The organism is Rhizobium sp. CFBP 13644, assembly GCF_014842165.1.
Lineage (GTDB): Bacteria > Pseudomonadota > Alphaproteobacteria > Rhizobiales > Rhizobiaceae > Agrobacterium > Agrobacterium tumefaciens_C.
In genome coordinates, this window is sequence record NZ_JACYVF010000001.1 from 913,915 (window position 1) to 969,919 (window position 56,005).

Sequence of the window (56,005 nt, forward strand, 5' to 3'; positions counted from 1 at the left end):
GATTATTGAAGGCTCCGTGCTGGTCAAAGACGGGCTGATTTCCGATATCAGCGCTGGGTCATCCCATCTTGGTGAGAATTTCGAAGGTGATTACCTCATTGCCGGGCTTGTGGAACTACACACCGACCATCTGGAGCAGCACTATTCGCCGCGTCCGGGTGTGACGTGGAACAAGACGGCGGCTATTCAGGCCCATGACGCGCAGGTCGCATCATCCGGCATCACCACCGTATTCGATTGCCTTCGCCTGGGTTCCGACGAGGATGGCGGCTTTGCACGCGGCGAGATGCGCGAGATGGCCGATGCCATCGAAAAGGCGCAGAGCGAGAACCGCCTGCGCGCCGACCATCTTCTGCACCTTCGCTGCGAGGTCGCCTCATCAGACGTTCTTGAGCATTTCGAAGACTTCGAAAACGACCCTCAGGTGAAGCTGATTTCGCTCATGGACCACTCTCCGGGCCAGCGCCAGTTCCAGACCATGGACCAGTATATCGTCTTTTATCAGAAGAAGCGTGGCCTCAGCGATGAGGTCTTCAAGGCCTTCATAGATCGTCGCGTCGCGGCATCGGCGAAATATTCCAGCAAACATCGCGACTATCTCTCTGAGCAATGCCTCAAGCGCGGCATCACCATTGCCAGCCATGACGATGCAACGCATGCCCATGTCGATGAGGCGATCAGCCACGGCGTGAAGCTCGCCGAGTTTCCGACCAGTGTCGAAGCGGCCAAGGCATCGCATGGGGCAGGCATGAGCGTGCTGATGGGCGCACCCAACATTGTGCGCGGGAAATCCCATTCCGGCAATATTGCCGCACGCGATCTGGCCGAACTCGACGTTCTCGACGTTCTGTCTTCGGATTACGTGCCATTCAGCCTTCTCTATGCGCCGTTCCTTCTCGCCGATCAGGTCGATGGCATGACGCTTCCAAAGGCGCTTTCGATGGTGACGGCAACCCCTGCCCGCACGGTCGGGCTATCGGATCGCGGCCGCATTGCCACCGGTCTGCGCGCCGATATCATCCGCGTTCATCGCGACGAAGATGTGCCCGTTGTCAGGGGTGTGTGGCGGCAAGGCAGGCGCGTTGCATGAGTGATATTTCCAAGCGCCCCGGCGTCATGATTGTCGTGGTCGGACCGAGCGGTGCGGGAAAAGACACGCTGATGGACTTCGCCGCGCGCCGTTTCGAAAAGCATGATGGCATCCATTTCGCCCGCCGCGTCATTACCCGAAGCCATGATGCGGGCGGGGAAAACCATGATGCTGTCAGCGAGGCCGAATTTGCGCGCCGGTTGGCTTCAAGAGAGTTTTGCGTGTCCTGGCAGGCGCATGGCCTGAGCTACGGCATACCGACTTTGGTCAAGGAGCGGCTTGCGCGGGGCGAAACCGTTATTGCCAACGGTTCCCGCTCCGCCCTTAGTCAGTTCAAATCGGTTTTCACCACCATGAAGGTGGTGAATGTCGTGGCACGGCTGGATGTTCTGGCCGCGCGGCTCGAAAGCCGGGGCCGCGAGAGCCGGGAAGAGATTCTTCTTCGGCTCCAGCGCAGTTCGCTCGATGTCTGCGGTGACTTCGACGTCACGACAATCGACAATAGCGGCGCGCTGGAGACATCAGGCGCGGCTTTCGCCGCGCTGCTGAATGAGCACATCCGCTCCGGCCAAAAATCAGAGCGCCCGGATCTGGGTCATCATATCATCGTCAATGACGATGCCCTGCTCCAGCGACTGCCTGCGAAGGCCCTGGCTGCGGCGGCCCGGCAGCCGGACATTGTCCTGCCCCTCGATCTCGGCAGCCATCATGGCCAGCCGGTGGGCGAAGATATGGTCGCCCGCAATGGCCGGATCGATGGCGATGATGGTGTGACCCAGCGACGGTGCTGTGCCGGTGTCGTCGAGCAAGGATGATGCTTCAAAACCGAAGTTGCCACCCGTCAGTCCTGCGGCCATCACCTCCACCATCAGCGCAAGTGCCGCACCCTTGGCATCTCCCGCAGGCACCATCGTTCCTTTGATCGCTTCATCGGCGTCAGTGGTCGGGCGCCCGTTGGCATCCAGCGCCCAATCATCGGGAATGCTCTCACCCTTCTGACGCGCAGCCATGATCTTGCCGCGTGCGACCTTGGACAGAGCGAGGTCGATCACCAGCGGATCAGCCCCCTCGACCGGCGCTGCAAAAGCAATCGGGTTGGTACCGTAAAGTGGCTTGATGCCACCCCAAGGGGCCATGGAGGCCGGTGCATTGGCGACCATGAAAGCGACAAGGCCCAATTCTGCGAAGCGCTCTACCGTCAGCGCCATGACGCCAGCATGGTGCGACCGACCAATCACGGCAAGCGCAATGCCCTGCGCCTTGGCAATCGCCGGAAGGCGCTCAACGGCGGCATCGATAGCCGGGTAAGCATAGCCGTGAGCTGCATCCACTGACAGAACGGCGGGACGAAGCAGCGTCACAACGGGTTCGGCTTTTCCATCGACCTTGCCGACATGCAACTGGCTGATATAGGCCGGAAGCCTGCGGATACCGTGCCCACCCTGCCCTGCGGCCTCTGCTGCAATGAGGGCGCGGGCAACAGATCGCGCATTGTGGGGCAGAACGCCATTTTTCTCGAATATGGAAGAGACCAGTTCTTCCGCCTGCTCAATGCTGAATTTCATGACTATGACTGTTTCCTGATGAAGAAACAGGCATAACCCATTCCTGCGTTAGAAAGCCATATGGCAACAGCGAAAACAGGTGGACCCGCTCTGGGCGGGTCTCACTGGATTTCGATTCTCACCTGGAATGCAGTTTGAGAGCCCGGCGGCGGCTCGGGTACGGTGATACCCTCGATGGAACCGGCAATCTTCCTGTCCACGGTCGCATCTCCCGTGGAGCCCAGAACGCGAACGCCACCGATGGAGCCACCACCGCTCACGTTAAAAGCGACGGTGACGGCCATTCCCTTGGAGCCTTCACGCGATACGCGACGTGAGACGGCGGAACGGACCCTTGAGTTCCACTTTGCGGGCGAAACAGAAGACGAGAAGAAACCTGCGCTGGTTTTGGCCGCTGCGGTGCGGTCCGACTTTGTCGTTTCGACCCTGGCGGCCGTCTTCTCGGCGGATGCGGGAGGCGCAGGAGTGGACTTGCGCTCAACCTTTTTCTTTTCGACCTCTTCCTTCTTTTTCTCGGCCACAGGTGGCGGTGGCGGGCGCAACACCGGCAGCGGCACTTCGACGTTTTCGAGCGCCGCCATCTGCTGTTCCTGTATCGGGTCGATCTCTTCTAACGGCTCTGGCGGTTCTTCCGGCAAGGGTTCGACCACCTCCTGCGGGGGTTCCGGCATTGGCTCAGGCTCAGGCGGCGTTTCCTGAACAATTGGCTCTGGCATGGGCTGTGGCATTTCCGGAGGAGGCACATCCTCTAACGGCTCGGAAACGATGCTTTTGACGTCCTGAACGTCCTCAACATCATTGGTTTCAACCGTTTCTTCCGTCTGCGTGGCTTCCGGAAGCGCAGCAAGTTCAATCATGATGGCCGCTGGCGGGCCGCCATCGACTTCCTGCTCGACCGGTTCCTGCATCAGGTAGTAGGCACCGCCCGCATGGACGGAAAGCGTCAACAGACCGGCAACCGCCCAGAGGGCAACTTCTCCCAGCCGGGAGCGTCCGGGAATGGGGAAGGAGCCGTCACTCATGGCGTGGCTCCACCGGGCGCGGGCGCAGGTGCGGCCGCGGGCGGGCTTGCAGCCGCAGCACCCTCAAGGCCCACCAGCGCAATCTTGAGATAGCCGCTGTCACGCAGCATGTTCATGACCTCCATAAAGTGGCCGTAATCGACCGCCTTGTCGGCACGCAGGAAAATACGAGTGTCTTTCTTGCCGCCTGTGCGCGCATCAAGGCTCGCGGCCAGCGCATCCTTTGAGACCGCGTCATTGCCAAGATTGAGCGAGAGGTCATCCTTGACCGTGAGGTAGAGCGGCTCTTCGGGACGCTCCGCGGGCTTTGCGCTGGATGCGGGCAGATCGACATTCACATCGACGGTTGCCAGAGGTGCCGCCACCATGAAGATGATCAGCAGAACCAGCATCACGTCGATGAAGGGCGTGACGTTGATCTCGTGGTTCTCGGAGAGTTCGTCTCCACCGCCTTCCCGAATACCGCCAGCCATGATCAGCGCCCCACGAGCGAGACGGCAGGCCGCGCAGAGCTGCCTGGCGGAATGCGGCGGAAATCAAGATCGCGACTGACGAGGCGTTCGACACCGGCAGCGACATCGGCCAGCAAGTGGCGATAGCCGGTGATGGAGCGGGCAAAGACGTTATAGATCACCACCGCCGGAATAGCGGCAACCAGACCGATGGCGGTTGCCAGAAGGGCTTCGGCAATACCGGGTGCCACGACGGCCAGATTGGTCGTCTGCGATTCCGAGATGCTGATGAACGAATTCATGATGCCCCAGACCGTTCCGAACAGGCCAACGAAAGGTGAAACAGAACCGATGGTCGCCAGAACGCCCGTTCCGCGTGACATGCGGCGTCCTGCATGGGTTTCGATGCGACCGAGAACGGAAGAGACGCGCTCCTTGATGCCGCCGCCATCCGTGTGCTCCACAACAGCGTCGGAAAGCTGCATTTCATGGGTCGCCATGCGCAGCATGAGCGCGCCGGGACCACCCTTTTTCTCCAGCGCATCAGTGGCTTCTGCGAGCGTCCGCGACTTGTGAACGATCTTGAGCGTGGACTTGGCGCGAATGCTTGCACCGGCAAGCTCGATGGTCTTTGCAATCCAGACGGTCCATGTCATCAGCGATGCAATGGCTAGCCCGATCATCACACTCTTGACCACCCAGTCGGCGGCCATGAACATGCCCCATGGGGACAGGTTGTGCGGAATATCCGTGCGCGCATCAGCTGTGCCCGTGGCGGGCGCCTCAGCTGCGGCAGGCACTTGCGGATCTGCGAGCGTCGGCTGAAGCGGTGCATCATTTGCGGATGCAGGTGCCGCCTGCGGCTGTGGCTGCGCGGGCGTGGCGTCCGACTGGGTAGGCGCAACAGGTGCCGGGGTGGGCTCTACTGGTGCGGGAGTGACCTGTGTTTGCGTCGATGGCGCTGCGTCCTGCACAACAGGCGCAGGCGCTGTTGACGGTGGCGCGGGTGGCGTCTGGGCCAGAGCTGAACCGGCGAAAAGACCAGCAGCCAGAGATAGCGTGATGACAGCAGACCCGCACCGTTTTTTCGACAAAGCAGTGGAGTTTGACAAAAAGGTCATTCTATCAGGTGCCATCATCATCATCCCGGATCTCGTAAAAGCGAAGATTTGAAAGCCACAACCTGCATGTCTCGAAAAATCTCGGATGCAATCGTGTCTGCTTGTCTCGCTAACAAAGTTGACTGGGAAAGACAACTAATAGATCAGGAAAATATGATCCGCAAACTCGCCTTATGTAAAAAGACTGTGGGAGAGAAGGCTTAGATCTGCTGCGACGGCATGAATTGCGCCACCAGCTCGTGACGATCTCCGGGATAAGTCACTTTTACGTGAGTGATATAGGCCTGTCCGTTCGATGTTCGGCGTTCTATCACCAAACAGGCGGTTCCGTTGGGAATGGCCAGCGCTTCAGCCACGCGCTTGTCTGCCGCTATCGCACGGATGCGATGTTCGGCGGCACTCCAGGGCACCATCTGCAACAGCCATGATCCCGGCCCTGTCGTGGAAAAATCGGCATCCTTTGCTTCGGGCACGGTTGAGACGTTGATGACCCGCTCTTCAAGACAAAAGGGCGCGTCGGCGGCAAAGTGGCGGCAGGTCAACGAGAGGACCGAAGCACCCGCTTCCACACCCAGCATGGCCTGGTCGGCGGCGGTCGATGTCCGCAATTGGCGACGATCAAGCCGGTAAGCATAGATCAGCCCAAGCGCCTGCACCTCACGTTGAATGTCCTGAATTTCCAGAACGGCCGATTGCGCATGCGGCTGCGTCACGAAGGAGCCGGAACGGCGGCGGCGCTCGATCAGACCTTTCTTCACCAGCTCGCCCAAGGCCTTGTTCACGGTCATCCGTGAGCAGCCATAGTCCAGCGTCAGTTCGTGCTCGAAGGGAATGCGGTGGCCGGGCGGCCATTCGCCGGACAGAATACGCCCTTCGACATCGCCCATAATCCGCTCATGCAGTGATTTTTCCTGAACCCGAGGGGCGTCAGTCATAAGTTCGCTCGTCCTGTTGCATCGTGCGGTGATACCATCCCCCAACCTGCTTAGCCATATGGAGCATCATCACGGTTGAAAACCAAGTGGCGGCGGGCTTACACTCCCCTTGTTCCGGGCACGCAGATCGCAAGGGTCCGAACACGATATACGAGACCTCATGACCCGACAGAGACGCCGCACAATCATCCGCGCAAGGCGCACGGCAGCTGGCATTGCGCTTGTTGCCGCCATTTCCTTCATCGCGGGCATGACGGATGCGATCGGTGTGACCATGTCGGGAGATTTCGTATCCTTCATGACCGGAAACACGACCCGCGCAGCGCTCTCTCTGCAATCGGGCGAAATCGGCCATGGCCTGATCCTGCTGCTCGCCATATTGATTTTCGTGGCGGGCAATGCGGGTGGCGTCATTATCGCGCAAACCTCGCAGCGGCGGCTTTTTACCGTTCTGTGCTCGGTCAGCCTTGCTATGGCCTGTGCCGCGCTGTTGCAGACACGCGATATGACATTGGGGGCTTTTTATCTCGTCGTTTTCGCCATGGGCATGATCAATGCTGCAGTTGAGCATGTCGAAGGCCTGCCTATTGGGCTCACCTATGTGACCGGCGCACTTTCCCGCTTCGGGCGCGGCATCGGTCGTTTCATTCTAGGAGAGCGAAAGCTGGACTGGACCATACAGATCGTGCCGTGGATCGGCATGGTGACAGGCGCCATTTCAGGCGCAATTCTTGCGACCTACGTTCAGGCTCAGGCACTCTTGATTGTCGCTTTGCTGATCTTTGCCCTCGCGCTCGCCAGCCTGCTCATGCCCCACGCTCTGAGCCGCCGGTTCCAGGCCAATGTGATGACCGGAACCGTCAGGCGGAAATAAGCGCTATTTGGCGGAAATCGTCACGAATTTCGTGCCCCGGACACGCACGGTCATGATGCAGGGTGCGGTGTCGGTGCGCTCGCAAAAACGCGGGTGCATTTTCAGCTCGAAGACCATGTTGCCGAAACGCATGATGAAGTCATAACCGTAGATGGTGGCGGTCGCGATCATCAGATAGCCGCCTTCCTTGACCTGCACATAGAAATTATAGGGGCAGCCATCCTCGTTGCAGCTGCGTCCCTTTTCGCCGTCGCAGGTCAGTTCGCCACGGTTGGTCAGTGCATCCATCAGCCCGTCATTGTTGATATCGAGGCGGGTCACAAAACCGGGGCCGAACTCCGCCACTTTGCACTCGGTGCGAAAGTGGTCTTTCTCGTAGATCTCGGGGTCGCTGACCAATTGCTGCTGGGCCTGCGCCATCATGGGAAACGCCAGAAGCACAAGCGTTTGAAGCGTAACGAAGAGAAGGCGTTTCACGGCATTTTCCTTTGGTTCTGTTTCCGCTATGGATGCGGCAGCATGGGGCATGTCATATTTGATCCGGCTGTGGATCCTATCCGGCGGCCCTTGCGTCACACTGACCGCGCAAACATTCGAGGAGCGCCTTTCCATGACCCTTCTGGCCTTTCTCGATTATGCCGGCGTTGCCGTTTTCGCAGCAACGGGTGCGCTCGCGGCCTCCCGCAAGCAGCTGGATTTCATTGGCTTTCTGTTTTTTGCGGCGGTGACAGGCATTGGCGGCGGTACGCTTCGCGATCTCGTTCTTGGCCGTGCACCGGTATTCTGGATTATCAACCCCACCTATATTCTCGTCTGCGCTGTCATTGCAGCCCTCGTCTATCTGACGGCCCATCTACTGGAATCCCGCTACCGTCTCTTGATCTGGCTGGATGCCGTGGGACTCTCCGCCTATTGCGTGATGGGAGCCGCCAAAGGCCTGGCCGTGACCGGATCACCCACCGTTGCCATCGTCACCGGCACCATGACCGCGACCTTTGGGGGTCTGTTGCGTGATATTCTGGCTGGTGAACCCTCGGTGCTTTTGAGGCCGGAGGTCTATATTAGCTGTGCCCTGGCGGGTGCCTGCGTCTTCACCGCCGCCCACGCCATCGGCATGCCGCTTCTTGTCGCGTCTGCCGTCGGCGTGCTCACCGCCTTTGCCATCCGAAGCGGCGCGCTGATTTTCGGTTGGACATTCCCGCGCTACCATCCCCGCCCCGGACGACCGCCTGAAGACGTCATGTAGGTCTCCCTATCGCCTCAATGCAAAAGGCGCCTTGCGGCGCCTCAGACAGTTCATCAATAATGATCTGAAACTCTCAGTGCACGCTGATGGTGCGCAGCTCGTCTTCCGCTGCCTTGAAGAAGGTGCTGGAGCGATTGTCTGTCAGAAGGATTGGGGTACCATCGGCACCGAAGAGGGCCCATAGATCAAGGCCGGGATCGATATTGGGCGCTTCAGGGAAGCAGCGATTCACTTCCTCGGCTCGTATCTTGCGGATATATCCAACCTCTCCTGCACCGATGTGAGCGAGCTGTGACTGGGTCAAACGCGCATGCGCTTCTTTCAAGAGCATAATCCGGCCTCCATATTCTTCAGACGTCGCGCCGCGGTGCGTCGCTTGGCGTGCAGAATCCTATTGTGAAACGGAAATGTTAATTTTTTTCACCACACTAGAGATTTCTGGTCGTGTAAGATCAATGGAAAGAAGGCCGTTGCGAAGGCGCGCATCATTGACCTGCATGCCATCCGCCAGCACGAAGACGCGCTGAAACTGGCGTGCTGCAATGCCGCGATAGAGATAGTCCTTGGCATCCTGCTCCTGCTGGCGACCGCGAATGACCAGTTGGTTGTCTGCCGTGGTGACTTCCAGCTCATCCTCGGAAAAACCGGCAACCGCAATGGTGATGCGCAGGCGCTCCGGGCTCGCTCCATCGGCCACCAGCCGTTCAATATTGTAGGGCGGGTAACCGTCATTTGCCTTCGCCATCCGCTCCAGCGTTTTTTCCATGGCGTCGAAACCCAGCATCAACGGATGGGTGAATGGTGTCATACGGCTCATATCTCTTCAGTCCTTGTGCCCAAGCGACGATCGTCTGCCCCGTTTACGGCGGCATGCTTTCATATGGTAATATGGTGTTTGCAAAGCAAGAACGCCGTGGCGGGAAAAGTCTGAACCGCCGCATGCTTGACAAGCTTCCGAAACAGGCTTGAAAAGGCATGTCATACAAGAAACAGGACAATCATGGCCGAGCGCAGAAAAATCATCATCGACACCGACCCTGGACAGGACGACGCAGCCGCCATCATGCTGGCGTTGGCAAGCCCGGAGGAAATCGAAATTCTCGGCCTCTGTGCCGTTGCAGGCAATGTGCCGCTGAAGCTGACCAGCCGCAACATTCGCATCATGCTGGAACTGTGCAACCGCACCGATATTCCGGTTTACGAAGGCTGCGAGCGCCCGCTGGTGCGCGAACCCATTACCGCCGAACACGTGCATGGCAGCACCGGGCTGGATGGCCCGACCCTGCCGGAGCCGGTTCTGGCCGCACAATCACAAAACGCCATCGACTTCATCATCGAAACGATACGCCGTGAGCCGGAAGGCACGATCACGCTGTGCACGCTCGGCGCGCTGACCAATATCGCAACCGCCTTGCAGAAGGCCCCAGACATTGCACCCCGGATCAAGGAACTCGTGCTGATGGGCGGCGGCTTCTTTGAGGGTGGCAACATCACGCCAGCGGCGGAATTCAACATCTATGTCGATCCGCATGCAGCAGACATCGTGTTTCGCTCAGGCATTCCGCTGGTCATGATGCCGCTCGATGTGACGCACAAGCTGCTGACCACCAAGGCCCGCATAGCGGCCATTCGCGAGATCGGCACGCGCCCTGCCATTGCCATGGTGGAGATGCTGGAGTTCTTCGAGCGTTTCGACGTGGAAAAATACGGCTCTGATGGCGGGCCGCTGCATGATCCGAGCGTCATTGCCTATCTGATCAAGCCGGAACTGTTCGATGGGCGCGATTGCAACGTCGAGATCGAGGTCAATTCCGAACTCACCATCGGCATGACCGTGGTCGACTGGTGGAAGGTGACAGGCCGCGAGCCGAACACCCGCGTCATGCGCGATGTGGATGCGGACGGTTTCTTCGCACTTCTGACCGAGCGTTTCGCCCGGATTTAAACAGGCTGACCTTTCGTCACCATGCCAGGGGCAAGCCCGGGAATGGTGACGAGTGGCGACCTCAGAGCTCATAAAAATCCGCGATGACCTTCCAGGCATCATCGGCGGTTTCGGCGAAATGCAACAGGTCCATATCATCGGGTGCAATCGTGCCGAAATCGGCAAGCGCCTCGAAATTGATGATGGACCGCCAGAAGGCCTCACCGAACAGGATCAGCGGGATGGGTGCCATGCGCTTGGTCTGGATCAGGGTCAGCGTTTCAAACAGCTCATCCAGCGTGCCGAAGCCGCCCGGAAACACCACAACCGCCTTGGCGCGCATGAGGAAATGCATTTTGCGAATGGCGAAATAGTGGAAGTTGAAGCTGAGTTCCGGCGTGACATGCGGATTGGGTGCCTGTTCATGCGGCAACAGGATGTTGAGGCCGATGGATGGCGCTCCGGCTTCCGCCGCACCACGATTTCCCGCTTCCATCACACCCGGGCCACCGCCGGTCATCACGACATATTCGCGATGATCCTGCTTTTCGGATTCCTTGGCGCAAAGCTTGGCGAACTTGCGGGCCTCGTCATAATAGATTGACGCAGCCTCAAGATTCTTTCGCTGGGTTTCATTACGGGCCGCCCAGGCATTGCCGCCGGGTTCGGGAATGCGCGCACCGCCAAACAGAACGACGGTGGAGTTGATGCCGCGCTCAGACAGAATCATTTCCGGCTTCATCAGTTCCAGTTGCAGCCGGATGGGGCGCAACTCTTCACGGCACAGAAAATCGGGGTCCGCATAGGCAAGACGGTAGGTTGGCGAGACCGATTGCGGGGTCTGGGGAACGCCCTCCGCCTGCTGCTTGTCAGCGGAACTGGATTTCAACGGGTCCCAGGAGCCGTCCTTACGCCGCAACTTGCCGTTTTTCAGTCTTGCCATCTCAATGCCTTTCGTCTGCCTGCGCCAAATCACATTGACGCCCTTGAAACACTCGCTTAGAGCATTTGGCCATGTCCGGCCAGCGGTGCGGATATTCCCTTTATGTGACGATAGTCAGCGAAGTTTAAGGAATCCTCATGAGCATCTCGGATCTTGGCTCTCTTGAAACAATCATCGAATCTGCATTCGATAATCGTGACAGCGTCAACATATCGACCAAAGGCGAAATTCGCGATGCCGTCGAAACGTCCCTCAACCTGCTGGATGCGGGTCAGGTGCGTGTTGCCGAACGGCAGGCCGATGGCAAGTGGACCGTGAACCAGTGGCTGAAAAAGGCCGTGCTTCTGTCCTTCCGCCTCAACGACATGGACATCGTGACCGGCGGCCCGGGCGAATCCACTTGGTGGGACAAGGTGCCATCCAAATTCGAGAATTGGGGCGAAAACCAGTTTCGCGCAGCAGGCTTCCGCGCTGTGCCAAACGCTGTCGTGCGCCGCTCGGCTTACATCGGCAAGAATGTTGTCCTGATGCCATCCTTCGTCAATCTTGGCGCTCATGTCGGTGAAGGCACGATGGTTGACACATGGGCAACCGTCGGCTCCTGCGCGCAGATCGGAAAGCACGTTCATCTGTCCGGCGGTGTCGGCATTGGTGGCGTTCTGGAGCCTCTTCAGGCCGGACCGACCATCATCGAAGACAATTGCTTCATCGGTGCGCGCTCGGAAGTGGTCGAAGGCTGCATCATTCGTGAAGGTGCGGTTCTCGGCATGGGTGTCTATATCGGACAGTCCACCAAGATCGTCGATCGCGCCACCGGCTCCATCACCTATGGCGAAGTGCCGCCTTACTCCGTGGTCGTTGCTGGCACCATGCCGGGCAAGCCTTTCCCGAATGGCGAGATGGGGCCAAGCCTCTATTGCGCCGTCATCGTCAAGACTGTCGATGAGAAGACCCGTTCCAAGACCGGCATCAACGAGTTGCTGCGCGACTGACAAGAGTAGACTGACCCCATGAATGCCACCGATCCCGTCGCCAATCTCGCCGCCCTCATCCGTTGCCCTTCGGTGACCCCAGCAGAAGGTGGAGCGCTAACGCTGCTCGACACGCTGCTGACACCGCTGGGTTTTGCCGTGGAACGCGTCATGGCGACGGAAGAAGGCACACCTGACGTCGAAAACCTCTATGCCCGTATCGGCACGAAGGGTCCGCATCTGATGTTTGCGGGCCACACGGATGTGGTGCCGCTGGGCGATGAGGCGGCCTGGAGCCACCCGCCCTTTTCGGCAGAGATCGCTGATGGTGAAATGTTTGGCCGAGGTGCCGTGGATATGAAAGGCGGTATCGCCTGTTTCCTTGCTGCCATTGCCCGCCACATCGAAAAGCACGGTGCACCTGACGGGTCGGTTTCCTTCCTCATCACCGGCGACGAAGAGGGCCCATCGATCAACGGTACGTCCAAGCTGTTGGAATGGGCTGCTGCCAAGGGCGAGACCTGGGACGCCTGCATTGTGGGTGAACCCACAAACCCGGACCGCCTTGGTGACATGATCAAGATCGGCCGTCGCGGATCGCTGTCCGGCCGCATCACGGTCCATGGCGTTCAGGGCCACGCGGCCTATCCGCATCTGGCCGACAATCCCGTTCGCGGCCTGTTGCAGCTCACCCACGCGCTGATGGACCCGCCATTCGATCAGGGAACCGATAATTTCCAGCCATCCAATCTGGAAGTGACCACCATCGATACCGGCAACCCGGCAACGAACGTCATTCCGGCCAAGGCGACGGCTGCCTTCAATATCCGCTTCAACGATACGTGGACAGCCGAGACCGTGCGCGCCGAAATTATCCGCCGTCTGGATGAAGCCGCCGCCGATGGTGCGATTCGCCCGGATCGCACGCCGGTCAAATACGATATCGTCTGGGCAGATCGTCCCGCCCATGTCTTCCTGACGCGCAACAATGCCCTCATCTCGTCGCTCTCGGGTGCCGTGGCCGAAGTCACTGGCAATGAGCCCAAGCTATCGACAACCGGCGGCACGTCGGATGCGCGTTTCATCAAGGATTATTGCCCTGTGGTGGAATTCGGCCTCGTCGGCCAGACCATGCACATGGTGGACGAGCGCGTTGCTGTTGCCGATCTCGAAACGCTGACGCGCATCTATGAGACCTTCCTGCAACGCTGGTTCAGCCATGCCATCGGGTAGTGAAGTCGCGCTCTATATGAGAGGCCTGTGGCTTCTGTTTTTAGGCGATCCAGCCGGGGGACGTCTGCTGGACCTCACCGACCGTGGAATGACGCGGTCCTTCTATGCCGCACTTCTCTGCCTGCCATCCATGGCGCTGTCCTGGTACTGGTGGCATGAGGCCTATGTTTCCGTCTTGCCGAAGGGCGTTGGCACTGGTGGCCTGTTCTTCGTGCGGTTGGCCATGGTCGAGGCCATCTGCTGGATGGTGCCGTTGATCCTGATCGGGCTTTTGCTGATGTCATTCGGTGCCAAGCAGAAGTTTTCGGCCCTCATCGTCGTCGCCAACTGGCTGTCGCTGCCGTTTTCCTATGCCTATGCAGCGCTGATCCTCATCGCGCTGCTCGTCCCCTCCTTGCAGGGACTGATTGCGATCCTGTGGTTTTCGCTGCTGCTGACGCTGGTGTTCAGCTTCTCGCGGATCGTAAAGTTTTTCGTGCGTGAACAGCCCTTGCTGGTGGCCGCGATCGTCATGACGCTGCTCATTCCTGGCATGCTTCTCTCGGAGCTGTTGCAACGGTTTCTCGGCGTCTATCCGAGCTGATCCGCCGATGCGATCACGATAGATCGTCACCGTCAGCCGCCACCTCAGGTCTTGGCTGTCGCGGCGGTATCACATCGGGATAATCCACCTGCATGAAATAGAGGCCATCGGGCGGGGCAACGGGGCCGCAGGCCTTGCGATCTCGTGCCTCAAGGGCTGCCTTCACATCATCCACCGTCATGCCGCCATCACCCGCCAGCTTCAGCGTACCGGCAAAGGAGCGGATCTGATTGTGCAGAAAGCTTTGCGCCGTGGCGCGGATTTCGATCAGGTCGCCATCGCGTGACACATCCAGCCGGTCAAGCGTGCGCACCGGGCTGTTGGCCTGACAGTGCACGGAGCGGAAGGTCGTGAAATCATGTCGCCCGACCAGTGTCTGGGCTGCCGCGTGCATGGCCTCATGGTCAAGGTCTTTGGATACCCACCAGGCGCGCTTGTGTTCCAGCGCCAGCCGCGATTTGCGGCAGATGATGCGGTAAAGATAATGGCGGCGAAGGGCTGAAAAGCGTGCGTCGAAATCCTCCGTGACCGCCTCGACATCAAGAATAGAGACCGCCTCGCCCGCCATGGCCAGATGGGCGTTCAGCGCGTTGCGCAGCTTGTAGGGTTCCCAATCCCGCGTCAAATCAACATGGGTGACCTGACCCCTGGCATGGACACCGGAATCGGTGCGACCAGCACCACGAAAGCTGACGGTTTCTTCGGTCAGCGACAGAACCGCAGCCTCCAGCGCGCCCTGCACGGAGGGACCGTTGGTCTGTCGCTGCCAACCATAATAGGGAGAACCATCATATTCGACGGTCATGCGAAAGCGTGGCATCAGCCGAGCCTCGTTCCGACAGAGACCTTGGTGCCGCGCAGAAAATCATCCGCCAGCATGGGCTTGCCGCCGGCCTTTTGCAGGCGCAAAAGGCGAACTGCACCGCTGCCACAGGCAATTGTCAGGGCATCATCCAAAACTGACCCCGCCTCGCCCATGCCGCTCGCAACCTGCGATTCCAGCACCTTCACGCGCTCGGCCTTGCCACCGATATCCATTTCGAACCATGCGCCGGGAAAAGGCGAAAGCCCCCTGATGTGGTTGTGCACGTCCTGGCTGGAGCGGGAAAAATCGATGCGGGTTTCACCCTTGTCGATCTTGGCCGCGTAGACCACACCCTCCTCCGGCTGCGGCGTGACAGGCAGATCGCCATCTTCGAGCTTCAGCATCGCCTCGCGCATCAGCCGCGCACCGGCCAGCATGAGGCTGTCATGCAGCGCGCCCGCCGTCATGTCAGGCGTAATCGTGATGCGTGCCGTCAGGGCGACAGGGCCGGTATCCAGCCCCTTTTCCATCTGCATCACCATGATGCCGGTTTCCGCATCACCGGCCATGATGGCACGCTGAATGGGTGCGGCACCGCGCCAGCGCGGCAGGAGTGAGGCATGGCCATTATAGCAGCCGAGGCGCGTGCCGCTCAGAATGGCATCCGGCAGCAGCAAGCCGTAGGCCACGACAACCGCCACATCGGCATTGAAATCTCTGAACGTCGCGCGGTCTTCCTCTGCCTTGAAATTGAGAGGCGTCAGAACCGGAATGCCGAGCAATTCGGCAGCCTGATGGACAGGCGATTTCTGCAGATCAAGTCCGCGACGTCCGCCGGGACGCGGCGGCTGCGTATAAACAGCGACGATCTCATGACCCGTATCGACAAGGGCACGCAAGGTGGGAACGGAAAAGTCCGGTGTACCCATGAAAATGATGCGAAGTGCCATGGATGCCCCCTGTCCCGCAGACGGACCCGTCGATCTGAAGAGATCGGCGGATCAGAATTTTGCGCGGGCCGCTTTAGTGAATTTCTTGATGACCATTTCCCGCTTCAATCGGGAAATGTGGTCGATGAACAGCACACCGTTCAGATGGTCGATTTCGTGTTGCAGACAGGTTGCCAGCAAACCGTCAGCCTCAAGCATCTGCTTTTTGCCATCGCGATCGATGTAGGCCAATGTCAGGGCTGCCGGACGCTCGACCTCTGCATAATAATCAGGGATCGAAAGACAGCCTTCCTCATAGGTCGAAACATCATCCGACACGGTGAGGATTTCAGGATTGATGAAAACGATTGGCTTGCGGTCTTCATCCTCACGCGAGATATCGATGACCAGCATGCGGCGCGGCACGCCGATCTGAATGGCAGCAAGGCCAATGCCCGGCGCATCATACATCGTTTCCAGCATGTCATCGGCCAGACGCGTGATCTCGGCATCCACCTGTTCGATGGGCTTGGATTGCTGGCGCAGCAAAGGATCAGGCAAAATAATAAGAGGTTTGATCGTCATGGCTTCCCCATAACGCATCTCTTCTTTCGAGGAAACAAAAAATAGAAGGCACCATTCACGGCACGAAAGCCGAAAAAGCGGACTCATTTGTGCCGTGGAAATGTTCATGCTTTGATCTGACGAATCACGGGAAATCTGTTAGATTTGCTTATGAACATTGATTTTAACGCACTTGGTACGACAGCTTTCAGTCTTGGTGGCAACGACATATCGGTTGGCGCACTGCTTTCCCTCATCCTTGTCGGGTGTCTTGTCGCGGCGATCCTTATCTTGCGAAGGCCGCCGGTGGTTGACCAGTCGCGGGATGAGATCACCGAGCTTTTAAGAACTCAGTCGGAACTGCATGGGCGCATTGCCGCGATGACGGAGAGCCTGAGCGCCCGTCAGAACGAAATGAGCCAGACGCTGAACGACCGTCTGGACGGCATGTCGCAGCGGATAGGCACCACCTTGACGGAGCAGACCCGCTCCACGCATGAAAATCTCAGCAAGTTGCAGGAAAGACTGGCGGTCATCGATGCCGCACAGGGCAATATTCAGGATCTGGCCAAGGATGTGATCGGCTTGCAGGCCATCCTCTCCAACAAGCAGACACGTGGCGCCTTCGGGCAGGCGCGCATGGAAGCACTGATTGCCGACGCCCTGCCCTCCGGCTCCTATAGCTTGCAGCCCACGCTTTCTAACGGATTTCGACCCGATTGCACGATCAGAATGCCGAACAATGCGCCTCCGCTGGTGATTGATGCGAAGTTTCCGCTCGAAGCCTGGAATGCGCTGAAAGCCGATGATGGGCCTGAGGCCAAGCGGGCCGCCACGCAGCAGTTTCGTCGGGACATGGAAGTGCATATTCGCGATGTGGCGGACAAATATCTGATCTCGGGTGAAACCCAGGACACCGCCTTTATCTTCGTGCCCTCGGAATCGATCTTTGCAGATATTCACCAGCATTTCGAAAATCTGGTCCAGCGCGCACACCGCTCCCGCGTGGTCATTGTTTCCCCGTCCCTCCTGATGCTGTCCGTGCAGGTCATCCAATCGGTGCTGAAGGATCAGCGTATGCGAGAACAGGCCCACCTCATTCAGGGTGAAGTGGCGCTGTTGATGGACGATGTACGGCGGCTGGATGAGAGGACGCGCAAATTGCAGTCGCATTTCGGACTGGTGCAAAAGGACGTGGACATGATGTTGACCTCGTCTGACAAGGTTCTGGCGCGCGGTGTCAAAATCGAGAGCCTGGATTTTGCGCCCTCACAAAAGGAAATCGCCCATCTCGAAGCCGAGCAACTGCGCCGCATTTCAGAGGTCCGCGCCGGCTCGCCTAAGCTGAGGGTGGTTGACGACGAGTGATACACCCGGCAAAGTCGCCGTCTGTTTCGACTTCGTTTTTACCCCCTTTGGAATGACCCGCATGATCACAGTTTTCGGCTCCATCAACATGGACCTCGTCGCCATATCCGACCGCCTGCCAAAGCCAGGCGAGACCGTGACCGGCAAATCCTTCTCGACCGCCGCCGGTGGCAAGGGAGCCAATCAGGCGCTGGCCGCCCGTCGGGCCGGTGCTACCGTTAAAATGGCTGGTGCCATTGGTGATGATGCGTTCGCGGCGCCCGCATTGACGCTTCTTCGTGATGCGAGAGCGGATCTGTCGCTCATCAAGACCGTGGCTGTGCCAACCGGAACCGCCGTTATCCTGATCGGCGAAGGCGGGGAAAACATGATTTCGGTCATTCCCGCCGCCAATGGCGAAGTTTCGCCTGAGGATGCAGACCGCGCAATCTCTGAAATGGCAGCAGGCGATATTCTGATGCTGCAGTTCGAGGTGCCTGCCGATGCCATCGAGGCCGCGCTGAAGGCCGCCAAGGCGAAACGTGTCACGACCATCATCAACACGGCACCTTTGACATCGCAAGCACAGCGCCTGTCGCGCATGGCCGATATCGTGATCGCCAACGAGACGGAGTTCGAGCTTCTGATCGGCAAGGATAATCTTTCCGCCGACCAGCGGGAAAAGGAGCTTGTCTCTCTTCACAATGAAACCGGACAGACGCTGATCGTCACACTGGGTGCAGAAGGCGTCATCGCCATTCGCAATGGAAAGCTGGTCAAGGCAAAGGGCCTGAAGGTTGAGCCCGTGGATACGGTCGGCGCTGGTGATACCTTCTGCGGTTATCTGGCGGCCAGCCTTGATGCTGGTCTCGATTTTGAAGCGGCACTGCGCCGCGCCGCCGTTGCCGGTTCTCTGGCCTGCACGCGTCCGGGCGCACAGCCATCCATCCCTGTCGCATCCGAGGTGGACGCGAACATCTGATCAGGTGCGGATAAAGGTGAGATAGGCGGAGCTGCGACCCTCGCGCTTCGCCTTGTTTTCATAGCGTGTGCCCGGCCATGTTGCGAATGGCGTTGTCCAGTCGGCAGAGGTCTGCGCTGTCCATTCAAAGCCGCCATGGCGCGCACAATGCTGCAGCGTCCAGTTGATATAAGTATCAATATCCGAGGCGAAACAGAACTTGGCACCGGGTTTCAGCACACGATGAAACCGCGCTAGATTGACGTCCGAGACGAAACGGCGCTTCCAGTGCTTCTTCTTTGGCCATGGGTCCGGATAGAGAAGATCGATGTGATCGATCGACGCATCCGGCAACCAGTCCAGCACCTGCGTCGCGTCGTCATCATAGAGGCGGATGTTCATCAACTCGCGCTCACGCACGGCACCCAGCAATTTTGCCATGGAATTGACGAAGGGCTCGACGCCGATAAAGCCCGTTCCTGGATTTTCACCCGCACGGTGAATGAGATGCTCCCCGCCGCCAAAGCCGATTTCGAGCCGGATGGATTTCACATCCGCCGGAAACAGTGCCACAAGCGTTTGGGGTGGAGGCGTCGCAAGGTCGAGCTTTAGCAATGGCAGGAGGTTCTCGATGGAATCAGCCTGCTGCTCGCGCAGAGGCTTGCCTTTGCGCCGACCAAAAAACGCTTCCGTTGAGCGTGAGCGTCGTTCTTCCGTCATTTCCACACTCTCATGCAAATGGAGAACCCGCACCGTGCCTTCCATGGCACCGCGCGGGTTTCAGATTTTTCAAACCGTATCTCTCAATCAGCGATGATTGACAAGCCTTATGCGGCTTTCAAAGCATCCTTGAGCGGCTTGACCAGATCGAGCTTCTCCCAGGAGAAGGAACCGTCACGGCCAGCCTTGCGACCAAAATGGCCGTAAGAGGAGGTCTTGGCGTAGATAGGCTTGTTGAGGTCCAGATGACGACGAATGCCCGATGGCGAGAGGTCGATGACCTTGCGGATCGCGGCTTCGACTTCATCTTCGCTGAGTGTGCCAGTCTGGTGAAAATCAACATAGACGGACAGAGGCTGAGCAACGCCGATGGCGTAAGACAGCTGGATCGTGCAACGATCTGCCAGTCCTGCTGCAACAACGTTCTTGGCAATATAGCGCGCCGCATAGGCTGCCGAACGGTCAACCTTTGTGGTGTCCTTGCCGGAAAACGCACCGCCGCCATGGGGGGCTGCGCCACCATAGGTGTCCACGATGATCTTGCGTCCGGTCAGACCCGCATCGCCATCAGGACCGCCAATCACGAACTTGCCGGTCGGGTTGATGTACCACTGGCAATCATCGGCAATCTTCAGATCACCCAATGCTTCGCGGATATAGGGCTCAACGACGGAGCGAACCTTCTTGGAGTCCCAGCTTGCGTCCAGATGCTGCGTCGACAGAACGATGGAAACGGCTTCGGACGCCTTTCCATCGACGTAACGCACGGTAACCTGGCTCTTGGCGTCAGGACCAAGCTTTGCAGCTTCGCCTTCGCCGCTTTTACGGGCCGTGGCCAGAAGCTGAAGGATGCGGTGCGAATAATAGATCGGCGCCGGCATCAGATCAGGTGTTTCCTTGCAGGCGTAACCGAACATGATGCCCTGGTCGCCAGCGCCTTCATCACCCTGCTTGTCGGATGCGTTATCTACGCCCTGCGCAATATCAGCCGACTGCGGGTGAAGCAGAACGTCGATCTTTGCGGTCTTCCAATGGAAGCCTTCCTGCTCGTAACCGATATCGCGGATGGCCTTGCGGGCTGCGGCCTTGAACTTGGCAGGGTTGATGACCGGATGGCCCTTCGCGTCATTGACGACCTTGCCGTCCTTGTCCTTCTTCAAAAGCGTATCGGGAACACGCACTTCACCGGCAATGACCACGCGGTTGGTTGTCGCCAGCGTCTCGCATGCGATGCGCACAGTCCAGGGATCAACCCCGGTCTTGGCGGCTTCGCGGTAAATGAGATCAACGATTTCATCGGAAATGCGGTCACAAACCTTGTCAGGGTGACCTTCAGCAACGGACTCGCTGGTGAATAGGTAGTTGGCACGCATGCGGGATTCCCCTCAAAGAAACGGTCCTGATTTGTTAGTCAAATTGTGCGGAAAAAACAAGGACACAACGACATAAATATATCTTTATATCGGAATTCCTAAAATCATCCTTACCCAAACAGAAACAGGACCGCCCAATAAAAAACGGCCCCGAAGGACCGTTTGAGATGTAAATACTGAGCCGATGATTTTACTCGGTATCGCCTTCGGCAGCCAAGGCCTTGACCAGATCGACGATGCGGCGGCGCACCTTCGGGTCTGTGATCTTCACGAATGCGCGGTTCAACTGCAGGCCTTCCGAGGAGGAAAGGAAGTCCACGACATAATTGGAACTGCTGGCTTCCGCCATGCCGGTGGGCGTGACACCCTGATCGCCTGGCGCATCTTCAAAGAAGAACGACACGGGCACATTCAAGATACCGGAAATATTCTGAAGACGGCTCGCGCCAACCCGGTTCGTTCCTTTTTCGTATTTCTGAATTTGCTGGAACGTAATGCCGAGGCTTTCGCCGAGTTTTTCCTGGCTCATACCCAGCATGGTCCGACGAAGGCGGATACGGCTTCCGACATGAATGTCGATTGGGTTCGGCTTCTTCTTATTCTCTGTCATTTATTAAGGTCCTGACATTCAGTTCTTCGGTTTATCGACTACACGCCTGTTCAAATCCTGAATTGCTGGATTGTCACCGCACGCAATATATCATGTGCGTTGTGCAACCTGACAAGTTCACTATGCAATTTTAGGAGTTTTGGGTCAATTCTTACGTTTCATCAAACCTATCCGCGAAAACACTGATATTACGAGCAATATTACAAAGAACAACCAAAAGTATATTTGTCGCATATCGTCAATAAGTACACCAGTAGCGGCACCACTTAAAGTGGAATCAATTATCCCTGTTTGACCATAGTCAAGTCCTGCGACAATTCGCCCCACTGCGTCAATTGCGGCAGAAATACCCGTATTTGCGGCACGAATCACCGGCAGACCTGTCTCGACGGCACGGATGCGCGCCTGCTGCAAATGCTGATAAGGTCCGGGCGTATTTCCGAACCAACCGTCATTCGTGACATTGAGAATGGCGGTCGATGTCGCGATATCCTTGGGTACTTCGCCGGGGAAAATGATCTCGTAGCAAATGAACGAATAGAGCTTCTTGCCCGATGGCAGCGTGATCGGCTCACGCGTCGCCGCCGGTGAAAACCCGCCGGGAAGATTGATCAAATTCTGGATGCCGAAACGGCGCAGGATATTTTCAAACGGAACATATTCACCGAACGGAACGAGGTGAACCTTATCCGTCGCGCCAATGATCTGGCCCTGACTGTCAATCGCGTAGACGGAATTGTAGTAGCGGGTTTCCTGCTCAGCTCCTGCATCTTCCATGCGCACGGCACCCGTCAGCAAAATCTGTCCATCAGACAGGGTCTTTGCGATTTCCTGAAGGGCATCGGGGTTCTGCGTCAGAATAAAAGGGACGGATGTTTCGGGCCAGACAATGATGTCTGGGACTTTCTGGCCAGATGTTGGTGGCAGTGCCGAGAGGCGCAGATGCTCCTTGAAGATCTCGGCGCGGTCGGCGTTGAGCATCTTTCGGGACTGGTCAATCCCAGGCTGCACGATCCTCACCGTCAAGGCATCGCTCTCGGCGACCAGCGGCTGGTTCAATCGATAGGCGCCATAGCCCAGATGCGCGGCCAACATTGCCACGGCGATACAGAGGCCGGGAATCATGCCTTTTTTGGTGCCCAGAAGTGCCGGGCTGGCAAAGACGAAGACTGCCAGCATCGACATGCCGAAAATGCCGATCAGGTTCGATGTCTGCATCATCAGCGGAACGGGCATCAAACCAAACCCGACGCTGTTCCAGGGAAATCCGGTCAGAACAAAGCTGCGCAACCATTCGATTAGACCGAAGGCTGCGGCAAGAGCGGCAATCCGGCCCCAACCATCGGACCAGAGCATATTGGCCAGCATGACGGCAAACCCGTAAAAAATGGCAAGACAGGCGGGCAGGCCAAGAATGGCAAGGGGCAAGGCCCAGGCAAATTCGTCCGCTTCCAGAAGCAGCGCATTTCCCATCCACCACAGGCCAGCCACGAAATAGCCCAGACCGAAAAGCCAGCCGATGGTGAATGTCTTCCAGCCGCGGGACCACACTCCGCCATCGGGGTTTCCCGTGGCGCCATCGATCAACCAGACCAGCAGCGTGAAGGATACAAAAAGAGCTGCGAAGAACCCGAAGGGGGGAAAGGCCAGCGCGCCGATTGCGCCCGCGGCGATGGTCAGGGCTACCCGGCCAAAACCATTGCTCAACATGATCTTGCCCGCCAGCCGTTCCATGTCATCTCCAAGCCTGAAGGCGCCGCAAGGCGTTGATCCACGGAAAACGCACCGCTCGCCTACGGCTGTAATGTAAAAAAAAGCGCCCGTCCACCGCGTGCCGTCTCGTCAGGGTCAAGGCTTGCGCACCGGTTTTGCGGCTCTTTCGAAAACCCCGGAAGCAAGTCAGGGGTTTTCAAGACCGGCTATTTGATCCTGCGATCAGACGCTCGCATTGTCAGAGCGGCTTTGCGGTGATGGCAAAGACAGCACAACCTGGCTTGCGGCATTGGCCGGTGCCTGGTCATCTTCACCTTCGGACGACTGGTTGCGCACGATGCGAACGCCCTTGATCCGGCGAGAATCGGCATCCAAGATGTGGAACTCGAAACCGGGAACCGCGCGGACCACCTCACCCTTTACCGGAATTCGGCCAAGCGCAAAGAAGATCAGCCCGCCCAGCGTATCGATTTCCTCGATATGCTCACGCACGTCGAAATCATGCCCTATGGCCTCGGCAAGCTCGGTCAACTCAGCGCGCGCATCGGCGATAAACACACCATCCGACAGGCGCGAGAACATCGTCTCGTCCTTGTCGTGCTCGTCGTCAATGTCGCCAATCACCATCTCGACAATATCTTCATGGCTCACGAGACCGTCCGTGCCGCCATATTCGTCGATGACCAATGCCAGCTGTGTGCGCTGGGCCTGCATGGTCTTCAGCAAGGTGGAGGCCAGCATGGATGATGGCACGAAGAGAATTTTGCGCACCAGACCAGCGTCGGCCAGCGTCTTTTCCAAATCCACACGGGCAAGGTCAAAATTCGAGCGGGGAGACTTTGCAACCCGTGCGCCCTCATTTGCAACGGCGCGCGAGCCGACGCGGCGCTTGTTGCGGGCCTGCTTGCCAATAAAGGCCAGCAAGTCGCGGATATGGATCATGCCCTTGGGGTTATCCAGTGTCTCATCATAGACAGGCATGCGCGAGCGACCGGTTTCCTCAAACAGGATCATCGCTTCACCAACGGTCATGTCCTGATCAAGCCCATCAATATCCACACGCGGGATCATGATGTCTTCGACGCGCACTTCCCGGAAACGCAGGATATTGTTGAGCATCGCCCGTTCTTCGGGCGTAAAGGCGGCACCGATTTCGGTGTCGGTCATCAGTGCATCGGTGATGTCTTCACGAAGACGCTCGCCCTGCGATGGCTTCAAGAGCCGCGAGATGCGAGACCAGATGCTTGCCCTGGGCTTTGGCTGATAGTCCTGACGTAAGGGACTACTGCCTTCCTCCGATGAGGATTGTTCCCCGGTGTCTTTGCCCTCGAGGGGCGGTCGTGCCGAATGTTCGCTCATGGTCCCAAACTGTTAAATCAAAGCGGTTCCTGGCCCGCATAAGGATCAGATAGACCAAGCTTGGCCAAAATGCGAGTCTCAAGCTCTTCCATTTCTTCCGCGTCTTCGGTTTCGATGTGGTCGTAGCCGAAAAGATGAAGGAATCCATGGACCAGAAGGTGCGTTAAATGATCATCGAAACTCTTTTCGAGATCGCGTGCTTCACGCTCAACGGTCTCAAAAGCGATGATGATATCGCCCAGCATCGGCCCGGGCATGTCCCCCGGTTCCAGGGGATAGGCCGGAAAAGACAGCACATTGGTCGGCTTGTCCATGTCACGCCATTCCGCATTGATCTCGCGGATTGACGCATCATCGGTAAAGACGAGCGACAACTCGGTCGTATCAGGCGGAAACGGCTGTTCTTCCTCGGCCCTCAAAAATTCCACAGCCGGGTCAAGAACCCGGCTGCTGAACGCAAAAAGCTCTTCTTCCGATGGCCATTTTTCAGCTTCGACGCTGATCTGAATATCCAGTGACGTCATGTCTTGCTTCAGTTGCCCCTCGGCAGGCTTTCATCCGGTACAGCGGTCTGCGCTTCGTAGGCGCGGACGATGCGTGCGACCATCGGGTGGCGAACGACGTCGACATCCTTGAAGCGAACGACAGACACACCTTCGACGTCAGTCAGAATCTGAAGGGCATCAACGAGGCCGGATTTCATGCCGCGTGGCAAGTCCACCTGGCTTGGGTCGCCCGTCACGATCATGCGACCGTTTTCGCCCAGACGCGTGAGGAACATCTTCATCTGCATCGTCGTCGTGTTCTGCGCTTCGTCGAGAATGACGACCGCATTGGCGAGTGTGCGTCCGCGCATGAAGGCAAGCGGCGCGATTTCGATGACGCCCGCCTGAATGGCACGTTCCACCTTGTCACCCGGCATCATGTCGTAAAGCGCGTCATAAAGCGGGCGCAAATAGGGATCGACCTTTTCCTTCATGTCGCCGGGCAGAAAGCCCAGACGCTCACCGGCTTCAACAGCCGGGCGGGACAGGATGATACGATCCACAACGCCGCGTTCCAACAATTGCGCCGCATGCGCCACGGCCAGATAGGTCTTGCCGGTGCCTGCGGGGCCAACACCGAAGACAAGCTCCGACCGTTCCAGCGCGCGCATATAGACATCCTGCGTCGGCGTGCGGGCAGCGATGGTCTTCTTGCGGGTGGAAATCTGGGCCATGGAAACCTTGGCCTTGCGCTCCATCGTCGGCAGGGTCAGCTGATCGTCAGCTGCCATGGCCATGCGGATGGCACCTTCGACGTCGGACACTTCAACGGTACCGCCTTTCTGAAGGCGCTCGTAAAGGCTATCCAGTGCGCGCCGGGCCTGATTGGTGGCCACCAGCTCTCCCGTGATGGCAACCGAATTGCCGCGCGGGCGCGCGTCGATGTTCAAACGCTGTTCCAGCAATTTGAGGTTCTGATCGAACTGACCGAATAGCTCTCCGGCTATCCTGTTATTCTCGAACGTGAGGACGAAGTGATTGGCGTCGGTCGCGGCTGGGCGTGGCTGGCGCGATGGGGGTGATACCAATTCGGTTGCGTTCAAGCGGTCAGGCTCCCGTTCTTATCAGTGTGGGTCCCTCACTCTAGCTTCATGCCACCTCGGCAAACAAGCTGTTTGGACCCGTCGCGGTGATTCGTACATGAATAATGTCGCCGATTTTCATGTCGTTTGCATCAAGATTCACAGATTGCAGCCAAGGAGATCTTCCGATCAACTGACCGGGCATCCGGCCCGGCTTTTCCAGCAGCACATCCATGGTTTTGCCGACCAGCGAACCGGCAAATTCATGCTGTTGCTTCAAGAGCAATGCCTGAAGGCGCTCTAGCCTCTCGGACTTCACATCTTCAGCCACCTGATCGGTCAAATCCGCACCCGGCGTGCCGGGGCGTGTCGAATATTTGAACGAGAAGGCCTGCGCGTATTTTACCTCTTCCACCATGGCCAGCGTGTCTTCGAAATCACGATCCGTCTCGCCGGGGAAGCCGACAATAAAGTCTCCAGACATGGCAATATCAGGGCGGGCGCCTCGAATCTTTTCGATAAGCCTAATATACTCATCGCCCGTATGGCGACGGTTCATGGCCTTGAGAATTCGATCCGAGCCGGATTGCACGGGAAGATGCAGATAAGGCATCAGGATGCGCAGGTCGCGATGCGCCTCGATCAGTCGCTCATCCATGTCCCGCGGATGGCTGGTGGTGTAGCGGAGGCGGGCAATGCCCGGAATTTCGGCCAGCCGATAGAGAAGTTCGGCAAGGCCCCATTGCTGACCGTCAGGTCCTGCGGATCGCCATGCATTGACGTTTTGCCCAAGCAGCGTGATTTCCCGCACGCCGGAATCCGCCAGACGCTTGGCTTCATCAACGATCTGCTGCACAGGCCGCGAGACTTCCGATCCGCGCGTGTATGGCACGACGCAGAAGGTACAGAACTTGTCGCAGCCTTCCTGCACGGTCAAAAAGGCGGTGACGCCACGCGCCCGGATCTTCGACTGTTCAGCCGCGGGCAGGTGCTCGAACTTGTCCTCGACCGCATAATCCGTTTCGATCACGCGCTCGCCACCGCGCACGCGTCTAAGCGCCTCAGGCAGACGGTGATAGGTCTGTGGGCCGATCACGACATCCACGGCAGGTGCTCGGCGAAGAATTTCCTCGCCCTCCGCCTGGGCCACGCAACCGGCCACGCCGATCACGAATTCCCGGCCCTGCTCTTCGCGTGATTTTTTCATATCGCGCAATCGGCCAAGCGCGGAATAGACCTTCTCCGCCGCTCTTTCGCGGATATGACAGGTATTGAGAAGCACCAGATCCGCCTCGTCAATGTCCTCGGTCGGCTCGTAACCGTCCTTGGTCAGAGCATCGCTCATGCGCACGGAATCATAAACGTTCATCTGACAGCCATAGGTCTTGATGAAGACCTTTCGGCTGTTGGTACCGTCGAAATGCGTGTTTGGGGCGGCCTCAAGGCCGATCATGTCCTGGGTCATGGCCGTTATCTAATGATTTTAACCGCTACATTAAACAGAAAAATGCGAGATCAACGAGACTTTCGCCAGCCGCCGCGCAAACTGAAATTCAGCAGCTCTCTCAGCGACGCCGTTGTCCTCGCACTCAAGATCTTGCGATTATCGCCGCGATGGAAGGCAATGGTCTCTCCAAAGGAAACATCGACATCGATAGCGCCTGCTTTCATCAAAGCGAAAAGCGACGGGATCAGTCCGATCGTTCCTGGCCACGCGATAACACTGCGGTGGTACCGTCCCATCGCCATGCCGTTGATGCCGGTATAGGCGATAGCGACCGGCTGCACATGGACCATCTGCCCCGGCACCTGCTCGGCGGCGCTCGATGCCGCACCGAAGAGGGAGGACTTGATCGGCAACAGCCTGTTGCCATCAGACGTGGTTCCCTCGGGAAACAGAACGACGATTTCATCATCTGCCATGCGCTGGGCAATCTCGTTGACCTGCGCACCGGCGCTGCGTTTTTGCTCACGCGTGATGAAGATGGTTTTCTGCAGCCGTGCCAGAAGCCCGAAGACCGGCCAATCCCGCACTTCCGTCTTTGCGATGAAGGCAACATCGGCCACGCTGCCCAGTATCATGATATCTGTCCACGAGACGTGATTGACCACCAGAAGCAGCGGCTTTGAAGCCTCAACAAACCCGTGTGTATGAACCGTGATGCCCAGTGCGTGACAAGCGATCCTGTGCCATGTTCTTGGCAGGCGCCGCCTGATCGGCCAATCAAAGCAGAGGCCAAGCAGCTGAATCGGCAATAGAAACAGCGTGGCCACCGTCAGAACGACGATCAGGTAAATAAGCCGCAACCACTTCATCGCTGCATTCGCTTGTGGTTCCCTCGGGTTTTAGCGCTCTTCAGGCTTGAGAGGAACGCCATAAAGCTCCAGCCGGTGATCCACCAGCTTGAAGCCGTGTTCACGCGCGATCTTTTCCTGAAGCGCTTCAATCTCGGGTGAGTGAAACTCGATTACCACGCCATGCTTGAGGTCGATCAGATGATCGTGATGCTCTTCCGGCATGGTCTCATAGCGCGAGCGGCCATCACGAAAGTCATGCCGCTCGATAATGCCGGCATCTTCGAACAGTTTGACGGTGCGATAGACTGTGGAAATCGAAATGCGGGGATCGACCGCTGACGAGCGGCGATAGAGCTCCTCGACATCAGGGTGATCGTCGGCTTCCTGGATCACGCGGGCAATCACACGACGCTGATCGGTCATGCGCATACCGCGTTCGGCACATAATTCTTCCAGGGTTTTGGAAAGGTCTATCACGTCGTCTGGCTTTCAGATGCTTCCGTTCGGATGGCGCTTACGCGCTGCGTTCAATCCTTACACGAACTAGCGAAGATCACACTGCATGACAAGCGCCGTCGATTTTGTCCCATCTTTTGCCGTGTAATAGGCCGGTCTTTCGGCCACCGTTTTGAAGCCCAGCTTCCTGTAAAGGCCGATGGCCGAGACATTGCCACCATCAACCTCCAGAAACATGGTCTCTGCACCGCGCATCATCGCTTCGCGCATGACAGACTGCATCAGCCGCCAGCCGAGGCCAGAACGACCGAACTTCTCGCTGACAGCAAGCGTCAGGATTTCCGCCTCGCCTGCAGCCTCGCGGCACAGAACGAAACCGCCGAGCGGCTTGCTGAAAAATGCATTGGTCTGACGCACAACCATGCCAAAAACACTGGATTGGCCGAGAAGGCCAGAGAACTCCGCGTCACTCCACGGACGCGGGAAGCGTTCCTGATGGAGCAAGGCCACGTCAGCACAATCGGAGTGCTCCATGCCCAAAATTTCGAAATAGGGTTTCCAGCTGAGATAGTCGTCAAACATGTCAGGGTTTCATCCGCGTCCACACATGAGTTGCCCGTATCAGGCTCCCGGGCGACGTTCCAGTGCAAATCCGGTCTGCGGCTTGGCATCGGGTCCGCGCAGATAAAGCGGCGCAGGTTTGGGCATGCCTTGGGGTTTGCGCGCTGCAATGCGGGCCGCTGTCACAATATCGAAATGATCAGGCCCGGAGCCGACGTCTCCACCGGCAAAAAGCGGCGCGGCCGAACCAACGATATCGCCCTGGAAATCGGCAAGCACTGCTTTTGCTTCATCCAGCCCCAGAAGGGCAGCATCGCTCAAGGGCTGCCCATTCACATCAAACATCTGGAGATAGACCTCATTCCGCTTGGCATCGAGCCCAACGGCCACGGCCCGACCGGGATTGTCTTCCAGGTGACGGGCCGCCAGTGTTTCCAGCGTCGTTACGCCTAAAGCCTCGACGCCAAGTGACAGCGCGAAGCCACGTGCTGCCGCCACACCGACGCGAATGCCGGTAAAGGAACCCGGCCCGATGGTCACGCCGATCTTTTCCACGGCATCAAGCGTCAGAGACGCCTGGCCTAAAGCATCGTTGATGATCCCCATCAGCAGCTCCGCATGGCCCTTGCCGATGTTTTGGGTCAATTCACCAAGCACGACATCGCCAGCGCTGTCATAAAGACAGGCAGAGCAATCCACACCTGATGTGTCGATGGAAAGAACGATCATCTGAAAAGCCGCTTCTGGTTAGACGGCCTCGACCTCTTGCACCTCAGGAACGAAGTGGCGCAGCAGGTTCTGAACACCGTGCTTCAGCGTTGCCGTGGAGGACGGGCAACCGGAGCATGCACCCTTCATATTAAGGAACACGGTTCCATCGCGAAAACCGCGGAAGGTGATATCGCCACCATCCTGCGCAACGGCAGGGCGGACGCGAGTTTCCAGCAGTTCCTTGATCGTGGCGACAATGGTCTCATCGCCAGCTTCGAAGAATTCTTCTTCCTCATCGGAAATCTCAGCCGCAACCGCCGTGCCCATCAACGGGCGACCGGACATGAAGTGCTCCATGATTGAACCGAGGATCGCTGGCTTCAGATGCTGCCACTCGGCACCATCCTTGCTGACGGTGATGAAGTCGAAGCCGTAATAGACGCCGGTGACGCCGGGAATTTCAAACAGCACCGAGGCCAGCGGGGAGGTTTGCGCCTGCGCGGCATTCAGGAATTCCGCCGTACCGCTTTCAAGAACAACCTTGCCCGGAAGGAACTTCAAGGTGGCTGGGTTCGGTGTGGATTCCGTTTGAATGAACATGTCGATCTCCTACGGGACAAGCATTGGCCATCCCGGAATTTAGAATACTTCCAAAGTATGCCGGACGAAGCCTGACTTCAAGTCCTGACATGATAAACCCATTCAAGAAATAAGCATCTCTTGTTTCAGGCTGGCGGGCACTTTCTCAGCAAAGCGCGTCGATTTCCTCATCCGTCAAACTATCCGGCAGAACCGTGACGGGAATGGGGAACGCCGTTCCACGCCCGGCAATGGACGAGACTAGCGGTCCTGGGCCTTCCTTTGTTGAACCTGATGCCAGAACGAGGATGGCGATATCGCGGTCTTCCTCGATCAGCCCGTGGATCTGTTCGGCCGCACTACCCTCGCGAATCACGGCTTCGGGCTCCAGCCCGACATTTTCGCGCACCTTCTGCGCCACTTTTGCCAGCGATGCCTCGGCTTCCTCACGTGCCTCGGCGCGCATGATCTGCTCCACGCCCAGCCATTGCTGAAAATCACCCTCCGGGATCACATAGAGAAGCACCAGAGCGCCGTTGGAATTCTTTGCGCGGCGACCGGCATAATGGACGGCCTTTTCGCATTCTGGCGTCCCGTCGATGACCACCAGAAATTTCCGGCGGTGTCCTTCGAGACGCGAAAGCCGTTTCGATACCATTGCCTACTCCTGTTTCCCCCGTCACGGCAAAGCCGCCCGACGCCCCGGGCGGACTTTATATCAAATTCCCGCGATTAAAAATGCTTCGACAGACAGGAAATTCTTGCCGATTAACGAAGGAAACCGATGATGTCGCGCACTTCATTCATCGTCTTTTCCGCAATGACCCCTGCCCGTTCGCCACCCTGCTTGAGGATCACGTCGATATGGCTGACATCATCCAGAAGGCGGCGCATCTCGCTGTTGATTGGAGCGAGAACATTGACCGCGAGATCGACAAGCGCCGGCTTGAAGGCGGAGAATTGCTGCCCGCCAAATTCGGTCAGCACCTCAGCCTTCGTCTTGTCGGAGAGGGCTGCATAGATACCGACAAGGTTTTCGGCCTCCGCACGGCCCTTCAGTCCCTCGACTTCGCTCGGCAAGGCATCCGGGTCCGTCTTCGCCTTCTTGATCTTGCGCGACAGCGTATCGACATCATCCATCAGATTGATGCGCGACAGGTCAGACGGGTCAGACTTCGACATTTTCTTCGTGCCGTCCTTCAACGACATGACACGCGGGGCCGGTCCACCGATCAGCGGCTCAACCATTGGGAAATAGGCGTGGACCGGCTCGTTACCGACGGTGATGTCGATGCCGAGGTTCGCATTTTTGATGTTGGCGCCAAAATCGATGTTGAACTTCTGGGCAATGTCGCGAGCCAGTTCCAGATGCTGCTTCTGGTCGTCGCCGACAGGAACGTGGGTTGCGCGATAGACCAGAATGTCAGCAGCCATCAGGCTTGGATAGGCCAGCAGGCCGAGCGAGACCTGTTCGGCATTCTTGCCGGACTTGTCCTTGAACTGCGTCATGCGCTCCATCCAGCCGATGCGCGCTACACAGTTGAACACCCAGGCAAGTTCCGCATGCTGCGGAACGGCAGACTGGTTGAAGACGATATGCTTGACCGGATCGATACCCGAAGCAATGAAAGCCGCCGCAATCGAGCGCGTCTGCGCCTTCAGGTCGCTGTGGACCAATTGTGCGGTAATCGCGTGCATATCGACAACGCAATAGATGCAGTCATTGTCTTCCTGCAGCGCCACAAATTTGCGGATCGCGCCGAGATAGTTGCCGAGATGGAGATTTCCGGTTGGCTGCACGCCTGAGAAAACCAAAGGCTTGAATGCGTTCATGATCGTCCTCGAAAAGGCTTGTGGAGGGCCTTGCCTCATGTTTCAAATTGGCCGCGCTTATGCACCCGCAACAGCCTGTAATCAAGGAGTTTCGGTGAATTCAGCGCGCTGGCTGCAACAGATCCCATTTGTTGCCGTAGATATCGACGAAGACGGCCACAGAGCCATATACCTCGTGGCGTGGCTCCTCCAGAAACTGGATGCCCCTTGCCGTCATGAGCGCAAAATCGCCCGCAAAATCATCGGTGTGTAGAAAGAAGCCGACACGCCCGCCCGTCTGGTTGCCGATGGCGGCGTCTTGTTGTGGACCATCGGCCTGCGCCAGCAGCAACCCAAACCCAAGGCTTGCCCTCGGCGTCACCACAACCCAACGCTTTGCGTCGGGAAGCGGCTCATCGGACACGCAGTCGAAGCCCAGGAGATCGCAATAGAAAGCCTTCGCCCTGTCGTAGTCATCAACGACAAGCGTTACGAGGGCGAGATGTCTGGACGACACAAAACTGGCCATCAAGTCTCCTTGTCTTCGACCACGGCCTTTGGTTTTCGCTTTAATCCCCGCTTGACCATGCCAAGGCTTGCGCCGCCTGAGAGAAATGCTAGTCCGAAATAAAGGACTGCGGCTACAAAAACGAGGCCGAGAAGCGTTCCGGCTCTGACCGGTATGGAAGCGGCGGATGACAGCTCGAATGCGAAATAGGCAAGCGCGTAGTGGATGGCCAAGGCCATGAGTCCCGCGGCAATCAGAAGCCGGGGAATGCGGGTCAAAAGCGGAAGGTCGACTTTCCAATGGCCGCGCCACAGAAGCATGCCGAACAGCAGAGCCGCATTCACCCAGCCAGCGGTGATTTCAGCTGTCGCAATTCCAGGGCCGCCATAGGTCGGAAACAGGGTAAGCGCCATCGAGACATTCACGGCAACCGAGATGGCAGCAAAGATCATCGGTGTACGGGTGTCTTCACGGGCGAAGAAGCCCGGAATGAAGGCCTTGATCAGCACGAAGGCGGGAAGGCCAAGGCCATAGATCCCGAGGATTTCAGCCACGGTTCCTGTTGCGGATGCGGAGAAGTTACCGCGCTCATAGAGGAAGCGCACGATGGGCTCAGCCATGACCAGCAGGGCAGCGGCGGCAGGAAGCGTCAGGAACATCACGAATTCGACGGAGCGGTTTTGCAGATTGGCCGCTTCTACCTGATGTCCCCCGCGCAGTGCGCGGGCAAGCTCCGGCAGCAGCACCGTTGCCACGGCAATGCCGACCACACCCAATGGCAGCTGATAGATGCGGTCCGCATAGGCCATTGACGAGATGACGCCGTCCTTGCCAGAAGCGATGTTGGTGTTGATCAACAGGTTGATCTGCGTGATGCCGCCGGTGATCGCGGCGGGAAAGGCCAGCACCAGCAGGCGCTTTACGTTGCCGGTCATGCGCGGACGCCGAAAGCCGATCTTGATACCGGCGTTACGCACCGCAATCCAGACGATGGCCAATTGCACGAAACCAGCCGCCATAACGCCCCAGGAGAGCGCGAAGCCCACCTGCAACGGGTCATAATTCTTCCACCAGGCAAAACCCAGCACGCCGATAAGAATGATATTGAGGAAAACAGGCGCAATGGCCGCCGCGAAATAACGGTGCAGCGAGTTCAGCATGCCGCCCATCATCGCCGCCAGCGACATGCAGGCGAGATAGGGGAACATGATCGTTGCAAGGCGAACGGTGTTATCGAATTTCGTGGGATCATCGACAAAGCCCGGCGCAATCACTGTGCGCACGATGAAGGGCATCGACACTTCCATGAGGATCGTCAGCACCATCAGCACGGTAAAGAGAACGCCGAAAACCTCCTCCGAAAAGCGCTTTGCGCCCTCCATGCCGTTTGCTTCGATTTCCTTGGCAAAGAGTGGCACGAAAGCGGAGTTGAAGGCGCCCTCGGCAAAGAGACGACGGAACGTGTTGGGAAAACGGAATGCCGCATTGAAGGCATCCGCCACCGGCCCCGTGCCCACGGCTGCGGCCATCAGCATTTCACGCCCGAAGCCAAATAGCCGGCTACCGAGTGTGGCAAAGCCGACGGTTGCGAATTTCGCGATCAGTCCCATTGTGTCGTCAAGCCTTCGCGGTGCGTGCAGCGGGCAGAGCCGCGACATCGGGATGGGCGATGATGCCCGATGGCATACGGTCGCGCAGTTCGTCTTCCTGCTCGGCCATCACGGCTTTCAGACGTGAGGCGATGCTGGCCTGGCGGTTGTCGGTCATCACCTTCTGGCCGAAGAGATCGGTCACATAGAATGTATCGATGACCTTCTCGCCGAAGGTGGTGATGCGGGCAGAGGTGATGTCGAGCGACAGATCGGCCAGAACCGCCGTCATATCCGCCAGCAAGCCGGGCCTGTCGAGGCATTCCACCTCGATCACGGAAAACTTGTTGGAAAGGCCGTTGGAGATGGTGACCGAGGGCGGAATGTTGAAGGTCTTGCTCTTCTTGCGGCTCTTGGTGCGCGTGGCGATGATTTCCGGAATGCGCTTCTTGCCGGCCAAAACCTCTTCGATCATCTTGCCGATCGTGTTGGCGCGGCGGGTCTCATCCTCATCGATGGGGAATTCGCGGTTGATGAGGATCGTATCAAGCGCACGCCCATCCGAGGTGGTGAAGATCTGCGCATCGGCAATGTTGGCACCGGCAGCGGCACAGGCCCCTGTTATGATGGACAGAAGGCGTGGATGGTCGGGAGCCAGAACGGTGATTTCGGTGATGGCGTGGAACGAGTGGGTCCGCACCATGGTCGACAGTGCTTTTTCCTGCTTGTCGGTCTCGCGCAGAAAGCGCGTGTGGCGGATCTGGTCGTCAAGATCGACAGACAGAAGGTAGGGCTCATAATGCAGGCCGGTATATTTGCGCCGTGCCTTCTGGCCCCAATCGGTCAGCGAATCGTAAAGCGCCTGGCGGGCGACCTTGGCGCGCTCCTTGCGCGATGTTTCCGAAAAGCCACCTGACAGCAACAGCTCGGTTTCATAATAGAGTGTGCGCAAAAGCTGGCCCTTCCAGCCGTTCCACACATCAGGCCCCACGGCCCTGATATCGCAAACGGTGAGGATCAGCAGCATTTTGAGCCGCTCCATCGATTGCACCTTGTCGGAAAAGTCGGTGATCGTCTTGCGGTCGTGCAAGTCACGTGTCTGCGCCACCATCGACATCAGCAGATGCTGCTCGATGAGCCAGACCACCGTTTCGGTCTGCTTGCTGGAAAGGCGGAAGCGCTGGCAAAGCTTGCGCGCCACCCGCGCACCGGCAATGGAGTGATCCTCCTGCCGACCCTTGGCCACATCATGCAGCAACACAGCCACATAGAGCACCTCGCGGTCTTCAATCGCCGGCATCAGCTGGTTGACGAGCGGGTGGGTATCGACCGCATGCCCCTTTTCGATTTCCGACAGCACGGCCACTGAGCGGATCAGATGCTCATCCACCGTATAGTGGTGATACATGTTGAACTGCATCATCGCGACGATCTTGCCGAATTCCGGCATGAACTTGCCCAGAACGCCCGCCTCGTTCATCCGGCGCAGGGTCAGCGCCGGGTCCCGCCTCGATGTCAGGATGGACAGAAACAGGCGGTTTGCCTCTTCGCTTTCGCGCAGTTCATGGTTGATCAAGGCCATGGAACGGGTCACGACACGCAAGGCGTCGGGGTGTAGTTCCAGATTGTTGATATCCGCCACATGGAACAGCCTGATGATGCTGACAGGATCGTTGCGAAACACATCGGCATTGGCCAGCGCAATGCGGCCACGATCTTCCACGAACTCATCGGAACCGGGGATCTTGCGCAGCCGATGGGCAAAGCGGCTGAAGACGCCCGAAAGGCCGGGCACATCCTTGGCCTGCCTGTCTTCCAGTGCCGCACACAGAATGCGGGTCAGGTCTCCCACGTCCTTCGCCACAAGGAAGTAGTGCTTCATGAAGCGTTCAACCGCCGACAGACCGGGGCGCGGCTGGTAATTCAGCGCGGCTGAAATCTCACGCTGAATGTCGAATGACAGGCGCTCTTCCGCCTTGCCGGTGATGAAATGCATCTGGCAGCGCACGGTCCAGAGAAAGTCATCGGCCTTTTCGAAGAGTTTTAGCTCACGCTTTGAAATGACGCCCAGCTTGACGAGTTCTGCCGTGTCGCGGACGTGATAGTAATATTTGGCAATCCAGAACAGCGTGTGCAGGTCGCGCAAGCCGCCCTTGCCTTCCTTCACATTCGGCTCGACCAGATAGCGCGTATCGCCTGCCTTGCGGTGGCGCTGGTCGCGCTCGGCAAGCTTTGCGGCAATGAATTCCGGCCCGCTGCTGGCCGCGACTTCAGTTTCGAAACGCCGCTCCAGCTCATCGGCCAGCGATTGCTTGCCGCAGATGGCGCGCATTTCGAGAATGGCGGTGCGGATCGTCATATCGGCCTTGGACAGGCGAATGCACTCATCCACCGTGCGCGTGGCGTGGCCAACCTTGAAGCCGATATCCCACAGAATATAGAGAACGAACTCTATAGCCTTGGTCATTTCAGGTGTGTTTTTGGAGGGCAACAGGAACAGAAGGTCGATATCGGAGCCCGGAGCCAGCGTTCCACGGCCATAGCCGCCAACGGCGGTGATTGCGATCTGGCACGCATCATTGGGGTAGACATGCTCACAGGCAAGGTCAAACAGCACTTCGATCAAGCGGTCCTGAAGCCATGAAATCCGGCGCGCGCAATCGATACCGCCGCCTTCCGTATCAAGCAATTCACGCGCTTTTTCGCGGCCTTGCGCACTGGCTTTCTTGAAGATCGGCAACAGGTCGGCGCGCACATCGGAAACGCGCTGCCCATCGCCCTGAAAGACGCGTTGGCATTCCCGCTTCAGCGCATCAACATCCAGTATCGATGAGAAATCCAGGTCTTTCATGGCCATTGATGCCGATATCCATTTCATCCGGTCTATGCATTCGGCATAGGCCTATAGCGATTTTTAGGCGTGATGGACAGCATTCTAAGGCTCAAGCCTTGCCAAGTTGTTTCTTGAGCGCATAAAGCGCGTCCAGCGCCTCACGGGGGGTCATCTCATCCGGGTTGAGCGCCTTCAGCGCCTCATCCACCTTGGAATTGCCGTTGCTGCGGCTTTCCTCGCGCCGCACGGCAATCTGAAACAGCGGCAGATCATCAATCAACTGGCTTGCCGGGTTCTTACGGTCTGCATCTTCAAGCTGGTTGAGAACCGCCCGCGCCCGCTCGACAACCGACGCCGGAAGGCCGGCAAGCTTTGCCACCTGAATACCGTAGGAGCGATCGGCCGCACCGGGGCCAACCTCGTGCAGAAAGATCACGTCACCTTCCCACTCGCGCACTTTCATGGTCGCATTGGACAGACGACCGAGCTTTTCAGACAGCACCGTCAATTCATGGAAATGGGTGGCAAACAACCCACGGCAACGGTTCACCTCATGCAGATGCTCCACTGCCGCCCATGCGATGGACAAGCCATCAAAGGTTGCCGTTCCGCGCCCGATCTCATCGAGAATAACCAGCGAGCGGTCTGTGGCCTGGTTGAGAATGGCAGCCGTTTCGACCATTTCCACCATGAAGGTGGAGCGGCCGCGCGCAAGGTCATCTGACGCACCCACACGGGAAAACAGGCGGTCGACAATGCCGATATGCGCCGCTTCCGCCGGAACGAAGGAGCCGATCTGGGCCAGAATAGCAATCAACGCATTTTGGCGCAGGAAGGTTGATTTACCGCCCATATTCGGGCCGGTCAGCAGCCAGATCGCGCCGTTGCGATTGCCGTTCACAGCCGAAAGATCGCAATGATTGGCGATGAAAGGCCCCGAAGACTGGCGGCGCAGAGCCTGTTCCACCACCGGGTGGCGTCCGCCCGTGATATCGAACATCATCGAGCCATCGACAACGGGGCGGCAATAGGCCTGTTCGGCGGCCAGATGCGCAAGACTTGTGGCCACGTCGATCCTGGCCAGCGCCAAAGCGCCTGCCTTGATGGCCTCCGCATTGGACACCACGGCCTGCACCATCTGCTCGAAGGCCTGCAATTCGATGGCCAGCGCCTGCGAGGCGGCATTGGCAATGCGGCTTTCCAGATCGGCAAGTTCGGTGGTGGTGAAGCGCATCGCGCCTGCCATGGTCTGGCGGTGGATGAAGCGCGCCTTGGCTTCGTCGCCCGTCATCATCACATCGGCATTGCCCGCCGTCACCTCGATGAAATATCCCAGCACATTGTTGTGCTTGATCTTCAGCGACTTGATGCCGGTCTCTTCGGCATATTGCAGTTGCAGCCCGGCAATGACGCGGCGGGACTGGTCGCGCAGCGCCCTGATATCGTCCAGTTCGCTGTTGGAACCCTCCCGCACGAAACCGCCATCGCGTTTCAGCAATGGCAACTCATCGGCAAGCATGGCGCTCAACATGCCCTCAAGCGGCACCGGAAGTGCCTTCAGCGCAGCAAGCGCCTCTGCCAGCTCATCCGGCAGCAAGCCCTGATCGAGGAGGTCGGCAACATTGGCTGCGGCAGACAGGCCCAGCCTGATGGCACCAAGATCCCGCGGCCCACCGCGATCAAGCGCCAGCCGCGACAGCGCGCGCGGCATGTCGGCCACCTGTTTCAGCGCCTCACGCAAACCATCAGACAACGAGATATCATCCAGCAGATAGCCGATGGCATCCAAGCGTGCGTTGATCTTGTCGGCATCCGTCAGCGGCGACATCAGCCTTTCCGCAAGCAAACGCGCACCGCCACCGGTCACCGTGCGGTTGATGGCGTGAAGCAGAGAACCGTCCCGGTCGCCCGACAGCGTCTTGGTCAGCTCCAGATTGGCGCGTGTAGCGGGGTCGATGAAGAGCGTGGAGGCTGCACTTTCCCGCTCAGGCGCGGCCAGAGGCGGGCGCTCGGCAATCTGGGTTTTCTCGACATAGGCCACGGCAGCGGCCGCCGCCGCCATCTCGACGCGGGAAAAGGTGCCGAAACCATCCAGTGTTGTCACGCCGAAATAGCGGGCAACCCGGCCTTCCGCCGTGGCACTATCAAACAGAACTGCGGGCTGCGGCACGGCCACACGGCCCAGCACATCGAAGACGGCCTTCAGCTCTTCATCGTGAAACAGGCTGTCGGCAACGATCAGTTCGCGCGGATCGATTCGCCAGATATCGGCCAGAAGCCGCGTCAGCGTTGTCTCGGCCAGACGAAAGACGCCAGTGGAAATATCAATCCACGCCAGCGCAAACTGCGCCTCGGAACTGCCCCTGATCCGCGCAAGCGCCATCAGATAGTTTGATTCCTCCGGCGAAAGCAGCTTTTCTTCCGTCAGTGTTCCCGGCGTCACCAAACGCACCACATCTCGGCGCACCACGGATTTCGAGCCACGCTTCTTGGCTTCTGCCGGATCTTCCGTCTGCTCGCACACGGCCACGCGGTAGCCGCGCAGGATGAGCTTTTGCAGATAATCATCGGCTGCATGCACGGGCACGCCGCACATGGGGATATCTTGGCCCAGATGCTGGCCGCGTTTTGTCAGCGTGATGCCGAGCGCGCGCGACGCTTCCGCCGCATCATCGAAGAACAACTCGTAGAAATCGCCCATTCGGTAGAACAGCAGCGAACCGGGGTTGTTCGCCTTGATCTCGATATATTGCTCCATCATCGGCGTAGCCGAGGCGCGGCTTTCCGGTGAAACGAGCGAGGCGGTGGAATGAACGTCCGTCAATGGCTTTACAATATCGCTGTTGTCTAGGGGAAACGAGCGCAGAGACTAGCGGTCCCACCCCTTCACCACAACACGTTCAAGCCGCCTGCCCACAGGAAGGTTCAAATCTTACCCGTTGAAGCGATAGGCTTCGCCGCCGTAATAATTGATGTAGCGACCCGCAATCGATGAAACAGGCAGGATGACGAGAACATCCGTCGTGTTGAAGGCATGGTCGACCACGGCACCGGAGCCGAACATGGCACCAAGGCGCATGTAACCCTTGATGAGCGGTGGCATGCCCACAAGCGCCTTGCGCGGATTGATCGCTTCAACCGGCATCATATCCATCTCGCGGTAAAGCTCCGGCAGCGCCTGCGCCGCCCAATCACCCTTGGCACCGCAGGTGTGGTGCAGGAAGGACAGCGCCAGCGCGTGGGCTTCCGGCTGGACACCGGGAAAGGATGCGCAGCCGATCATCGCGTCCATGCGGTGGCGAACGGCATAGGCCCAGTTACCTTGCCACAGCAATTCAACGGTTCTCTTGGTGCGATATTGCGGCAGCACGCAGGAGCGCCCCAGCTCCATGAAGCGTTTGCCCGGATGGCGGGCGATCAGGCCTTCGATATCGAATTCGCTGGCCGAGTAAAAACCATTATAGGCAAAGGCCGTTTCCTGGCGCAGCAGCCGGTAGGTTCCGACGATCTGGTCTTCCGGATCACCCTCTATCGAATTGTCCAGCACCAGAAGGTGGTCACACACCGCGTCGAACGCATCGATATCACGGTTACGGCGCATGGCGTCCGCCGGAAGTCGCGCACCCATTTCCTCCACAAAGACCCGGAAGCGAACATGTTGCGCCGCATCGATCTCGCGTTCGTTTCGAGCAAGCCGGGTCTCCAGCGGACCAATGCGCCCGAAGACGTCGTCGTTGCGCGGTGGCGAAACCGGCCCGATATTTCCGATGACATTGCGTTCGCGAATGTCGTGTTCAAGAATTTCCGTGACCATGGAGAATCGCCCCACCACCGTGTTTGTTCTGGCTGTCATAAATCACTTCTTGACGACAAAACAGTGACAGTTAGCCGCGTAACAGGCAACAGTTCCGGCTTAAAAAACACCAGTGCGATTTTGTGGAAACAGTCGCAGCACTTCTTCGACCAGGCGCTTGGGTTCCACCGGTTTGGCAAGCACGGCACTGATGCCCGCGCCTAGCAAAAATGATTGTGTATCCGGCGTCGTATCGCCGCTCAGCACCATGATGGGCAAGCGCTTTTGAGTGTTCAAGGATGCACTGAGGCGCGGCAGCACCTCCAGCCCATCACCAAAGGGCATGTGAAGATCGGAAATGATAAGATCGGGCAAAGACGCGCTTTCTCTGGTCAAAACATTGGTCAGGGCTTCGAAATCGCTGACCATGCGCACGCGGCAGCCGGATTTTTCCAGCACAGCCCGCAGAATACGGGCGTTGACGGGATCGTCCTCGGCCACCAGCACATCAAGCTCGTAGGATGTTTTATCGAGCGCGGATGAGAAGCCGAAGCCCGGATGCTGGTTGTCATTGATGGCATCGCGTCGCTCCACACCACGCAGGCGACCACAGAGAACATCGACCAGAGACTTTTCCCGCAGCGGACGGATCAACCAGGCATCGAAATCTTCCTTGGGCTGGGCGGCGCGCTCCTCCGGATTGACGAGCAGGATCTGGCGCACGGGCCGATCAGGTCTCGACGGCCAGTTTTTCAAAGCCTCGCGGAACGACACGGCCACACGGTGGTCGATGATGATGTCGGTAATGTCGGCAAGCTCACCAGACGCTTGCAGCCTGTGCGCCTTCAACTGCCGTGGTGTCGAGAGCAAAGTGCAGGTGCCTCCCAACGCCCGTATCACATCCGCTGTCGCGACAGCGGCAACGCCTGCTGGCGCAAGCAAAAGAACGTTGGATCTGGCAAGCGCCGCCGCGCGGCTGGGTGCCATATCGAGCACGGGTGCAGAGGCGGGCTTGAATGTGGCGGTAAAGACGCTGCCTTCACCCTTCCTGCTCTCCACCGTCAGTGCGCCGCCAAACTCTCTGATAATGCGAGCGGATATGGCAAGGCCCAGGCCCGTGCCAGCATTTTTCTGAGCTCTGGAGCCCGCCTGTTCGAACTCTCCAAAAATGCGCGCCTGTTCCGCCTTGCCGATGCCGGGGCCGGTATCCTGCACCGCAATGGACAGCGTTTCGCCGCTCATCGAGGCGCGCACCAGCACGCCGCCTTTGGTCGTAAACTTCACCGCATTTCCGATGAGATTGAACAGCACCTGGCGCAGCCGCGCGGGATCGAAATCGAGGCAATCCGGCACGTCTGCCGCGATGATGGAGGCGATCTCGATGCCTTTTTCATGGGCGCGGTGAGCCAGCATTTCCACCACACTCTCGATCAACTGGCGCAGGTTTTCCGCTCTCGGATTGAGCCTGAAGCGCCCGGCCTCCATGGTGGAAAAATCAAGCAGGTCTTCGACCAGTTGCACCAATGATTGGCCCGATTGGCGCATGCCATCCAGATAATTGCGCTGCTCCTGCGTCAGCTTCGTTTGCGACAGCAGATGGTTCATGCCGAGAATGCCCGATAATGGCAGGCGAATTTCATGGCTGACAGTGGCCAGAAGCCGTCCCTTGGCGGCATTGGCGTTTTCAGCCCGCAATCTTGCGTCTTCGCGGGTTCTGAGCGCTGCGCGCTCATCGGTCACATCCCGGGCAAGGCTGGAAATGACCAGACGGCTGCTGGCCGGATCATTGGCCACCACATCATGCCAAGTGAAGATACGCTGGCCGTAGGGCGTGGCTATTTCCACATCATAACAATGGGCTTTTCCACCGGGGCGAAATGCGATGCCGATTTCCTCACAGGTCTTACCGTAGGGTTCCGCGCAGCCGGTCATTTCGCAAAAGGCGGCATTGGCGTTGACGATGCGCCGGTCCATATCGCGTGTCACGACAATATCGCCCATCGCCTCATGGATTTCCGCCATCAAGGCAGCGTTCTGGCGGTGGCGCGCATCGAGGAGATTGGCGTGCTGCATGGATGCCTGGCGCAGCATGGAAGAGCGGACCATCATGTAGACGGCGCAGAACACGCAGATCGCAACCGAGACCGCCGCCATGTAAAGCGCAGCGTTGCCGCCGAGATAGACGGCGCTTGCGAACGCAAAACCGCAACCGGCTGTGAACAGCGTCATGGCGCGGAGCAACCGGATATAAAGGGGTGATCTCAGACGTTCCGCACGGGCGGGAACGGCCGACGCTATGGTCAGTCCCTCATCCGCCTCAACGGAAGCGAATGTTTCGGAAAGCCGGTCTTTCAGTATCGCCAATTCGCTCATGCAAACGGTGCTAACATGGAAGCTGTTTGGATTGGCTTGGCAGGAAGATTAAAGTTTTAGCTTTTCTTCGCCCGGGCGTGAAGAATTTCATCCAGAATAACGCAGCCAGCGCCGATGGTGATGAAAGAGTCCGCCAGATTGAACACAGCAAAGGACCATGTCTGCGTGTGAAACAGGATATAATCGATCACGTGGCCATAGAGAAAACGGTCAAAGATATTGCCCGCTGCGCCTGCAATGATCAGCGCGAAACCGAGATGGGCAAAGGTGCGGTCGGCGTCAGTCTTGCGCCAAAGCCAAATCACGAAGCCAACGATGACAAGCCGCATGGTGACGATGAACCAGCCTTCCATGTCGGCCAGCATCGAGAAGGCAACGCCGAGATTATAGGTGCGGTATAGCGCCAGAAACGGCATCACAGGCACCATCTCCTGCAATGGGAGATAGGTTTCGACCATAATCTTGATGACCTGATCAAGGATCAGCGCGATAACAATCAGCGACACAGCCGGAACCAGTCTTGAGAACAAAGCGGGCTTTGTTATTTCCATCATGTCACCGGTGCAAGTTCGAGAAGGTGGCGGCGAGCTTCAAACAGCATGACACCGGTCGCAATCGCCAGATTGAGCGAATCGGCACGGCCCTGCTGGGGGATGCGCGCCAGCTGATCTGCTTTCGAGGCAAGCTCCGGCGGCAGGCCGCCCTGCTCATTGCCCATCAAAAGCACCGTCGGCTTCTTTTTATAATCGATGGTTCTGTAATCAACTGAACCAGCCAGATGGGTCGCCACCACGCTGACACCGGCTGATTTCTTCCAGCTCAGAAATTCCTCGACGGTTGCATGCGCCACCGAAATCGCAAAGACCGAGCCCATGGTGGCGCGCACTGTTTCCAGCGAAAACGGATCGGTGCAATCGCCTATCAGGATCACGCCGGAAGCGCCTGCCGCATCAGCCGTGCGGATGATAGTGCCGAGATTGCCGGGATCGCGTACTCGATCCAGCGCGATATAGGTCTGGCCGCTTTCCGGCTGGATATCCCTGAGGTCAGTCCATTTCTGATCGAAAATCCCCACCACCATCTGCGGATTGTCGCGACGGGTGATTGAAGACAGGATCTTTTCGGTGACCTCAAGCACGAGGCCGCCGGAGGCGACGGTCTTTGTCGCGACCTGCTCGACCAGCGCCTTGCCCTTGGCATTCTTTGCGTAAACCAGCGTGCGGATCGTCCAGCCCAGTTCCAGCGCATCGATCACCAGCTTCAGACCTTCGGCCATGAAGGTGCCAGTTTCTTCCCGCCCCTTTTTTTGGGTCAGGTTCTTGATGTCCTTAATAATGGGATTGGAGAGGCTGGTGACCTCCTTGACCTGCCCTACCCGGCCCGGTCTGTTTTCACGGCGCTCATCGTTCATTTTGGCACCCAACGGCTAAAGAGTGAGGTGGAAAGGGCGCGCCCTTGCGTCTTGCCATCAAGGCCAGCTTCGCGGATCACGAGTTCGCCGGAGGAGACTTCACCGCCCGCGCCGCGCATGGTTTCGCGCATCAGTTCATGCATGGAATAGAAACTGGCGCGGATGGAATAGGCGGTCAGCACAAGGCCCAAAGCATTTGGCGACAGAATTTCGCGGCACACATCCAGCATCAGCGGGAGGTGGTCGAACAGTTCCCAGATCTCGCCATGGGTTCCGCGACCGAATTTCGGCGGATCGGTGAGAATGATGTCGTAGGTGTTGCCGCGCCGTTCTTCGCGCAGAATAAACTTCATCGCATCTTCGCAGATCCAGCGGATCGGTGCGTTTTCGAGCCCCGCCAGCGCCTGATTTTCACGCGCCCAGCCAATCGCCTTCTTGGAGGCATCCACATGGGTGACCTCCGCACCGGCAGCAGCCGCCACCAGCGAGGCAACACCGGTATATCCAAACAGGTTGAGCACCTTGAGCGGCCGGTCAGATGCTTCAATCTTAGCCTTCAGCCATTCCCAGTGAACGATCTGTTCCGGGAAGACGCCGACATGGCGGAAGGCGGTAAAGCGGCCCAGAAAATTCACACCGAGTAGCGAAAGCGGCCATGTCTCACCGAGCGGCTCCTTTGGAAAGCGCCAGCGTCCCATGCCGTCCTCATCAGTATCACCGGAGAAGATGGAATCGGCATTATCCCACACACGCTGGGGCAAGGTTGGTCGCCACAAGGCCTGCGCTTCCGGCCGCACGATCCGGTATTGGCCATATTGCTCGAGCTTAAGCGCATTGCCGCTGTCGATCAGGTGAAAATCACCTGCGCCAAGCGATTCCAGAATAACGGGAACATTTTCGGCGGGCAAAGCCCCGGTGCGGTCCTTCAGGGGACGCGGCGGAACCTGTTCAGCCTCGTTCGCCTGCGGTCTGGCCTTCGCCTTTGCGGCATCCTTGGGCGCGTCCCTTGGACCAGCCTTCACCGGCGGGGCTCCGGCCGAGCGAACGTAATCAGGCGTGCGCGTCCTCGTCTCGGCATTTTTGGGCCGACCGGGCTTGGCAGCACTTTTGTTTCGAGGTTCCTGCCCCGCGCGCTGCTTGGCGCCCGGGCGGTTTTCTTTTTTCTTCAACGGGGTTCTTTCCAGGTCTGACCGCATCTCATGCGACAGCGAATATCATCAAGGCGCGCCATTATCAAAGGGCTGCGGCTGAAACCCGTATCGCTTCACGCGGAATTTTACTTGGCGGCGATCTGCGCGCTGGTTGGGGCGCTGACAACAACCGCATTGGCAGCCGCCTTCTGGCGATTGGCCTCATCGTGCCAGCGCACAGCTTCCTTGGCTTCGGTGCGCGCCCGCTTGCGGTACTTGCCCTGAGAAAACCAGGTGACCAGAGAACCCAGCACCACACCCAGAATAAGCGACAGGAAGATGAACACGAAAAACGGAGCCGAAAATGACATCAGCGCATCATCCGTTTTGAAGGGATTGAGCGCCAGCGTCACAGATTGCCGGTTGGCCACACACAAAACCACCAGAATGATGGCGAGCGGCACGAGAACCAGAAGGTTGATGATCTTTTTGGGCATCCAACGATACTCCGTCTTTAGGGGCCTTCAGACAAACCGCTATGGGCGTCACATAGGAGGCTAAACGCCCAGTCGCAACCGTTGTTCAACACTTGCACCGCAAGCTTGGTCTCAGTCTTCGTCTTCGACGTCGCTCATGCCCGGATTGAGCCGCTCACGCAGTTCCTTGCCGGTCTTGAAGAATGGAACCCACTTTTCCTCAACGAAAACCGATTCACCTGTGCGCGGGTTGCGGCCTGAGCGTGAAGGGCGGTTCTTGACGGAAAAAGCGCCGAAGCCGCGAAGCTCCACGCGGTTGCCGGCAGCGAGCGCATCCGTGATTTCATCCAGAACGGCGTTGACGATATTTTCGACGTCGCGATGGTAAAGGTGCGGGTTGTGCGCAGCCACGATCTGCACCAGTTCAGACTTAATCACGGTTGCCCCCTGAAAGGATTGGATTTTTAACGTTCTCTAACCTGCCAAACAGAGACAAGACCGTCAAGAAACAACTTGTCGGCTCCCAGTTGGCGCGGCACGTTAAATGGCAGAAATTCATCATAGCCCAGCATTTTTGCAAGGCCAGCGATGCTGAAGAGCGCCAATGGCGAACGCTGCGAAGGCGCTGTCCATTCGACGATGGGCAGATCCTTGGCAATATCGCGACCATCGAAATAGGCGCGAATTTCCTTTTCCCCGCCAAGTGTGTCGATGAGTTTGACGGCAAGGGCCTGTCGTCCGGTGAAGATTGAGCCATCCGCAAGCTTCAAAACCTCATCGCGCGGCAGCTTGCGGCGGTCGGCCACCAGATCGACGAACCAGCCATAGCTGTCCATAACCATGTTGCGGATCATGGTCTTGGATTCTTCCGGTGGTTCATGGAAGGGTGATGGCTCGGCCTTCATCGGCGAGGATTTAATTTCCTGCAGCGACACGCCAAGCTTTTCAAGCAATGGTCCGACCTGCGGATATTGGAAGATGACGCCGATGGAGCCGGTGATCGACGTATCACCCGCGATGATCGTATCGCCAGCCGCCGCAATCATATAGCCAGCGGAGGCGGCCAGAGTGCGTACATCCGAAACGACCGGCTTCTTGTCGGCGATGGCGCGGATCGCCTTGAAAATGCGCTCGCCGCCATAGGTCGTGCCGCCGGGCGAGGAGATGGAAACGATCAGTCCCTTGGCGCTGTCGCTCTCTTCAATCTTTTTCAGCCGCTCCAGCAACTCGGTATCGTCCTGGATCAGGCCTGTAATCTCGATGCGCGCAAGGTGCGGGCGGGCGCTCTGCTGCGGTGGTGTCAGGGCGAAACGATAGAGTGCAAAGGCACCGACCACGAGAAGGAAAACGGCAGCAACGCGCCAGAAGGTCAGCTTGCGCCGCAATTGTCTGCGGTCTGCGATTGCCATCTGATCCATGTGCTTCCTTTCGCCCAACACTCGCCACAGCGCTTCAACTTCGCCATATGAGCCTTGTAGCCACCTCTTGCAAGGAAACAAACGGGAAAGCATCCTTTTGAGAAAAATAACGTAACCCTTGCGATACTGCAGAGAAAAACCATATTGGCAGGGCATGGCCTCGCGCCAGACCCAATGTTAGAGTGAGTAAGGTCGCTTCAACCTGATGATGCGACGTAGCGACCCCCGGATCCTTTAGAATGCTTGAGCGACTAAGCCAACCCAGCCCCAGCCTTGCGCTGTCCCACGGACAGCAGAACGCCTATATCAAGGCGGTGCGCCACTCTGCGCGGGTGCGAAGGCTCAAGGTCATTCTTCCGCTCGGTGCGGCCATCATATCGCTGTCCTTCATTGCGGTTTCGCTGATCCGCACCTGGGTGCCGGACGAGGTGACGCTTGAAAGCTCGAAGGTCGAGGACGGCAAGATCGTCATGGAGAAGCCAGCCCTTGCAGGCCGCAACAATCAGGGCTTCGACTATTCGATGAATGCCGAAAGGGCGCTGCAGGATATTGCCAGCCCTAACCTCATGACGCTTGAAAAAGTGCTGGCGGCAGTGCCGATGAATGACATCGTGGCGCAGGTGGTGGCGCAGGAAGGCCTGTTTGATCGCGCAACGAACCGGTTGCAGATGACGGCCCCCTTTGACATCAATCTGAGCAATGGATTACAAGCGAAATTCCAGTCTGCAAATGTCGACCTGAAGGCCGGAACGATGGAAACGGACAAACCCGTCGCCATCAAGACCAAGGAAGGGTCGATCAATGCGGAAAGTTTACGCATTGCAGATAATGGTAAAACGATTACATTTACGGGGCAGGTACGAGCTCGTATAGCTGCATCGACCATTCAGAACGCCGGCAAGTGAGAGCCCGACACAAATGATGCAGATTTTGCGCACAACCCGCTACACCAACGTTGCCTGCTTCGCAGCCGTTGCTCTTTCATGCCTTGCTGGCACCGCAGCCGCACAGACCGCGACCAACATGGAAGGCCTGAAGCTTTCCAACGATCAGCCAATCGCCATCGAAAGCGATCAGCTTGAAGTTCGGGACCAGGAGCGCAAGGCTTATTTCACCGGCAATGTTAAGGTTGTGCAGGGAACGACGACCCTGCAAGCCGGCAAGATGACCGTGCTCTACAAGAGCCAGTCAGAGGGCGCTGCTGCAAGCTCTTCCATCACCAGCGGTGGTGCAGATATCGACAAGATTTTCGTCGACAACTCCGTATACCTGACGTCTGGCACACAAAAGGCGACTGCCGACAAGGGCGAGTTCGACATGGCAGCGCAGACCTTCATTCTCTCGGGCAAGCAGGTGGTTCTGTCGCAGGACACGAACGTCTTCACCGGCTGCAAGCTGACGGTGCTGATGAACACAGGCGAAGCGAAGCTGGAAAGCTGTGGCGGACCGGTTCGAATTATGCTCGATCCCAAATCACAGAAAAAGCAGTAGTCTTTACCCCGTGAAAATCCAGTCCATCTCAAAGCTTTTTGGCGCAGGCTCTGCGCGCGCATCGGAAACGGACAGCATGTCCGCCGACAAGGCGCGCTATGAGGGCACATTGATTGCCCAGGGCCTGACCAAGACCTATAATACGCGCCGCGTTGTCAACGGCGTGTCTCTTGTCGTTCGTCGCGGTGAAGCGGTGGGGCTGCTTGGCCCCAACGGCGCTGGCAAGACGACTTGCTTCTACATGATCACGGGCCTCGTTCCTGTTGATGCCGGCAAGATCGCCATCAATGGCAATGACGTGACGTCTATGCCGATGTATCGCCGCTCGCGTCTGGGTGTTGGGTACCTTCCGCAAGAAGCGTCGATCTTTCGTGGCTTGAGCGTCGAAGACAATATTCGTGCGGTTCTTGAAGTGCATGAGCGCGACGAGACGAAGCGCAATCGCAAGCTCGATGAACTCCTGGAAGAGTTTCACATCTCGAACCTGCGCAAGTCGCCAGCCGTTGCCCTTTCGGGCGGTGAGCGACGCCGTCTTGAAATTGCGAGAGCTCTGGCGACAGACCCGACCTTCATGCTGCTGGATGAGCCCTTTGCGGGCGTCGATCCGATCTCGGTCAGCGATATTCAGAATCTCGTGCGCCACCTCACGGCTCGTGGCATCGGCGTTCTCATCACCGACCACAATGTGCGAGAAACGCTCGGACTTATTGACCGCGCCTACATCATCCATGCGGGTGAGGTTCTGACCCATGGCCGGGCCTCGGAAATCGTCGACAACGCGGAAGTGCGCCGCCTCTATCTCGGCAACAACTTCAGCCTTTGACGGATAGGCCCATAAAAGTGACGCAGCCAGCGTCACCCGCCCAAAGATTCTTTATCCCCGCCCCCAACTGAGCTTGACCAAACAAGAATAAAAAGCAATTTTTGGGCCAAGTCAGACTTCGCCGCCCAAACTTTTGCAAAAAAGTCGGAGACGAAGGGGTTTATGGGAGTTTAGCGTCCGCCATGGCCTTGTCCGCCAGTCTTTTGTTGCGTCAAAACCAGTCTTTGGTCATGACCCCACAACTGATGCAGTCCATTCAACTGCTTCAGATGACGCATATTGAGCTGACGCAATTCATTGCCCAGGAAGCCGAAAAAAATCCTCTGCTCGAAATAGTGGCAAATGACACGGATATGGTCACCGCCGCGGCCGATGATGGCTTTGATCGTCATCCTGAACCGCCCGAGCCGGTTTCCGACGCCTCCCATGACACGGAGGAATGGTATGGCGATCGCGCCAGCACGCTGAATGAACAGCTCGACACCAATTTCGAAAACGTCTTTCAGGATGACACCGCCCCCGCCAAGGCTGATGCGCCAGAGCTTGTCGGCCAGTGGAAGTCTATGCCGGGCGCGGAAGCGGGCGAATCCTACGATCTGGATGATTTCGTCGCGAGCAAACCAAGCCTGCGAGACCATATTGGCCAACAGCTTCCCTTTACCGTATCGCTTCCGCGGGAGCGGATCATTGCCGATGCGCTTCTGGATTACCTCGATGAGACCGGCTATCTCGCAGCCGATGCGCTGGACGATATTTCAGAGCGCCTGAACACATCCAAGGGCGAGATCGAGACGGTGCTGAAGGCGTTACAAACCCTCGATCCGCCCGGTGTTTTTGCGCGCTCCCTCAGCGAGTGCCTTTCCATTCAGCTTGCCCAGCAGGATCGTCTCGACCCGGCGATGAAGGCATTTGTTGGCAATCTCGAGCTTCTCGCCAAGCGCGATTTCGTCTCGCTGAAGCGCCTGTGCGGCGTGGGTGAAGACGATCTTCTCGACATGCTGGCCGAGATCAGGTCGCTCAATCCGCGTCCCGGCGCTGGCTTTGAAACGGGTAATGCCGATACAATCATTCCCGACATCATCGTGCGTCCCTCAAGCGATGGCGGCTGGTTGATTGAACTCAACCCGGAAACCTTGCCGCGTGTGCTGGTCAATCACACCTATTTTTCCGAAGTGTCCAAGGTCAAGGCGCGCAAGGGCGAAGATGAGGAGTTTCTGTCCGAATGTATGCAGACGGCCAGCTGGCTGACCCGCAGCCTTGACCAGCGCGCCAGAACCATCATGAAGGTCGCCAACGAAATCGTGCGCCAGCAGGATGCCTTTCTGCTCCATGGCGTCGATCATCTTCGCCCGCTCAACCTCAAGCAGGTTGCCGATGCGATCAAGATGCATGAGTCCACCGTCAGCCGCGTCACATCGCGCAAATATATGCTGACGCCGCGTGGACTTTTTGAGCTCAAATATTTCTTCAGCGTTTCGATTGGCGCGGTCGAGGGTGGTGACAGCCATTCGGCCGAGGCAGTGCGCCATCGCATCAAGATCATGATTGCGCAGGAAGCGCCCGACAGTGTTCTTTCAGATGATGATATTGTCGACAATCTCAAGAAAACCGGCGTCGAACTGGCGCGGCGAACGGTCGCAAAATATCGTGAAGCGATGAATATTCCCTCCTCCGTCCAGAGGCGAAGAGAGAAAAAAGCCATGGCAAAAGTTGCGACGGCGTAACGAAATATTCATATATTTCAAAATGTTAATAATGTTGTTTGACTCTTGCCCCCACCACGGCTAGAAGCTCGCCGCACAGATGGCTGAGGGCCCATCAACGCTAAATTGACCACGTCGCTGGGGCGCCAGTCCGGAATGACACTTAAAGTGTTTCGAAACGCTTGGATGAGCGTCTTCCTTGACGTAAGCTGGTATGCGCAAATCACTGAAAAAGGAAAAATTCCATGAGTGTGCGTGTATCTGGTAAACATATGGATATCGGCGAATCGTTCCGTCAGAGGATCGAGGACAACATTAGCCTGGCGATTACCAAATACTTTGATGGGGGGTATTCTGGTCAAGTTACTGTAGAGAAATCCGGCGCGGGTTTCTCGGCCGATTGCAAGATCCATCTCGATACCGGGGTGGTCCTGCACGCAGCCGGGCAAGCCAACGACCCGCAGGCCAGCTTCGATGCTGCAGCCCAGCGCATCGAAAAGCGGCTTCGCAGATATAAGAGAAAATTGAAGGACCACCACCACAACGGTGCTTCGGCCAACGGCATGATGGAAGAATTTCCATATACCGTGATGGATGCCGTGCCCGATGAGGACGAGGAACTGCCGGAAGATTTCGCGCCAACGATTGTTGCCGAAACGTCCAAGCAGGTCAAAACCATGACGGTCGCAAGTGCTGTCATGGCACTCGACATGACGGATGAGCCGGTGCTGCTGTTCCGCAGCCCAGCCAAGGAACTGAATATCGTGTATCGTCGCACCGATGGAAACATCGGCTGGATCGACGCAGCAACGATCAAGAACTGAACAGTCTGATAAAGGCGTCGGGGGCGCAGCCGTTTGGCAGCACTCCCGACCCGCCTCGATCGCATGAAGGATAAACAGAATGGCGTTGGCAGATTTGCTGCAACTCGATGCGATTATTCCCGCCCTCCGAGTCAATTCCAAGAAGCAGCTGCTTCAGGAACTGGCGGCGAGAGCATCCAGAATAACGGGTGTGGCAGAACGGGAAGTGTTCGACGTCATCCTGCAGCGTGAGCGACTGGGCTCGACCGGCGTCGGCCACGGCATCGCCATTCCCCACGGCAAACTTGCCAGTATCGATACGATCGTTGGCGTCTTCGCACGTCTTGAAAATGCGGTCGATTTCGAAGCGCTGGACGATCAGCCCGTAGATCTGGTCTTCCTGCTTCTGGCGCCGGAAGGTGCCGGTGCAGATCACCTCAAGGCGCTTTCGCGCATCGCCCGCGTGCTGCGCGATCCCGAGTTGGTGGCAAAACTGCGCGCAACGGATTCGGATACGGCGATCTACACATTCCTGAACCAGGAACAGGCCAACGCGGCCTGACACGCTGGTTCGGGACCTTGCACCACCCCAACATCTCCACAAGCATCCACGAAAAACCCCGCCGGTGTGGCGGGGCTGATCACTCTTAAAAAGGCTCGGCCACCTCACATGGAGATGGCCAAAGATATCACGCGTCTTTTTCGTTGACGCTTGAGGTGCCTGGCTCAGGTGTCGTTGGCGCGTCACCCTTTGGGCCACCCTTGGAAACGCCGACCATCGCCGGACGCAAGACGCGGTCACCAATGGTGAAGCCAGCCTGAACAACTTGCACGACCGTGTTGTTGGCAACGGCCGTATTGGGGATTTCGAACATGGCCTGATGGAAATTCGGGTCGAATTTCTGGCCTTCCGCATCCATCTTGCGCACGCCGTGACGCTCCAGCGCAGACAGCATCGAGCGTTCCGTCATATCGACGCCTTCGATCAGTCCGGCAATGCCAGCTTCGGAGTTTGTCTTCAACTCTTCAGGAATGGTGTCGAGTGCGCGGCGCAGATTGTCGGATACGGCCAGCATGTCGCGGGCAAAGCCTGCCACGGAATAGGCCTTGGCATCCTTGACTTCACGCTCTGTGCGGCGACGAAGATTGTCCATTTCAGCGGCAAGGCGCAGGAACTTGTCGCGCAGTTCGGAATTTTCCGCCTTCAGCACATCAATCGGATCAGGCTCGCCCTGCTCAGGCGCATCATTATCGATTTCCAGCGCCTCAAGTGCCTCGTCGACGACGTCTGCGTCGGGTCCGTTCTTGTTCGTGTCATCGGTCATGACGTTCTCCAGCTTTAGATCTGTTATGGGTTGTGCCCGATATCGAGCTTTGCCAAGCAAAAATCAAGGCTTGCAGGCAAACCATCTCCTATTCACCGGCAGGTTTTCACAATCAACGTCGTTTGCTGGACAGGCGAGCCATGATCTGGGCGGTGTAATCCACCATTGGCACGATCCGCGAGTAATTCAGCCGCGTTGGCCCAATGACACCCACGGCGCCCACCACCCGGTTTTCATCATCTCGGTAAGGCGCAACAATCAAGGAAGAGCCTGATAGCGAAAACAGCTTGTTTTCCGAACCGATGAAAATCCTGACGCCCGATCCTGTCTCAGCCAGGTTGAGAACCTCGATCAGGTTGTCCTTGCGCTCAAGATCGTCGAACAGCAGGCGCACACGGTCGATGTCTTCCTCACCGGCCAGACCTTCCAGCAGGTTGGAGCGTCCGCGCACAATCAAACGACCCAGCTTGCCCTCTTCATTGTCGCCAGACCAGACGGCTAGGCCGCGCTCAACGAGATCCTGCGCCAATGTGCTGAGCGCCGTCTGCAAGGCATCCTTCTGCTGCAAGAGCTGCGTGCGCAGTTCTGGTAGCGTTTGCCCTGCCAGATGCGCATTGATGAAGTTGGCGGCCTCGGTGAGTTGCGAGGAGGTGATCCCCGCTGGCAGTTCGATGATCCGGTTTTCGACCTGATTGTTGTCTCCCACCAGAATGGCGAGACCCTTGGTCGGTTCGAGCCTTATAAATTCGACATGCTTCAGCACCGCATCGCTTTTGGTCGTCAGCACAAGGCCCGCGCCACGCGACATGCCCGACAGCATTCGGCTGGCCTCCGTCAGCAGGCCCTCGATTGGCTGCTCACGCCCGGATACGGGCCCGATCTGCCGGTCGATGCTGGCGCGCTGTTCTTCCGGCAGGTCCCCCACCTGCATGAAGGCATCCACGAAAAAGCGTAGGCCCGTCTGCGTCGGCAATCGCCCGGCGCTGATATGGGGAGAGTAGATGAGGCCAAGCTCTTCAAGATCGCTCATCACATTGCGAACAGAGGCTGGTGACAGAGACATGGGCAACAGGCGCGAGAGGCTGCGCGAGCCCAGCGGCTCACCGTTTTCGAGATAGCCTTCCACGATGCGGCGGAAAATCTCGCGTGAGCGATCATCCAGCAGCGCGCCCGGTTCTTTTCCGCTCGGATGAGAAACGCCCATTCACTCAACTCTTCGTTCTGTCAGTAGCACATGGAATATAGTCGTTCGCGTCGTTAAGTGACAATGGAAATTGCATATGCCAAAGCCATGGCCCGCTTTTCCTTTGCAAAACCGGTGTCACGGCCTTAAGACGCGGAGATTAAAACGGAGACGACCCCTATGCGGCCTTCAGGCAGAAAAACCGATCAGATGCGCAAAGTTTCTTTCGAGCGCAATTTCTCCAAACACGCCGAGGGTTCCTGTCTGGTGAAATTCGGCGATACGCATGTGCTCGTCACGGCCAGCCTTGAAGAAAAGACGCCACCATGGCTGCGCAACAGCGGCAAGGGCTGGGTTACCGCAGAATACGGCATGCTGCCGCGCTCCACGCACGAGCGGATGCGCCGCGAGGCGTCTACCGGCAAGCAGGGTGGTCGCACGCAGGAAATCCAGCGTCTCATTGGCCGCTCGCTGCGGGCCGTGGTTGATCTTCAGGCGCTGGGTGAGCGTCAGATCAGCATCGACTGCGATGTGATCCAGGCGGATGGCGGCACCCGCACAGCGTCCATCACCGGCGCGTGGATTGCCTTGCATGATTGCCTGAAGTGGATGGAAACCCGCAACATGATCAAGGTGGAGAAGGTCTTGAAAGACCATATCGCCGCCATTTCCTGCGGCATCTTTGCCAGCCAGCCAGTGATCGATCTGGATTATCTGGAAGATTCCTCTGCCGAAACAGACGCGAACTTCGTCATGACCGGCTCCGGCGGCATTGTCGAAATTCAGGGCACAGCCGAAGGCGCACCCTTTAGCGAAACGGAA

General features: G+C 57.9%; 57 protein-coding genes and 1 pseudogene (2 of these 58 running past the window's edge). 17 read left to right on the top strand and 41 right to left on the bottom strand.

The genetic code is table 11. The features are described from left to right. Together IFT53_RS04360 and phnN are read left to right on the top strand one after the other, a co-directional pair. Window positions 1-1,090: the 3' portion of an alpha-D-ribose 1-methylphosphonate 5-triphosphate diphosphatase gene (locus IFT53_RS04360; protein ID WP_192063203.1), read on the top strand. 47 nt of this gene lie to the left of the window's left edge; 1,090 of the gene's 1,137 nt are visible here — the last part of the coding sequence; its start codon lies beyond the left edge, outside the window; it ends in the stop codon at window positions 1,088-1,090. Then, a pseudogene (gene phnN, locus IFT53_RS04365) lies at window positions 1,087-1,653 on the top strand (phosphonate metabolism protein/1,5-bisphosphokinase (PRPP-forming) PhnN); the annotation flags it as partial. The gene IFT53_RS04360 and the pseudogene phnN, both read left to right, overlap by 4 nt. A 12-nt stretch (window positions 1,654-1,665) precedes the next feature. Here the strand turns inward: phnN and IFT53_RS04370 are convergent. The 5 genes from IFT53_RS04370 to hutC all read right to left on the bottom strand — a co-directional run bounded on the left by IFT53_RS04370 (window position 1,666) and on the right by hutC (window position 6,185). Next, window positions 1,666-2,655, bottom strand: a complete 990-nt coding sequence (locus IFT53_RS04370; RefSeq protein WP_192063202.1) for an Ldh family oxidoreductase — start codon at window positions 2,653-2,655, stop codon at window positions 1,666-1,668. 101 nt (window positions 2,656-2,756) lie between these two features. Continuing rightward, the gene (locus IFT53_RS04375) at window positions 2,757-3,677 is read right to left on the bottom strand and encodes a TonB family protein (RefSeq protein WP_192063201.1); all 921 of its coding nucleotides are present in this window, start codon (window positions 3,675-3,677) and stop codon (window positions 2,757-2,759) included. Further along, window positions 3,674-4,150 carry a TonB system transport protein ExbD gene (gene exbD, locus IFT53_RS04380; protein ID WP_192063200.1) on the bottom strand — a complete coding sequence of 159 codons (477 nt, stop codon included), beginning with the start codon at window positions 4,148-4,150 and terminating at the stop codon, window positions 3,674-3,676. Before exbD ends, IFT53_RS04375 begins: the two co-directional genes overlap by 4 nt. 2 nt (window positions 4,151-4,152) lie before the next feature. After that, complete coding sequence (gene exbB / locus IFT53_RS04385) at window positions 4,153-5,265, bottom strand: tonB-system energizer ExbB (RefSeq protein ID WP_192063199.1); 1,113 nt, start codon at window positions 5,263-5,265, stop codon at window positions 4,153-4,155. Between the two features lie 185 nt (window positions 5,266-5,450). Then, window positions 5,451-6,185 carry a histidine utilization repressor gene (hutC, locus tag IFT53_RS04390; RefSeq protein WP_192063198.1) on the bottom strand — a complete coding sequence of 245 codons (735 nt, stop codon included), beginning with the start codon at window positions 6,183-6,185 and terminating at the stop codon, window positions 5,451-5,453. A gap of 160 nt (window positions 6,186-6,345) precedes the next feature. Here hutC and IFT53_RS04395 point away from each other — a divergent pair, with 160 nt between their 5' ends. Then, the gene (locus tag IFT53_RS04395) at window positions 6,346-7,059 is read left to right on the top strand and encodes a YoaK family protein (RefSeq protein WP_192063197.1); all 714 of its coding nucleotides are present in this window, start codon (window positions 6,346-6,348) and stop codon (window positions 7,057-7,059) included. Window positions 7,060-7,062: 3 nt separating this feature from the next. On the opposite strand, the gene IFT53_RS04400 is transcribed toward IFT53_RS04395, so the two are convergent. Continuing rightward, a complete protein-coding gene (locus IFT53_RS04400; protein WP_192063818.1) occupies window positions 7,063-7,482 on the bottom strand; it encodes a hypothetical protein in 420 nt (139 codons plus the stop codon). Window positions 7,483-7,669: 187 nt separating this feature from the next. On the opposite strand from IFT53_RS04400, the gene IFT53_RS04405 reads away from it, so the two are divergent. Beyond that, window positions 7,670-8,305: a trimeric intracellular cation channel family protein gene (locus IFT53_RS04405; RefSeq protein ID WP_192063817.1), complete on the top strand. Its 636-nt coding sequence runs from the start codon at window positions 7,670-7,672 to the stop codon at window positions 8,303-8,305. Window positions 8,306-8,378: 73 nt separating this feature from the next. Here the strand turns inward: IFT53_RS04405 and IFT53_RS04410 are convergent, their stop codons facing one another. Next, window positions 8,379-8,636 carry a BQ00720 family protein gene (locus IFT53_RS04410; protein WP_042616240.1) on the bottom strand — a complete coding sequence of 86 codons (258 nt, stop codon included), beginning with the start codon at window positions 8,634-8,636 and terminating at the stop codon, window positions 8,379-8,381. Between the two features lie 60 nt (window positions 8,637-8,696). Continuing rightward, complete coding sequence (locus IFT53_RS04415) at window positions 8,697-9,122, bottom strand: Hsp20 family protein (protein WP_042616239.1); 426 nt, start codon at window positions 9,120-9,122, stop codon at window positions 8,697-8,699. 183 nt (window positions 9,123-9,305) lie between these two features. Between IFT53_RS04415 and IFT53_RS04420 the strand changes: the two genes are divergently transcribed. Further along, complete coding sequence (locus tag IFT53_RS04420; RefSeq protein WP_192063196.1) at window positions 9,306-10,250, top strand: nucleoside hydrolase; 945 nt, start codon at window positions 9,306-9,308, stop codon at window positions 10,248-10,250. Between the two features lie 61 nt (window positions 10,251-10,311). Here IFT53_RS04420 and IFT53_RS04425 read toward each other — a convergent pair whose 3' ends face one another. Continuing rightward, a complete protein-coding gene (locus IFT53_RS04425) occupies window positions 10,312-11,172 on the bottom strand; it encodes an LOG family protein (protein WP_192063195.1) in 861 nt (286 codons plus the stop codon). A 137-nt stretch (window positions 11,173-11,309) separates the two neighbouring features. Between IFT53_RS04425 and dapD the strand changes: the two genes are divergently transcribed. The 3 genes from dapD to IFT53_RS04440 are packed head-to-tail and all read left to right on the top strand — an operon-like array spanning window position 11,310 to window position 13,959. After that, window positions 11,310-12,164, top strand: coding sequence for a 2,3,4,5-tetrahydropyridine-2,6-dicarboxylate N-succinyltransferase (gene dapD / locus IFT53_RS04430; RefSeq protein WP_042616236.1), 855 nt, complete (start codon window positions 11,310-11,312; stop codon window positions 12,162-12,164). Window positions 12,165-12,182: 18 nt separating this feature from the next. After that, window positions 12,183-13,376 carry a succinyl-diaminopimelate desuccinylase gene (gene dapE / locus IFT53_RS04435; RefSeq protein ID WP_192063194.1) on the top strand — a complete coding sequence of 398 codons (1,194 nt, stop codon included), beginning with the start codon at window positions 12,183-12,185 and terminating at the stop codon, window positions 13,374-13,376. After that, window positions 13,363-13,959, top strand: a complete 597-nt coding sequence (locus tag IFT53_RS04440) for a hypothetical protein (protein WP_192063193.1) — start codon at window positions 13,363-13,365, stop codon at window positions 13,957-13,959. Before dapE ends, IFT53_RS04440 begins: the two co-directional genes overlap by 14 nt. 13 nt (window positions 13,960-13,972) lie before the next feature. On the opposite strand, the gene truA is transcribed toward IFT53_RS04440, so the two are convergent. From truA to def, 3 genes are read right to left on the bottom strand one after another with little or no spacing between them, the layout of a single operon-like run. Continuing rightward, complete coding sequence (gene truA, locus IFT53_RS04445; protein WP_192063192.1) at window positions 13,973-14,779, bottom strand: tRNA pseudouridine(38-40) synthase TruA; 807 nt, start codon at window positions 14,777-14,779, stop codon at window positions 13,973-13,975. Further along, window positions 14,779-15,714 (bottom strand): methionyl-tRNA formyltransferase, encoded by a 936-nt coding sequence (fmt, locus tag IFT53_RS04450; protein ID WP_192063191.1) that lies wholly within the window; start codon window positions 15,712-15,714, stop codon window positions 14,779-14,781. The genes truA and fmt overlap by 1 nt, the downstream gene beginning before the upstream one ends. A gap of 51 nt (window positions 15,715-15,765) precedes the next feature. After that, the gene (gene def / locus IFT53_RS04455) at window positions 15,766-16,278 is read right to left on the bottom strand and encodes a peptide deformylase (protein WP_206758580.1); all 513 of its coding nucleotides are present in this window, start codon (window positions 16,276-16,278) and stop codon (window positions 15,766-15,768) included. Window positions 16,279-16,422: 144 nt separating this feature from the next. On the opposite strand from def, the gene IFT53_RS04460 reads away from it, so the two are divergent. Next, window positions 16,423-17,625, top strand: a complete 1,203-nt coding sequence (locus tag IFT53_RS04460; RefSeq protein ID WP_446737647.1) for a DNA recombination protein RmuC — start codon at window positions 16,423-16,425, stop codon at window positions 17,623-17,625. A gap of 61 nt (window positions 17,626-17,686) precedes the next feature. Next, on the top strand, window positions 17,687-18,586 hold the full coding sequence (locus IFT53_RS04465; RefSeq protein WP_192063188.1) for a ribokinase: 900 nt from the start codon (window positions 17,687-17,689) through the stop codon (window positions 18,584-18,586). On the opposite strand, the gene trmB is transcribed toward IFT53_RS04465, so the two are convergent. The 27 genes from trmB to sppA form a co-directional block, all read right to left on the bottom strand. Continuing rightward, window positions 18,587-19,285: a tRNA (guanine(46)-N(7))-methyltransferase TrmB gene (gene trmB / locus IFT53_RS04470; RefSeq protein WP_192063187.1), complete on the bottom strand. Its 699-nt coding sequence runs from the start codon at window positions 19,283-19,285 to the stop codon at window positions 18,587-18,589. A gap of 107 nt (window positions 19,286-19,392) precedes the next feature. Further along, entirely contained in the window at window positions 19,393-20,658 is a 1,266-nt protein-coding gene (metK, locus tag IFT53_RS04475) for a methionine adenosyltransferase (protein WP_042616230.1), read from the bottom strand. Window positions 20,659-20,848: 190 nt separating this feature from the next. After that, window positions 20,849-21,268: a helix-turn-helix domain-containing protein gene (locus tag IFT53_RS04480; RefSeq protein WP_042616229.1), complete on the bottom strand. Its 420-nt coding sequence runs from the start codon at window positions 21,266-21,268 to the stop codon at window positions 20,849-20,851. A 144-nt stretch (window positions 21,269-21,412) separates the two neighbouring features. Further along, window positions 21,413-23,002, bottom strand: a complete 1,590-nt coding sequence (gene lnt, locus IFT53_RS04485) for an apolipoprotein N-acyltransferase (protein WP_192063186.1) — start codon at window positions 23,000-23,002, stop codon at window positions 21,413-21,415. A gap of 201 nt (window positions 23,003-23,203) precedes the next feature. Then, window positions 23,204-24,340 (bottom strand): hemolysin family protein, encoded by a 1,137-nt coding sequence (locus IFT53_RS04490; RefSeq protein WP_042616227.1) that lies wholly within the window; start codon window positions 24,338-24,340, stop codon window positions 23,204-23,206. Between the two features lie 17 nt (window positions 24,341-24,357). After that, the gene (gene ybeY, locus IFT53_RS04495; RefSeq protein ID WP_192063185.1) at window positions 24,358-24,864 is read right to left on the bottom strand and encodes an rRNA maturation RNase YbeY; all 507 of its coding nucleotides are present in this window, start codon (window positions 24,862-24,864) and stop codon (window positions 24,358-24,360) included. An 8-nt stretch (window positions 24,865-24,872) separates the two neighbouring features. Beyond that, window positions 24,873-25,928: a PhoH family protein gene (locus IFT53_RS04500; protein WP_192063184.1), complete on the bottom strand. Its 1,056-nt coding sequence runs from the start codon at window positions 25,926-25,928 to the stop codon at window positions 24,873-24,875. 46 nt (window positions 25,929-25,974) lie between these two features. Further along, window positions 25,975-27,372: a tRNA (N6-isopentenyl adenosine(37)-C2)-methylthiotransferase MiaB gene (miaB, locus tag IFT53_RS04505; RefSeq protein ID WP_192063183.1), complete on the bottom strand. Its 1,398-nt coding sequence runs from the start codon at window positions 27,370-27,372 to the stop codon at window positions 25,975-25,977. 50 nt (window positions 27,373-27,422) lie between these two features. Next, window positions 27,423-28,223 carry a lysophospholipid acyltransferase family protein gene (locus IFT53_RS04510; protein ID WP_192063182.1) on the bottom strand — a complete coding sequence of 267 codons (801 nt, stop codon included), beginning with the start codon at window positions 28,221-28,223 and terminating at the stop codon, window positions 27,423-27,425. A gap of 30 nt (window positions 28,224-28,253) precedes the next feature. Beyond that, on the bottom strand, window positions 28,254-28,682 hold the full coding sequence (locus IFT53_RS04515; protein ID WP_042616222.1) for a Fur family transcriptional regulator: 429 nt from the start codon (window positions 28,680-28,682) through the stop codon (window positions 28,254-28,256). A 66-nt stretch (window positions 28,683-28,748) separates the two neighbouring features. Further along, window positions 28,749-29,243 (bottom strand): GNAT family N-acetyltransferase, encoded by a 495-nt coding sequence (locus tag IFT53_RS04520; RefSeq protein ID WP_192063181.1) that lies wholly within the window; start codon window positions 29,241-29,243, stop codon window positions 28,749-28,751. A gap of 39 nt (window positions 29,244-29,282) precedes the next feature. After that, window positions 29,283-29,951: a tRNA (adenosine(37)-N6)-threonylcarbamoyltransferase complex dimerization subunit type 1 TsaB gene (gene tsaB, locus IFT53_RS04525; RefSeq protein ID WP_192063180.1), complete on the bottom strand. Its 669-nt coding sequence runs from the start codon at window positions 29,949-29,951 to the stop codon at window positions 29,283-29,285. Window positions 29,952-29,969: 18 nt separating this feature from the next. Further along, window positions 29,970-30,533 (bottom strand): NifU family protein, encoded by a 564-nt coding sequence (locus IFT53_RS04530; RefSeq protein WP_192063179.1) that lies wholly within the window; start codon window positions 30,531-30,533, stop codon window positions 29,970-29,972. Window positions 30,534-30,678: 145 nt separating this feature from the next. After that, entirely contained in the window at window positions 30,679-31,170 is a 492-nt protein-coding gene (locus tag IFT53_RS04535; RefSeq protein WP_042616218.1) for a universal stress protein, read from the bottom strand. Window positions 31,171-31,280: 110 nt separating this feature from the next. Then, window positions 31,281-32,345: a tryptophan--tRNA ligase gene (trpS, locus tag IFT53_RS04540; RefSeq protein ID WP_192063178.1), complete on the bottom strand. Its 1,065-nt coding sequence runs from the start codon at window positions 32,343-32,345 to the stop codon at window positions 31,281-31,283. Between the two features lie 100 nt (window positions 32,346-32,445). Continuing rightward, on the bottom strand, window positions 32,446-32,853 hold the full coding sequence (locus IFT53_RS04545) for a VOC family protein (protein ID WP_192063177.1): 408 nt from the start codon (window positions 32,851-32,853) through the stop codon (window positions 32,446-32,448). After that, complete coding sequence (gene murJ, locus IFT53_RS04550; RefSeq protein WP_192063176.1) at window positions 32,853-34,442, bottom strand: murein biosynthesis integral membrane protein MurJ; 1,590 nt, start codon at window positions 34,440-34,442, stop codon at window positions 32,853-32,855. Before murJ ends, IFT53_RS04545 begins: the two co-directional genes overlap by 1 nt. A gap of 7 nt (window positions 34,443-34,449) precedes the next feature. Then, entirely contained in the window at window positions 34,450-37,278 is a 2,829-nt protein-coding gene (locus IFT53_RS04555) for a [protein-PII] uridylyltransferase (RefSeq protein WP_192063175.1), read from the bottom strand. Window positions 37,279-37,363: 85 nt separating this feature from the next. After that, window positions 37,364-40,015 (bottom strand): DNA mismatch repair protein MutS, encoded by a 2,652-nt coding sequence (gene mutS, locus IFT53_RS04560; protein ID WP_192063816.1) that lies wholly within the window; start codon window positions 40,013-40,015, stop codon window positions 37,364-37,366. 171 nt (window positions 40,016-40,186) lie between these two features. Beyond that, window positions 40,187-41,068, bottom strand: a complete 882-nt coding sequence (locus tag IFT53_RS04565; protein ID WP_042616390.1) for a GNAT family N-acetyltransferase — start codon at window positions 41,066-41,068, stop codon at window positions 40,187-40,189. A 99-nt stretch (window positions 41,069-41,167) separates the two neighbouring features. Next, entirely contained in the window at window positions 41,168-43,420 is a 2,253-nt protein-coding gene (locus IFT53_RS04570) for a hybrid sensor histidine kinase/response regulator (protein ID WP_192063174.1), read from the bottom strand. A gap of 56 nt (window positions 43,421-43,476) precedes the next feature. Continuing rightward, window positions 43,477-43,974, bottom strand: coding sequence for a signal peptidase II (gene lspA, locus IFT53_RS04575; protein WP_192063173.1), 498 nt, complete (start codon window positions 43,972-43,974; stop codon window positions 43,477-43,479). Continuing rightward, window positions 43,971-44,831, bottom strand: a complete 861-nt coding sequence (locus IFT53_RS04580; RefSeq protein ID WP_192063172.1) for a TrmH family RNA methyltransferase — start codon at window positions 44,829-44,831, stop codon at window positions 43,971-43,973. Before IFT53_RS04580 ends, lspA begins: the two co-directional genes overlap by 4 nt. Next, entirely contained in the window at window positions 44,828-46,000 is a 1,173-nt protein-coding gene (locus tag IFT53_RS04585) for a class I SAM-dependent methyltransferase (protein ID WP_192063171.1), read from the bottom strand. Before IFT53_RS04585 ends, IFT53_RS04580 begins: the two co-directional genes overlap by 4 nt. A 107-nt stretch (window positions 46,001-46,107) precedes the next feature. Then, entirely contained in the window at window positions 46,108-46,458 is a 351-nt protein-coding gene (locus tag IFT53_RS04590) for a LapA family protein (RefSeq protein WP_042616208.1), read from the bottom strand. Between the two features lie 111 nt (window positions 46,459-46,569). Next, the gene (locus tag IFT53_RS04595; RefSeq protein WP_269082219.1) at window positions 46,570-46,899 is read right to left on the bottom strand and encodes an integration host factor subunit beta; all 330 of its coding nucleotides are present in this window, start codon (window positions 46,897-46,899) and stop codon (window positions 46,570-46,572) included. Between the two features lie 2 nt (window positions 46,900-46,901). Continuing rightward, window positions 46,902-47,855, bottom strand: coding sequence for a signal peptide peptidase SppA (gene sppA / locus IFT53_RS04600; RefSeq protein ID WP_192063170.1), 954 nt, complete (start codon window positions 47,853-47,855; stop codon window positions 46,902-46,904). 239 nt (window positions 47,856-48,094) lie between these two features. On the opposite strand from sppA, the gene lptC reads away from it, so the two are divergent. The 6 genes from lptC to ptsN all read left to right on the top strand — a co-directional run bounded on the left by lptC (window position 48,095) and on the right by ptsN (window position 53,237). Continuing rightward, on the top strand, window positions 48,095-48,760 hold the full coding sequence (gene lptC, locus IFT53_RS04605; RefSeq protein ID WP_192063169.1) for an LPS export ABC transporter periplasmic protein LptC: 666 nt from the start codon (window positions 48,095-48,097) through the stop codon (window positions 48,758-48,760). 13 nt (window positions 48,761-48,773) lie between these two features. Beyond that, entirely contained in the window at window positions 48,774-49,346 is a 573-nt protein-coding gene (locus IFT53_RS04610; RefSeq protein ID WP_192063168.1) for an LptA/OstA family protein, read from the top strand. A 76-nt stretch (window positions 49,347-49,422) separates the two neighbouring features. Then, window positions 49,423-50,169 (top strand): LPS export ABC transporter ATP-binding protein, encoded by a 747-nt coding sequence (lptB, locus tag IFT53_RS04615; RefSeq protein WP_162196011.1) that lies wholly within the window; start codon window positions 49,423-49,425, stop codon window positions 50,167-50,169. 182 nt (window positions 50,170-50,351) lie between these two features. Beyond that, window positions 50,352-51,893, top strand: a complete 1,542-nt coding sequence (rpoN, locus tag IFT53_RS04620; protein WP_192063167.1) for an RNA polymerase factor sigma-54 — start codon at window positions 50,352-50,354, stop codon at window positions 51,891-51,893. Window positions 51,894-52,117: 224 nt separating this feature from the next. After that, on the top strand, window positions 52,118-52,696 hold the full coding sequence (gene hpf / locus IFT53_RS04625) for a ribosome hibernation-promoting factor, HPF/YfiA family (RefSeq protein WP_192063166.1): 579 nt from the start codon (window positions 52,118-52,120) through the stop codon (window positions 52,694-52,696). Window positions 52,697-52,775: 79 nt separating this feature from the next. After that, the gene (gene ptsN, locus IFT53_RS04630) at window positions 52,776-53,237 is read left to right on the top strand and encodes a PTS IIA-like nitrogen regulatory protein PtsN (RefSeq protein WP_042616200.1); all 462 of its coding nucleotides are present in this window, start codon (window positions 52,776-52,778) and stop codon (window positions 53,235-53,237) included. Window positions 53,238-53,364: 127 nt separating this feature from the next. On the opposite strand, the gene grpE is transcribed toward ptsN, so the two are convergent. Beyond that, complete coding sequence (gene grpE / locus IFT53_RS04635; protein WP_192063165.1) at window positions 53,365-54,000, bottom strand: nucleotide exchange factor GrpE; 636 nt, start codon at window positions 53,998-54,000, stop codon at window positions 53,365-53,367. Between the two features lie 112 nt (window positions 54,001-54,112). Continuing rightward, window positions 54,113-55,204 carry a heat-inducible transcriptional repressor HrcA gene (gene hrcA / locus IFT53_RS04640; protein WP_192063164.1) on the bottom strand — a complete coding sequence of 364 codons (1,092 nt, stop codon included), beginning with the start codon at window positions 55,202-55,204 and terminating at the stop codon, window positions 54,113-54,115. 159 nt (window positions 55,205-55,363) lie between these two features. Here hrcA and rph point away from each other — a divergent pair, with 159 nt between their 5' ends. Beyond that, window positions 55,364-56,005, top strand: partial view of a ribonuclease PH gene (gene rph / locus IFT53_RS04645; RefSeq protein ID WP_042616197.1) — the 5' portion only. The gene runs 75 nt beyond the window's last position; 642 of the gene's 717 nt are visible here — the first part of the coding sequence; its start codon is at window positions 55,364-55,366; its stop codon lies beyond the right edge, outside the window.

Excerpts from the sequence above, each read along its gene's own strand:
- IFT53_RS04370 (WP_192063202.1), bottom strand. The coding sequence starts at position 2,655 with ATGAAATTCAGCATTGAGCAGGCGGAAGAACTGGTCTCTTCCATATTC.
- IFT53_RS04375 (WP_192063201.1), bottom strand. The coding sequence starts at position 3,677 with ATGAGTGACGGCTCCTTCCCCATTCCCGGACGCTCCCGGCTGGGAGAA.
- exbD (WP_192063200.1), bottom strand. The coding sequence starts at position 4,150 with ATGGCTGGCGGTATTCGGGAAGGCGGTGGAGACGAACTCTCCGAGAAC.
- exbB (WP_192063199.1), bottom strand. The coding sequence starts at position 5,265 with ATGGCACCTGATAGAATGACCTTTTTGTCAAACTCCACTGCTTTGTCG.
- hutC (WP_192063198.1), bottom strand. The coding sequence starts at position 6,185 with ATGACTGACGCCCCTCGGGTTCAGGAAAAATCACTGCATGAGCGGATT.
- IFT53_RS04395 (WP_192063197.1), top strand. The coding sequence starts at position 6,346 with ATGACCCGACAGAGACGCCGCACAATCATCCGCGCAAGGCGCACGGCA.
- IFT53_RS04400 (WP_192063818.1), bottom strand. The coding sequence starts at position 7,482 with ATGATGGCGCAGGCCCAGCAGCAATTGGTCAGCGACCCCGAGATCTAC.
- IFT53_RS04405 (WP_192063817.1), top strand. The coding sequence starts at position 7,670 with ATGACCCTTCTGGCCTTTCTCGATTATGCCGGCGTTGCCGTTTTCGCA.
- IFT53_RS04410 (WP_042616240.1), bottom strand. The coding sequence starts at position 8,636 with ATGCTCTTGAAAGAAGCGCATGCGCGTTTGACCCAGTCACAGCTCGCT.
- IFT53_RS04415 (WP_042616239.1), bottom strand. The coding sequence starts at position 9,122 with ATGAGCCGTATGACACCATTCACCCATCCGTTGATGCTGGGTTTCGAC.
- IFT53_RS04420 (WP_192063196.1), top strand. The coding sequence starts at position 9,306 with ATGGCCGAGCGCAGAAAAATCATCATCGACACCGACCCTGGACAGGAC.
- IFT53_RS04425 (WP_192063195.1), bottom strand. The coding sequence starts at position 11,172 with ATGGCAAGACTGAAAAACGGCAAGTTGCGGCGTAAGGACGGCTCCTGG.
- dapD (WP_042616236.1), top strand. The coding sequence starts at position 11,310 with ATGAGCATCTCGGATCTTGGCTCTCTTGAAACAATCATCGAATCTGCA.
- dapE (WP_192063194.1), top strand. The coding sequence starts at position 12,183 with ATGAATGCCACCGATCCCGTCGCCAATCTCGCCGCCCTCATCCGTTGC.
- IFT53_RS04440 (WP_192063193.1), top strand. The coding sequence starts at position 13,363 with ATGCCATCGGGTAGTGAAGTCGCGCTCTATATGAGAGGCCTGTGGCTT.
- truA (WP_192063192.1), bottom strand. The coding sequence starts at position 14,779 with ATGCCACGCTTTCGCATGACCGTCGAATATGATGGTTCTCCCTATTAT.
- fmt (WP_192063191.1), bottom strand. The coding sequence starts at position 15,714 with ATGGCACTTCGCATCATTTTCATGGGTACACCGGACTTTTCCGTTCCC.
- def (WP_206758580.1), bottom strand. The coding sequence starts at position 16,278 with ATGACGATCAAACCTCTTATTATTTTGCCTGATCCTTTGCTGCGCCAG.
- IFT53_RS04465 (WP_192063188.1), top strand. The coding sequence starts at position 17,687 with ATGATCACAGTTTTCGGCTCCATCAACATGGACCTCGTCGCCATATCC.
- trmB (WP_192063187.1), bottom strand. The coding sequence starts at position 19,285 with ATGACGGAAGAACGACGCTCACGCTCAACGGAAGCGTTTTTTGGTCGG.
- metK (WP_042616230.1), bottom strand. The coding sequence starts at position 20,658 with ATGCGTGCCAACTACCTATTCACCAGCGAGTCCGTTGCTGAAGGTCAC.
- IFT53_RS04480 (WP_042616229.1), bottom strand. The coding sequence starts at position 21,268 with ATGACAGAGAATAAGAAGAAGCCGAACCCAATCGACATTCATGTCGGA.
- lnt (WP_192063186.1), bottom strand. The coding sequence starts at position 23,002 with ATGGAACGGCTGGCGGGCAAGATCATGTTGAGCAATGGTTTTGGCCGG.
- IFT53_RS04490 (WP_042616227.1), bottom strand. The coding sequence starts at position 24,340 with ATGAGCGAACATTCGGCACGACCGCCCCTCGAGGGCAAAGACACCGGG.
- ybeY (WP_192063185.1), bottom strand. The coding sequence starts at position 24,864 with ATGACGTCACTGGATATTCAGATCAGCGTCGAAGCTGAAAAATGGCCA.
- miaB (WP_192063183.1), bottom strand. The coding sequence starts at position 27,372 with ATGACCCAGGACATGATCGGCCTTGAGGCCGCCCCAAACACGCATTTC.
- IFT53_RS04510 (WP_192063182.1), bottom strand. The coding sequence starts at position 28,223 with ATGAAGTGGTTGCGGCTTATTTACCTGATCGTCGTTCTGACGGTGGCC.
- IFT53_RS04520 (WP_192063181.1), bottom strand. The coding sequence starts at position 29,243 with ATGTTTGACGACTATCTCAGCTGGAAACCCTATTTCGAAATTTTGGGC.
- tsaB (WP_192063180.1), bottom strand. The coding sequence starts at position 29,951 with ATGATCGTTCTTTCCATCGACACATCAGGTGTGGATTGCTCTGCCTGT.
- IFT53_RS04530 (WP_192063179.1), bottom strand. The coding sequence starts at position 30,533 with ATGTTCATTCAAACGGAATCCACACCGAACCCAGCCACCTTGAAGTTC.
- IFT53_RS04535 (WP_042616218.1), bottom strand. The coding sequence starts at position 31,170 with ATGGTATCGAAACGGCTTTCGCGTCTCGAAGGACACCGCCGGAAATTT.
- trpS (WP_192063178.1), bottom strand. The coding sequence starts at position 32,345 with ATGAACGCATTCAAGCCTTTGGTTTTCTCAGGCGTGCAGCCAACCGGA.
- IFT53_RS04545 (WP_192063177.1), bottom strand. The coding sequence starts at position 32,853 with ATGGCCAGTTTTGTGTCGTCCAGACATCTCGCCCTCGTAACGCTTGTC.
- murJ (WP_192063176.1), bottom strand. The coding sequence starts at position 34,442 with ATGGGACTGATCGCGAAATTCGCAACCGTCGGCTTTGCCACACTCGGT.
- IFT53_RS04555 (WP_192063175.1), bottom strand. The coding sequence starts at position 37,278 with ATGGCCATGAAAGACCTGGATTTCTCATCGATACTGGATGTTGATGCG.
- mutS (WP_192063816.1), bottom strand. The coding sequence starts at position 40,015 with ATGATGGAGCAATATATCGAGATCAAGGCGAACAACCCCGGTTCGCTG.
- IFT53_RS04565 (WP_042616390.1), bottom strand. The coding sequence starts at position 41,068 with ATGGTCACGGAAATTCTTGAACACGACATTCGCGAACGCAATGTCATC.
- IFT53_RS04570 (WP_192063174.1), bottom strand. The coding sequence starts at position 43,420 with ATGAGCGAATTGGCGATACTGAAAGACCGGCTTTCCGAAACATTCGCT.
- lspA (WP_192063173.1), bottom strand. The coding sequence starts at position 43,974 with ATGATGGAAATAACAAAGCCCGCTTTGTTCTCAAGACTGGTTCCGGCT.
- IFT53_RS04580 (WP_192063172.1), bottom strand. The coding sequence starts at position 44,831 with ATGAACGATGAGCGCCGTGAAAACAGACCGGGCCGGGTAGGGCAGGTC.
- IFT53_RS04590 (WP_042616208.1), bottom strand. The coding sequence starts at position 46,458 with ATGCCCAAAAAGATCATCAACCTTCTGGTTCTCGTGCCGCTCGCCATC.
- sppA (WP_192063170.1), bottom strand. The coding sequence starts at position 47,855 with ATGGATCAGATGGCAATCGCAGACCGCAGACAATTGCGGCGCAAGCTG.
- lptC (WP_192063169.1), top strand. The coding sequence starts at position 48,095 with ATGCTTGAGCGACTAAGCCAACCCAGCCCCAGCCTTGCGCTGTCCCAC.
- IFT53_RS04610 (WP_192063168.1), top strand. The coding sequence starts at position 48,774 with ATGATGCAGATTTTGCGCACAACCCGCTACACCAACGTTGCCTGCTTC.
- lptB (WP_162196011.1), top strand. The coding sequence starts at position 49,423 with ATGTCCGCCGACAAGGCGCGCTATGAGGGCACATTGATTGCCCAGGGC.
- rpoN (WP_192063167.1), top strand. The coding sequence starts at position 50,352 with ATGGCCTTGTCCGCCAGTCTTTTGTTGCGTCAAAACCAGTCTTTGGTC.
- hpf (WP_192063166.1), top strand. The coding sequence starts at position 52,118 with ATGAGTGTGCGTGTATCTGGTAAACATATGGATATCGGCGAATCGTTC.
- ptsN (WP_042616200.1), top strand. The coding sequence starts at position 52,776 with ATGGCGTTGGCAGATTTGCTGCAACTCGATGCGATTATTCCCGCCCTC.
- grpE (WP_192063165.1), bottom strand. The coding sequence starts at position 54,000 with ATGACCGATGACACGAACAAGAACGGACCCGACGCAGACGTCGTCGAC.
- hrcA (WP_192063164.1), bottom strand. The coding sequence starts at position 55,204 with ATGGGCGTTTCTCATCCGAGCGGAAAAGAACCGGGCGCGCTGCTGGAT.